Consider the following 57,671-nt stretch of genomic DNA (forward strand, 5'->3'; position numbering starts at 1 on the left):
TTTCCTTTAAATGAACTTTTGCATTTTGGACATGTAATAGACATTTTTCCTTTTCCTCTTGGTACCCTTAATCTCTGCTTGCAATTTGAGCAAGTGTAGTATTTAAAGTTTTTTAATGTTTTTATCCTATTTAAATTATTTTCAAACCACATTATTACTTTACTTTTAATTTTTAAATATTTATAATTCTCGCTTCTTCTCTTATATATATTTCTTGAAAATATTCTAAAAATACATATAAGTGCCGGAACATATGCAAAAACTACTAAAATCCCTAAATATCTTGGTAAAAAGTTCATTACTAACAACAATATAAAAGATAAAACAAGTAATGCTTTAGATAATTCATCTCCGCCATATCTTCCAAACATAAATCTTCTCAGCCTATCCATTTACTTCACCTCGCTTAAATTTTATTACTATAAAAAATATAGTTTAACTAATCAAATCTATCAATATTTATATTATTAATAATCTATTAATTTTTATTATTAGAGGTACACTTATGGCTAAATTATATAAAAGCCTATAACTTATAATTTCAAATATAGATTTATTTTTTTCTAAAAAATAAGTTTACCACATTAAATCATAGATTCTCCACATATAGTACATAAAATAAAATACAATCCAATCTCATGGTAAATACTGCCTATTGGATATAAGACAAAGCACTATCTTATTAACTCTATTCCAATATTTTTCAATTTAAAGATGATTAGAAATGTACAAACAAATAAACTTTGTTTTTTTGTTTGTGTTTAATACTATCTCTAAAAAAAATAATACAATATACAGATTATCATAACAAGATATCATGTCCGTATATTGTATTAAAATTTTACCTATTATATTTTTATAACTATTAACTTACCTCTTCTGTTTAATAGTAAAATGATTTAAATTGCTGTTGAAACTGCATTAGCAACTGCTGTCGCTTCCACATCTTGATATGATGAATCTGCACATTTCTTAGCTTCATCTGTATTGCTTATAAATCCTAGCTCAATTAAAACAGCCGGCATTGTAGTATTTCTACATACAAATAAATTTCCATCTCTAGCGCCTCTATTTATGGCACCCGTACTATTTGTAAGAGATGATGCTATAGACGAGGCTATACTCATACTTTTAGAAAGCCTATCGTAACTATATCCTCCACCAAAACTTTCGTCTTGTGATTTCGAACTATAATAAACTTCAACTCCTCTTGCCGCTTCTGCATCAGCTGAATTATGATGCAAACTTATAAATAGATCAGCCTTTGAATTATTTGCTATATTAACTCTGTTGGTAAGACTTTGAGTAACTCCTAAGATTTCTCTATCAGATGATTCTCTAGTCATAATTACTGTATATCCATTTGCTTCAAGTTTTTCTTTTAGCCTGTCCGCAACCTGCATATTTAAATCTCTCTCTGCATATGTAATTCCGTTGTGCGTTGAATAAGCACCATCATCACCACCAAAGTTATGTCCTGGGTCTATAACTATAACTTTACCATTTGTAGTCCCTGGTAGTCTATCTCCTCTTTTTCCATCTTCACCTATCTGCCATCCATTTATAACCACATTCTTAGCCATAGCTCCTGAAACTGGGAGCAAGTAATAGAATGCATTTCCAGATGAAATCCAGCCTGTCGCCATGGTGCCATTGCTTCTTAAATAATACCAAGTTCCATTAAGCTGAATCCAATTCGTTGACATAACTCCATTAGAATACAAATAGTACCAACTTCCATCTGGTTTAATCCATCCAGTAATCATACTTCCATCAGTATTGAAATAATACCATTGTCCACTAACCGAAACCCATCCTGTCTTCATTGCTCCACTTGAATCCAAAAAGTACTTCTTACCATCAATCAAGTTAAATCCAGTAATCATACTTCCATCACCCTGAAGATAGTACCACTTATTGCTGTCTTTTATCCACCCAAGCTGCATTGCTCCACTTGATTTAAAGTAATACCATTTTCCTCTTAAAAGGCTCCAGCCTTTTGCCATACTTCCATCACTGTATAAATAATACCAGTTACCATCAGGCTTAATCCATCCAGTAGCTTTAGATCCATCTGATTTGTAATAATACCAAATTCCATTTTCAAATCTCCAACCTATTGCTGAAGAAATCCCATCAACCGCATCAGATGATGTTGATATTGGTTTGGTTGCCTCCATACCCGTTGGAACTGTTGAATTGGTTTGCGGATTACCAGTTCCCACATCTTTGCCTGAATCTTTATCACTACCATCATTTCCAGATGTATTAGAATCTGATTTTGATACAATTCCTGATGAAATTAGCAAATCATTATATAACTTATTAACTTCTTCACCATATGTAAGACTCGGAGCCCACTTTCCGCCTAAAGCATTTACCGTTACTACAGTACCTTTTATGGTGATAAAATCTCTTGGATCGTATGACTCACTCCTCGGATAACCCTCTCCACCTGCATAAAGTGCTAGATGATCTAAATGAGCTTGCACACCCTCATCCCATGTGTTGAATTTTTGATGAGCATTTGGATCATTATCCGATCCACCAGCACTTATTTTCAATCCACATGGATTATGGTAACTTTCATTTATAACTCCTCCAAACTTACCATATCCTGTTTCCTTTGCCGCTTGCACATATGCCACAGCCGGATTAACATTGCCATGTTCTGGTGAATATGTCCAATATAACTGTGCCAGATTAATAAATGCATCGGTTGCACCTTTTGATTTAGCCCATTGTTCAGCCTGTTTTGCTGTTACTTTCGTCTCTGATACTATCTTAATATCAGTGATAGCCGCTTTTACACTAGTAATAGGAATTAATATTAAAACTATCACAAAAGCGAAAAATAATGTAGTCGATCTCTTAATAGCCTTCAAAACAGCTTTCCCCCGTTCTATTTAGTTCTAAAGAACAAAAATTATATGGACAAAATTTTCCGTAAAACAATTTGTCCATTATATAGTACAAGCCTTCGCTCTGTTTTAGGTACTAATATATCCAATAATATGGTATTATCTTAAATAAAATTGTCGAATATAATCATAAATTTAACAATGCATTCTTATAATATTAAATTTCTTACATTTGTTTACCCCGTAATCTACATAGATTAAGTACAAAAACAAAAGAGATTTTTATTAAAATCGATAACATAACACATGCATGATCTAGCTAAGTAAATAAAAGCCTTGAAGCGTTACTAACTAACACTTCAAAGCTTTTATCTGATGTCTATCCACTGTAACACTCCAACTTTATATGAAACTCCTCTCCCTAAAACCAGATGATTATTCACAGAGTAAATATCCCTACGAAATCATAGATTGGGACTTTTTCACTTATTTGCTTAACAGTGAGATAATAGTGGCACACCTTAGGCGTTGTGACCTTTGCGACCATAAGTTCAACTAAGATTCAGTTAGAAGATAAACTTCCACCTGAATCAGATTTCACTTTATTTTATAAAGTTATATTTTAAATATTATCAGCTATAACTTCTGCTATTGCTTGAGCTACTTTTTGCTGACTAGCTGGATCAGCACATCTTGCTGCTTCTTCTTTATTTGTTATAAATCCAACTTCAACTAAAACTGCTGGTATATTTGTATTTCTACATACAAATAAATTTTGTTCTTGACCACCTCTATTATTTAAGCCAAGCTTATTAGCAATATTACTATTTATAAGAGTCGCAATTTGCCTGCTTTTTTCTATTCTGCTGCTATCTAACTTGCCACCAAATTTAGAGTCTTGACTTTCTGAGCTATAAAGAGTTAATACCCCTTTAGCTGTCTCGCTTGCTGAATTGTGGTGTATACTTATAAAGAAATCTGCATTTGCATTATTGGCAACATCAACTCTATGCGTAAGGCTTGTAACTAATGAACCATATGAAGGCTGCTCGCCAAGATTTCTCGTCATTACTACATTGTATCCTCGACTTTGAAGTTCTGTCTTTAATTTATCTGCAACTTGCATATTTAAAACCGTTTCACTGTAAGTAACTCCATCAATAGTGCTTTCAGCACCATAATCTTTACCATAATCATGACCAGCATCTATTACTATGGTCTTTTTGCCATTTGAAGAATTACTTCCTGTTGAAGGGGCATTTCCCGAATTATCTTCATCGTTTTGATCTGCTGGAGTATTATTCCCTGAGTTAACTTCATCATTTTGATTGGATGAAACCTGCTTTTTCCCATCAGAGCCAATCTTAAACCCATCTATTGTTGTATTAGTAACCATTCCTCCCGTTGAAGTATCTAGGTAATAAGAATCTCCATTAGATGTAATCCATCCCGTTGCCATAGCACCACTGTCTTTTAAATAATACCATGCTCCACCAAGATTGATCCATCCTTTAGCCATAGCTCCGGTTTCATATAAATAATAGTAAGTTCCATTATCAATAATCCATCCTGTTGCCATACTACCATCTGTATTAAAGTAATACCAGTAATTGTTTAATTTTATCCAGCCAGTAGCCATGGTTCCATTATCATTAAACATATATTTCTTATTATCTACATTTTTAAGACCAGTTACCATGCTTCCATCGCCTTGAAGATAATACCACTTAGCATTTTCCTTGAACCATCCTGTTTTTATCTTTCCACTTTTCTCAAAATAATACCATTTACTATCTATCTTAGCCCAGCCATTATAAGTAGCCATAGCTCCAGACTCATTTAAATAATATAATCCTGATCCATCAAATTGAAATCCTGTTTCCATAGCACCTGAATCTTTTAGTAAATACCAATTGTTATCTACTTGCGTCCAGCCCTTTGCCATAGCACCTGATTTATCTAAATAGTGCCATACTCCATTATCTTTTACCCAACCAGTTGTCATTTTACCATTTTCATCATTTAAGTAATACCAATTTTTATCTGGTTTAATCCAACCAACAGCTTTAGCATTATCTGATTTATAGTAATACCAAGCTCCATCTTCATGCTTCCAACCAATGTTTGATGTTATACTAACACTATTGTCTACAGTATCATTTACATTTTGTGGCTTATTCTCTGTAATAACATCAGATGAACTTGGCGCACTAGGTTTACTTTCAGGAGTTGCTGGATTTGGCGCTGCATTTGATGATTGATTTGACGGTTTACCATTATCTTTTGGATAATCAACTCCAGCATAATCCATTAAATTCTTATATAATGCATTGATTTCTTCTCCATATGTAGCACTAGGCGCCCATTTTCCGCCTAAAGAATTTACCGTAGTTGCTTTACCCTTAATTGTCACAAAATGTCTTGGATCATAGGTATCCTTTCTTGGATATCCATCTGCCCCTGCATATAAAGCTAAATGATCCAAATGTGCTTGTACACCTTCATCCCAGCTATCAAATTTTTTGTGAGCGTTTTTGTCAGTATCTCCTCCACCAGATGGGTTTTTAAGTCCACATGGATTATGATAACTTTCATCTAAAACACCACCAAAATTGCCGTATCCAGTCTCTTTTGCTGCTTGCACATATGCAATTGCTGGATTTACGTCACCACATTCTGGCGCATATTTAAAGTAGAGATCCGCTAGACCCATAAAAGTATCTGTTGCTCCTTTAGACTTAGCCCAATTTTTTGCTTGTTTTGCAGTAACCTTACTGTCTGAAATTATTTTAAAATCAGTAGTCGCTGCTTGTACCCTTAATGCTGGAATTAAGCTTAATAGAACTGCAAATGCTAATGCAAACGTTGTAAGTTTCCTTTTAATATTCAAAATAGTGTGCCACCTCCTTATATTTGATTTTAACAAAAAACGTCATGGCATTAAAGGTAAATTTCAAAAAATGAGGGCTTTTTTAGAATAAAACCATACTTATTGTTTTGTTAGCAGTAAATTTCATAACTTTAATCAATTTCTAATAAATAAATATGTTAATTTATTACAATCATTATATATACGTTGTAATTGCAAATTTATATCTAGAATTCATCTAAACCAAGTGCTTAAGTACAACTATAATATATAAGCTTAATTACAATTTGCTTATCTCTTCGTATAAAAATATTTTAATAAACAAATTAAAAGAGAGCCTGTTTTAGTGCTCTCTTTTAGTGACTATGATGTCTCCTACAACCTGCAAGATCGCTCTTACAGTCATTTAGGTTGTCTATTAAATTGTCTACTAATTTATCTGTAAGACACATTTGATTACATAACAACTTTTCGTTAGTATTGATTAAATGACAAATGAAATTTTGGTTAGTAAATGCATATAGAAATAATAGTACCGTTACTAGACGACTTAATACGGCTTCTTGATTTCCTACAACCATTGTAGACAAAGTTAAGTCACTAATTGGTTCATTACAATTTGCTCCAAGAGTGTTTGCTCCAGGACTTTCGAATCCAGAATCGCAATAGTTACAGTTACTCATTCTCTTCCTCTCCATGTACAAAGATTTTATATAATAATAATATGAGTAATCTTGTCGTTTTGTTACTTGATAAATAAAAGTATTATTATTGAATAAATACACAATAATAATTTGAACAGTATATTTTTTATCGGAAGTATAGATTATAACTACCAGATATGTTAGATCGAAAGGAGAATTTATGCTTAAACTATTATTTGCTAACGCTGCAATGCTTATATCTTTTTTATACTTAGGAAGTCAAGTATTAAATGACGAGTTTATAAAATCGAATTCTAAAATAAAAGTCAGGTTATACTTTGGCTTGCTATCTGGTTTATCTGGGTGTGTACTTATATTTTATGGGATTAATTTAAATCAAAATACAATAATAGACTTCAGAATAATCCCCGTTATAATCACTTCAATTTATGGAGGATTTATATCAACTCTCATAAGTGTATTTATAATAATACTATTTAGACTTACTTTCTTTGGAATAAATTATTCTTCTTTAATTACTTCTACAAATTTATTTGTATTACTAATAATTTTTACCATTATATCAAAATATAAGATGAATTTTTCAAAGAAATATTTTTTAATGACTGTGGTTAATATAGTATCAACAATAATTTGGATTTCACTAATTTTAAAAGATGTGAATCTTATACTACCTGCTTTAGGAAACTTTGTTGTTTCTATAATAATAGTTTCTACTATAGTTAATTATGAATTGAACTACATTTCTAAAACTAATAGAATGTATAAAAAGCTCAAAGTTGACTCTCGAAAAGATTTTCTTACAGGGCTTAATAATGTAAGAGCATTTAATGGAATATTAGATAAAACAATTAGAAATGCATTACAAAAGAAAGAAAACTTATCAATTCTTATGATAGATATTGATTTTTTCAAGCATATTAACGATACCTACGGGCATAATTCTGGAGATTTAGTATTAAAACAACTTAGCAAAATTCTAATTGATTCTTGTAGAACTTTTGATGTTATCTCAAGAAATGGTGGCGAAGAATTCACTGCAGTTTTATTGGATTGTAATTACAAACATGCGGTTGATATTGCAGAAAAAATAAGACAAAATGTAGAATGTAATACTTTTAAACTTGACAATAATGCCATAGCCAAAATAACTGTTTCCATCGGAATTAGTTCTTACCCTGATATAACAAAAAATATAAATACTCTTCTAAGTAAGGCTGATAATGCCTTATATTTAGCCAAACGCACAGGAAGAAATAAAGTATGTTAAAATATAACTACTTACTATATAATTATACTTAATAAAATTCATACATTATAAAATTGCTACATACAAAATAGGGCCTTTATAAAGATAATTATTTAAAATTTATGAAGAATACTTTTGGAACATATATATAATACTTATAAAAATGTTAGCGACATAGTTTATACGATGCACTTCCTTAATAATGCATTATGACTATTTATATTATAAGTTCAACTCAGATTCAGGTGTAGATCAAACAACTCCACCTGAATCGAGTTTTACCTTAAATATAAAGCTGTTGTTGGCTTTAAAATCATTATCTATATTCTAAATATTTTAACAGCAGTATTTGATTTATTAGAAAAAATTGTGTAGTAGAATAAAGTTTTGTTTTATTATCGCCCACTGAAATTGGATGTGTATAAAATTGAAGGCTAATATCGCTGATAGAAGCTAATTCATTATTTCCAACCTGAGTAATAGAAATAATTTTCACACCTTTTTCCTTTAACCTTTGTGCAAACTCATTCATAAATAAATTATTTCCAGATAGAGATAATAAGAAAAAAATATCTTTTGAAGATAAAGCACCTAAAATAATGTTAGTTTCTTCTCTTCCCTCTAGGACATATATTAGTTTATTGCCAAAAATCATACTACGCTTTAAGTCTTTTGCTGCATTTTTTTGCACTGCTCCAGATCCATAAACATAAATTTTATCTGCCTTCTCAATTAATTCAAATACATCATAGAAATCTCTTTCTTTCATAATTTCCATTGTCTTCTCAATATCTTTATATGTTTTTTCAATTTCTTTATTATCAAATGAATTTTGCTGCTTGTCTTCCCATTTTAAATGAATTTTCATTTCACTATATCCTTGTAATCCTAATTTATGTGTAAAACGTAAAATAGTTGTATGTGAAACATTACATTTAGAGGCCAACTCTTGTATTGAAATAGTTTGACATTCTTTTTTGTGATGTAGAATATACTTCCATATATACAAATCACTTTCATTCAGTTTTTCATAATTTTCATCAATCAATGTTTCCAATTTCATGTTTTTCTTCCTTCTTATTTTTTTGTGTTTTATACTCCATATACTTTAGAAATAATATTTCAATTAGAATAAAATATGATGTTAAAGATTCAAAATCTATATTATTAGAAATGCTAGGAATAAGTGCTGTGTATATATAGAGATTATAATCACTTAATTTAGCTAAAGAATTATCCTTTAATTTTGTTATAGATATGATAGGAATATTTTTAATTTTCAAGTTCCTAGCAAAATCCATAATAAATTGATTTTCACCTGATACTGAAATAATTACAAAAACATCTTCATCCGTAGCTAAATCTAATATAGCATTTGCTTCAGTATAGCCGCTTAAGTCATAAAATACTTTTCCAGCAGTTAGAAAAGTGCGTTTAAATTCTTTTTTTATTGACGACTGCACCATTCCAATCCCATATACATAGAGAGTTCTGGACTTATCAATCACTTCAAAAATTTCTGTACAATCCTTTTCTTTTATATTTTTTATTACTTCATTATAAACATCACAAACAGCTTCTACATTACTAACATTCTCTTTTGACTTTTCATTATCAAGCTTCAAATAAACCTTTAATTCCCCATATCCCTTTAGAGATAACTTTTGTGCAAATCTAAGAATAGTCGTTCTAGAAACATTACATTTATGTGCTAATTGATCTATCGCAAGAGTTTCACACTCTTTTCGATGCTTAGAAATATAATTCCAAATATATAAATCATTCTCATTTAACTGTTTATGGTATTTGTTTATCAGTTCATCCAATTTCATAATATTCCCCACCACTATTTTCTACTTTGTTTCATGTTTCTTTAAATTCTACTCTACAATTGATTTTTTGTCTATTAATGTAAATATACAATAAATTAGTTGGCAAATTCAATTAGAATCAAAACCCAAGATTATATGATTTTTTTCCAAAAAAAGAGAAACAAGTCTCTTTTAACTCATTTCTCTTCATTAATAATATAGATTAAAATCTTACAAGCCATTGTTTTTTATTAATATATCATCTAATATCTATGTTTCAATAATAAAATTGCATTTAAAATTCTAGTGAAGCAGATCCTCAGTTAAGTCAAAAATGTTGAAATTGAATTATAACCTATATATTTTGATTATTTCAATTCTGGCCAATAACCTTTGTTCGCCTCAATTAAATCATCCAATATTAATTTTGCAACTCTTGCACTTGGTACTGTCTTTGAAAGAGTAAGTGACTGCCATAACTTTTGATAGCTTCCTTCTATCCACGCTTCTACTGCTAATTTTTCTACACTTACTTGTTGTTCCATTAATCCCTTTTGGAATTGAGGAATACTTCCTTGGCATATTCTTTCATAACCATTACTTCCAACGATACATGGTATTTCCACCATTGCTGTTCTATCGAAGTTTTCTACAGCACCTTCATTTGGAACTATAAGTAAAAATCTTTCCCTTGTATTTTCAGCTATTGCACATGCTAAGTCTACAATATATGTCGCATGGGCATCCACTTCAAAACCACCATCTTTGCTTGTACCACTTTCAATAATTTTTTTACATGTTCCAAATACATGTTTTTCTCTTCCATCCATTACTTCATTTGCACGAGTATATTCTGGATTTGAAGTTTCGACCACATAATCTGGAAATAAATAATATTTCAAGTATGTGTTTGGGATTGTTGTTGGGTCTACTGCAAATATATCTCTTGCCTTTTGAAACGTGTGCACCCAGCTTTCATCTACGTGTTGGTTTGTATCTGATAATGCATCCGCAAATCCGTTTGCTGCCATATGCTCTTTAATTTGCGGCATTAAATCATTTCCATCTTTATCATAAATCTTTGACCACCATCCAAAATGATTTAATCCATAGTAAGATACTTGCATTTCTTTTCTGGATTTAAGACCACACATACTTGCCATTTTTTCTTCTAGATCAATTGGCATATCACAAATATTCAGTATTTTTGAATTTGGTCTTAATCTTCTCGTTGCTTCTGCCACTATAGCTGCTGGATTTGAATAGTTTAACATCCATGCATTTGGTGAATATTTTTCCATATAATCTAATATTTCAATAACGCCTCCGATGGAACGCATTCCATATGCAATCCCCCCTGGTCCACAAGTTTCTTGTCCTACTACTCCGTATTTTAGTGGGATTTTTTCATCTTTCTCACGCATTGCATATTTTCCAACACGGATATGAGCTAATACGAAATCTATATCACTAAATGCTGCTTCTGGATCAGTTGTATACGAAAATTCAATTTCTGGAGCATGTTCCTTTAAGTGAATTTCACATGCCCTTGCTACAATTTCTTGTCTCTTTGCATCATTGTCATAAAATTTAATAGATCCAATTGGAAATCTGTCCATATGTTCTAACAGCATAAGTACAATTCCTGGTGTAAATGTACTTCCTCCACCTGCTACTGTAATTGAATACTTCTTCTTTGCCATCTTTCTTCCTCCAACACCTGCTTATTTTTTGCTTTATTATCTTTTTCTGAGTACATAATACACCCGAAAAAAGTACGTTACAATATATATAAAACCTTTAGGGAAATAAGCATTTTAACTGTATTTCTTCACATTTTCTGTGACTTTTCACAGGAAATTTTTGTTATAAAAATAAATATGTAAATTTAACTAGCTAAAACTTTCAACTATATTCTATATCGCTTTAAGCTATTTTAAATTCTTCACCGATATATGTTCTATACAAAAAATAAAAAGCCAATTTCCGCTACACAGAAATCAGCTTTTGATTTATTTGAATATATTGTTTGTTACATATTAATTCTAAAAGTAGTAAATAAGCAAATGCCCGCTAATGCTATTACTATAATTCCACCTAAGATAGTATTAAAAAAACTTTATTCCATTTAGCTTTAAGACATTCTTAACTGAAGAATTACATGTTTTTAATGTTCTAAATAATAGAAATCCGAGTAAAATTACATACCATACATTTTGGAGTGTAACTTCTGCAATTATCTTTACAGCAATGCTTCAAAATCTTCTCTTACTCGCGCAACTTTCAATCCAACAATAACTTGATAAGACTTTCCATTTGCAGAACATCCATGAGCTCCAATAGATTTAAAATAAGGATCATCCTTGCAAAGAGCTGCATCTTTTACATTTACCCTTAAACGAGTTGCACAATTTGTGACATCAACAATGTTATCTCTTCCGCCTAATCCAACTAGGATATTTTCTGCAAATGCTACCTTATTACTATCTTTTGAATCATTTTGTTTCTCTCTATACTCTGCTTTTGAACGAAATTTTATATCGTTTTCTTCATCTTCTCTACCTGGAGTTTTAAAATTAAATTTCAAGATTAAGGTTCTAAATACTATAAACCAAATTCCTGTAAAACAAAGTCCGATAGCAAACTGGAGTAAATATTGGACCCAATGATTCCCCATTAGAGGAATCCAATTTAAAGAAGCCATTTCAATAGCTCCACCTGAGAATATTCCTACAATACCTAAAAGATACATAGTTGTTGAAATCGTTGCCGCAAGCAGTGCATGTACTACAAATAGTACTGGTGAAATAAATAAAAATGTAAATTCAATTGGTTCTGTTACACCACACAAAATTGCAGTTAATGTAATAGGAATTAACAACGCTAATACTTTTTTTCTCTTTTCTGGTTTTGCTGTTGCATAAAATGCTAATGCAATTCCTGGACATCCAAAAATTTTAGAGTATCCTGTAGCTGTAAATCCTGCCTCTGGTAATAACGATTTCAAGGAAGCTTTAGAAGCTGCTATTTCTGGTAACTTTGTTGCCCAATAAGAATAAAGACCTCCTGGCACCACGACATTATCATAATAAAACGGAGAATACAGTATATGATGTAATCCAAATGGAATTAACGCACGCTCTAAGAAAATAAATACCCATACACCTAATGCCCCTGCGCCCTTTACAAACCCTTGAAAACTATGCATTCCAAGTTGAACTTTAGGCCATATAAACGCTGCAAGAACTGCTACTGGAATCATAACAAAGAATCCAATCATAAATACAAAGGTAGATCCGCTAAACGTTCCTAACCATTCTGGTAATTCAGTATCAAAGAAACGGTTATGTAAATAAATTACAAGTCCTGAAATAAGTAATGCACCAATCATACCCATATCCAATGTCTTAATATTGGCTATCATGGTAAGACCACTAGTTCCTCCTATCTGAGCAGAAAAATCAACTCCAAAAAATTCGCCCCACTGTGAAATGATAGTACTTAGAAAATAATGAAATGTCAAATATAATACGAATGCTTCCATGCAACATCTTGCATTTTGTTTCTTTGCCATTCCGATTGGAAGTCCGACTACAAATAATAATGGCAATTGATTAAATACAGTCCAGCCACCTTGTAAAACTACATTCCAGCATTTAAACCACAAGTTGCTTGGATCCGCCAATCCTCCCATAATTGTCTGTGTAGTAAATAATGTTCCTATACCAATTATAATACCTGCAAATGAAAAAAGTAGAACAGGTGTAAACATCGCTCCACCGAATTTTTGAATCTTCTGCATCATTTTTTCTTCATCCTTTCTTTGTTTTCTACAACTTTATGTTAACATTATCATTTTTCATTATCAATATTCTACAGTACTTTAGGAATTAAGCTAATCTTTATGAAATTTTTCACTTTTTACGTGAATTTTCACACTCTTATGTAATACTATTGCTTTTAAATAAAATATAAGTAAAATTAACCTATACTATATGTAATGTAATTTATTTTAACTTTGTAATTTATTTTACGCTTTCTATTTAGGAATACACATATTAATAGATATAGAAGATCAAGAGTATAATTCATTGAAATTATGTTAACGTTATATTAAGTATATAATAATTTGAATACACGAAAGAGAGGTGAACAGACTTTTTGAAGATTATTGTTTAGATCTGTTTTCTACTTGTATAACTTAATCAAGTAGAATGTATCTAAATTTGTCTTTAATATAGTCATATATTTATGTTTAATTTTTTTAAGAAACCATTAATTATAATTGCTCCTATTTCAGGAAGAACTATAGATCTAAGTGAAGTTCCTGACCCAGTATTTGCAGAAAAGATGGCAGGTGATGGAATTGCAATTAATTCTACTGGTGATACAGTTGTTGCACCTTGTGATGGTACTATATCATTAATAATGGATAGTGGACATGCTTTTGCCATAACAACTAATAACGGAATTGAATTATTGGTTCATGTAGGCTTAGAAACTGTTTCATTAAATGGTGAAGGATTTGAAATCCTAAAGTCTGTTAATACTAAAGTAACTGCTGGCACACCTATTTTAAAACTGAACAGGTCCTTTATTGAGTCAAAAGGTATATCATTAATAACACCAGTCTTAGTGGCTAACCCTGATAAGTTAAAGGAATTAAATCCAATTCTTGATAAGGAAGTTTGTTATGGTAAAGATATAGTTATGGAATGTAAAATATAAGAAATATCAAATAAAAATACTTTATCTTATGATTATAAATTAGTTATAAATAAAAAAATCCCAATAGGGATTTTTTTATTTATAATTTATTTTTTATCAGATTCTGTTCATATAATCATTATTCTTCACTTTTTCCTACACCAGATAGGATTAATCCCTTATTATGTTCTAGTGCCCAGCTTATACCCCAGTCATTTTGGAATATAAGAAGATTTCTATCCTTAAAATCTTTAACCTTCTTAGTATCAGAAGTTAAGTTTAATGAATCCATGTTAACATCTTTATTTTCAATCCATCTTACATATCTGTAATCTAATCTATCCATTTTAACATCAACATTATATTCACTATTTAATCTGTATTCTAATACTTCAAATTGAAGCACACCAACAACTCCAACTATTATTTCTTCCATACCAATGTGAATTTCCTTAAATACTTGAATTGCTCCTTCTTGGGCGATTTGAGAAACACCTTTTATAAATTGTTTTCTCTTCATAGTATCTACTGGTCTTACTCTTGCAAAATATTCTGGTGCAAAGGTTGGAATTCCTTCAAATTTAAATTTCTTTGATGGTGCACATAGTGTATCTCCAATTGAGAATATACCTGGATCAAATACACCGATTATATCTCCTGCATAAGCTTCTTCAACAATTTCTCTATCTTGAGCCATAAATTGTTGTGGTTGAGCTAATTTAATCTTCTTTTCACCTTGCATGTGGTATACATCTTCACCTTTATTAAATTTACCTGAACAAATTCTCATAAATGCGATTCTATCTCTATGAGCCTTATTCATATTTGCTTGAATTTTAAATACAAAAGCAGAGAACTTATCTTCAAATGGATCAATAGTTCCAACACTTGAATTTCTAGCAAGTGGTGATGTAGTCATTTCTAAGAAATGTTCCAAAAATGGTTCTACACCAAAGTTAGTTAATGCTGATCCAAAAAATACTGGAGTCAATTCTCCACGACGCACAACATCTAAATCTAATTCATCTCCAGCAATATCTAAAAGCTCAATATCTTCCATTAATTTATCATGAAGAGCATCTCCCAATATTTCTCTAAATTTAGGATCGTCTGGCGAACCTTCTATTGATTCAACTTCATTTTGACCGTGATTTCCACCATTGAAAGCTATAATTCTGTTATTGTCTCTTTCGTATACTCCTTTGAATTCCTTACCAGAACCAATTGGCCAATTCATCGGATAAGTTTTAATTCCAAGTTCATTTTCAATATCATCTAATAATTGGAATGGATCTTTTGCTTCTCTATCCATCTTATTTATAAATGTAAAGATCGGCATTTCTCTTAAAGAAGCAACGTGGAATAACTTTCTTGTTTGATCCTCTATACCCTTAGCAGCATCTACAACCATAACTGCTGAGTCTGCAGCCATAAGAGTTCTATATGTATCTTCTGAGAAGTCTTGGTGACCTGGAGTATCTAATATATTAATACAGTGGTTATTATAGTTAAATTGCATAACTGAAGAAGTAACTGAGATACCTCTTTGCTTTTCGATTTCCATCCAGTCAGAAACTGCATGCTTAGATGCCTTTCTGGCTTTAACTGAACCTGCAAGTCTAATAGCTCCTCCATATAATAAAAACTTTTCTGTAAGTGTAGTTTTACCTGCATCAGGGTGAGATATAATTGCAAAGGTTCTTCTTTTCTCTATTTCTTTTATATAATCAGCCAACGCTAAATCCTCCTAAATTTATAATCAATTAATTCATAAAATTTCTACGAAAATTATTAAAAGTACTTTATCTACATTGGACAAGTCCTCCTAAATTTTATATATCATTATTTTAAAATGATAAAGCCTATATGACTTTATTTAAAATTTATAACTCATTTATATATACTTATACTACTTCATTATTAACTAAATTATTATATCATATGAAATATATTATGTATACTTTACATATATGGAAACAAAATTCTTATTCCTTCATTATAAAGTAATTTGTCTTATTATTTCAGCAAAATATATACCGAAAATATTTGACTAAAATATTTATATTTCACTTATATTTAAAAAAAGTACCTTATTTTACTTAAAGAGATGTATTTTATATTAAAGAGTAAAACATAATTCTACATCAAATTTATACTATTTTTGATATTTTTCTAAAAAAAGTACCAAAATATTTATATCAAGTTTGTATTATATAGCGAAAGAGTTAAATATTACTTCTATTTAAAACAAAAATTTAATTAATTACTAATTTTATATAAAAAACGGAGGAATGTACAAATGATAAAAAGATTAACAAAAGCAACATCTTTATTAGTAGCAGCAGCAGCAGTTATTTCAATAATACCTGCAAGCGCAGCTACAGCTACTACTAACCTAGAAACAAAAGAAGGAACTATTGAAAAAGCTATAGCTTTCGATGGCGGAAAATATCTTTTTGAAGGATATAGAAGTGATGATGATCAAAGTGGGCTCTACTATTATGGTGGCGATAAAGACAAGCTGATAGAAGACATAAATATAGATAGCATGGATAAATATGGCGATAAATATGCTAGCGTAAAAGACGGAAACGATGAATACTTAGTTGACTTGTCAACAGGCAAAGAAGTAGATGATACTGTATCAGATAATACAGATTATGTAAAAACTAGACTTAAAACAACTTTAAGTAAAACTGATAGATATTCTACTATAAGCTCATTTGGAAATAATGATCTTACTCAAATTTCTTCAAACCAATTTGGGGAAACTTGGTATGCATATGAAGCAACTACAAGTGGATCAGCTAAATTGCATGGTTATGCAAATAATTCTGGAAAGTATATTGATACAGATGTTACAGCAAACATCTACGTTAACAACGGCACAAAAACAATAAAGGTTGAAAAATTTGATGAAGCAGATTCAGGAAATAATATTGTTGTAAGTATAGACCGTACTGCTAGTGTTAAAGAAATTGGCCAAGATAAAGATAATATCTACAGATTAGTAACTGTTAATATCACAGGAGCTGTAAATAAGACTGGTGCAACTTATATCCAAAAGATATCTAAAGCGCAAGGAGATAAGGAAGGTAAAGCATATATTCCAAAAGATGTAACATCATATGAAGTAACTTCTTTATACAAATCAGAAGATGCTGATAATGCTGATGCAGCTATCAAAGCTGCAGATACATCATTTAGAGTGGTGAATGGAACTATTTATGCTATTAAAAATGATGGAGAAAAAGTTACTGTAAATACTATTAAATTAAAGAAAGATAAATCTACATTAGATACCGCAATTGTTGAAGCTAATAAAGCCACTAAATTCGATGTTTACTTAGCAGAAAAAGGTGCTAAAGACGATCAAGATATCGCTTCAAGCGCTGCAGTATCAGAAGATGTTGACGGAAATGTTTGGGCGTTAAATAACGGAAAAATTTATAAATTTGACGGTTCAGACTTCCAAGTTGTTTACACAGTTGATAGATCATTTGATACTTTAGAAGTATACAATTCAGACAATTTAATCGCTTGGAAAGATGGAGATGACGGTTATGCTACAGTTAGCAAAGCTACTACAACTCCAGTTGATCCAACTCCAGTTACAAATAAAGGATGGGTTAATACAGCTTCAGGTTGGACATTCTATAATACTGATGGAACTCAAGTAAAAGGACAATGGGTTCAAGATGGTGGAGTTTGGTACTACATTAAAGCTGATGGTGTAATGGCTACTGGTTGGACTAAGGATGGATCAACTTGGTACTACTTACAATCATCAGGAGCTATGAAAACAGGTTGGTTAAATGACAACGGAACTTGGTACTACTTAAATGGATCAGGAGCTATGGCTACTGGTTGGTTAAATGATAATGGCACTTGGTACTACTTAAACGGATCAGGAGCTATGTTAGCTAATACAACTGTTGATGGATACAAATTAGGTGCATCAGGAGCTTGGATCAGATAATCTCTAACTTAAAGCTGGGGCATTGCCCCCATTCTTTAAATTAATGCAGTTCATATGATTAAATTTAATATTAATAATTTTAATTATTAACTGCTAATAAAATTTGGATATTTAAACTTTTATTAAATAATAGTACGTTCTTTTAAATATTTTCCTAGATTTATTAATAATAAGGCTATCTTAATTACAATTATAAGATAGCCTCTTTTTTTAGCAAAGTATTTAGCTTTTCCACTTCATTAGTAATTATTCCGTCCACACCTACACTTATAACTTTTTTCATATCTGCTACATTATTTACTGTATAAGTGTTAATTTTTATTCCTGACTCTTTTATTTCTTTCATATAATCTTGATTTAGCACACTAGGAAAGTATGGATGATAACAATCTACTGAAATACTCCTTAAATATTTAGGGACATTGACAAGTATTGTTTCTGTTAGAGCACCTAGAACTATCCCCTTACTGCCTTCAAGTTCTTTTACTTTTAGCAAGCTGCTATGGTTAAAACTCGAAATTATAATCCTATCTCTTAAATCAAATTCATCTATCATATCTAAAACTTTCTTTTCTAATCCATTATACTCAATTACACTATTCTTAAGTTCTAAATTTAATATTTTCAAATCCGAATTAGCAACTAACTCTAATAATTCCCTTAGAGCTGGTATTTCTTCACCACATCTATTTTTTAGATATTCAACTTCGCTTGCCGAATATTCTCCTATCCTCGACTCACCAAATTTCCCATTATTTTCAACCCCCAAGCGTACTCTCTCTTCTAGAGCATCATCTTTTAAAGCCTGAACTCTTGGTACACTCTTAGTTCTAAATATTCTAAGTTCATCAAAAGTATAGTCCTTTACAAATCCGTGCCCATTAGTGGTCCTATCTAAAGTTTCATCATGAATTATAACTGGTATTCCATCTTTAGAAAGTTGAACATCAGCTTCAATACCATCCGCATTATACTCGATAGCCTTCTTAAAAGCCAAAATAGTATTTTCATCAAACTTTCCACTATAACCTCTGTGAGCAATATTTAAAGTTCCCAAAATTAATTCCCCCTTAAAAAGCTAATCAAATCATCAACGTTTACATAAAATTCGCCACGCTTTACTTATATACACATTTTACACTAACTTCAATTATATTACTACAATAAATGCTTCATTTATTGTAGTCGCATTATTCTTTACTTAGAATTAAGGAAAAAACCTTCTAGAAGATAACTTAATACTTCTAGAAGGTTTTTTTAATACTTTATTTTTATTGTCCACTTATAGTTATTACAGCGCTACCAACGATACCTGATTTGTCATTAGCAGTTGCTTTAACAGTAACAGTTCCGTTAGCTACTGCAGTAAGCTTTCCAGTGGAACTTATAGTCGCTTCACCTGTAGCCCCATTTACAACTGACCATGTCACAGATTGATTTGTTGCAGTATTTGGTACAACTAATTTAGTCATTTGCAAGGTTCCACCTTTTGTTTTTATTTCATTTAAACCATTCGCTCCTGATACTAAAATAGATGTTACTTTTACAGAATCATCAGTATTGGAGCTATTGTTCTTTTCCCATTGTGCGTATAAAGTTATATTTTCTTTTACCTTTATTCTATCATTATATTCATAACTTGTACCGTCACCATCGCTCTTAGTATTCCATTCTACAAAACTATATCCACTCTTAGTCGGTTTATATAAAGTGATCATAGTATCTTCATCCACAGTTTTTGTATTAAGTAATTCCTCATCAGAACTTTCAGCATCTGGATCTTTAAACTTAACTTTATACTGTTTTTTAGCTGGATTCAAACCATCTGTAGGAATACTATTTGACATATTTCCATCTTCGCTTACTATTTGACTTGGAATATAAGGAATAGAATTATTACCATAATAATCAAATCCCTTATTCGGAATCGGATAATCACTTCCTATACAGGCACCATTATCTCCAAAGTTATATATCTTTCCGTTTATAATATTAGTTCCTTTTTGTAGTGCCCCGTTTGATGAAAATAAATAGATCTTTCCTTCAATTTGAATTACTCCAGTTTGCATTGCCCCACTCAAGTCTGCATAATACCAGTCACCATTGCTAGATATCCATCCTGTTCTCATTAATCCATAAGAATCAAAGAAATACCAAGTGCCTCCAATTTGTCTCCATCCTGTTGCATAGGTATATCCCTCCATATAAGTCCAATTTCCATCATAATTTTGAAGCCATTCAGCTGACACACGCATTGGCTTTAATGTAACTAAAGTTGAAACAGCAATACATAAAGCAATTAGTCCCCCCGAAAATTTATACTTCATTTCAAGTCCTCCCTATCTGTTAATTTATCTGAGGTTTAGCCATTATAATTTTCCATATCTCCATACAGAAAATATATATAGTTGTATATTCAACATCCGTAATTATATTTTTACACCCAATTTCATAAATTTAACTCAGATCCAGTTATAATGCTCAAATCCAACTCAAATTTATTTTTAACTTGAATGGTCAAACCATAGTGGTATAATTTGACCATTCTTACTTAGAATTGAGTAATGATCAATTAAATTCTATGTTATTGTTATATATGCAGTTCCATATTTTCCAGATCCATCATTTGCTGTTGCTGTTACTATAACAGTTCCTGCTGATACTGCTGTTAATTTACCAGTATTATCAATTCCTGCATGAATAGGTTCTGTAGAATTAAAATTAGTTACTGACCAAGTTACTGTTTTGTTAGTAGCTGTAGCAGGCAATACATTAGCATTCATTTGCAATGTATTACCTGATGTTATCTTATTACTAGAAGAAGTAACTGTAATTCCTGTTACATTTACAATTTGTCCACTTATTGTTATAATCTCTGATCCACTAATTGAATTTCCATCAGAAGTAACTCCATTTACCTTTACTTTGACTGTTCCATTAGCCATCGCATGTAACGTTCCGTCCGCATCAATTGTTGCCTTTCCTGTCATTGTTGTTCCTGTATCACCCGCCTGCTCAACAGACCACATTACTCCTGAAGGCGTTGTAGTTGCATTACTTGGTGTAACTGTTGTTTTCATCTGAAGAATTCCTTTATCCGTTGTTATTTGGTTGGTTTCAATTGATCCATTGCCAGAAAAAGCTTTTACTGTATAGCCCGTTGCCCGAACAACTTGGCCACTTATATTTATGACACATGTTCCAAAAACACCTGATCCGTCATTGGTAGTTGCTTTTACCCTAACTGTTCCATTTTCTACTGCTGTTAGTAATCCGCTGGAGCTAATTGTTGCCTTTCCTGTCATATCTGTTCCAACGTCGCCCGCTTGTTCAACAGACCAAGTTATATTCTTATTAGTTGCTTCATCAACATTTTTTATAATTGCATTCATTTGTAAAGTTCCTGCATTAGAAGTTATTTTATCATTACTACCTGCTGGTGAACTTACAGTAATTCCTGTAATTTTAACTGGTGCAATAATTGTTATCTTCTTACTTCCAACAATTCCGGTTCCATCTGTTGCAGTAGCTATTACATTAACATCTCCCAATGATTTTCCTACTAAAATTCCTGAAGAATTTATTGTCGCTGTTCCACTACTTCCAGGTATACTATCAACTGACCATTTCACTGTCTTATATGTTGCATTATCTGGAAATATATTTGCACTCATCTGTAAAGATCCATCAACTACTAATTGAGAAGCATTTCCGGCAGAATTCACTTCTAATCCATTTGCTTCTACAAATTGTCCACTTAAGTTTATAGTCTTAGTTCCAATTATCTTTGGGTAATCCACAGAAGTTGCTTTCACTGTAACTGTTCCATTTGTAACTGCATGTAAAGTTCCATCAGAATCAATTGTCGCAGTCCCTGTTCCACTACTAACTGACCAAGTTACTTTTTGAGATGTTGCATTACTTGGTACTACAGTTGCCATCATCTTTAGAATTCCATTGTCTGTTGTTATTGAAGATGCACCATCCTCTCCATTTACCGCTATACTTGAAACTGGTATTACAGTATTTTGATTACTTAATATTACAGTTGCACTTCCAACAATTCCAGATCCATCTTTTGCTGTTGCTATTACATTAACCTCACCATTTGATATTGCTTTTAGTAGACCAGTACTATCGATTGTTGCACTTCCTGTTTTATTTTCAACAGACCATACAACTGATTTATTACTAGCATTGACTGGTAATATATCTGCATTCATTTGCAAAGTTCCACCATTAATTCCTATTGTCTTGGCCCCATTCTCTCCACTGACTGTAATTTTAGTGACTTTAATACTTTGGTTACTTATAGTTATAACTTTAGTTCCAGTAATTGAGGATCCATCTCTAGATTTTGCTTTCACTGTAACTGTTCCATCCGCAACTGCTGTCAAAAGTCCTGTTGAATTAATTGTTGCTTTTCCTGTCATTGTTGTTCCTGCATCACCTGCCTGTTCAACGGACCATATCACTGATTTATTGCTTGCAGTGGTTGGAATAACTGTTGCACTCATTTGTAAAGTTCCACCATCAGCTGTTATTGTATCAGCATTATTTTTTCCAATTATCAAAATATCAGATACTGGTATTGATGTAGATTGTCCAGTTATTGTTATAGTTGTGCTTCCAACAATGCCTGATCCATCTTTTGCTGTTGCTTTAACTGTTACTATCCCATTAGATACTGCCGTTACTAGTCCTGAATCACTTATTTTTGCACTTCCAGTTTTATCTTCAACTGACCATGTTACATCCTGATTGCTAGCATCAGACGGCAATACCTTAGTTGTCATTTGTAACGTACCACTATTGGTTGTTATTTGAGAAAGTCCTGTTGTAGTTCCTACTGTAATTCCACTTACAGGTACTGCTACTTCTGTTGTACCAACTGTCACCTCTTTTGTTCCACTTACCTTTGAACCATCTTTTGCAGTAGCTTTCACTGTTACTGTTCCATTGGAAACTCCAGTCAATACTCCATTACTGTCAATTGTCGCTTTTCCTGTTCCATTAATAACAGACCATGTTACACTTGTATCAGTAGCATCACTTGGTGATATTTCTGCTGTCATTTGAGTAGTCTTATTTACAACAACATTTGAGTTTCCTTTTATAGTTATTCCATCTACATATATTGAATTATCATCTTTCCACTGAGCATATAATATAATATCATCTTTTACCTTTATTGTATCATCTGCACTATAACTTTTGCCTGACCCATTGCTCTTGGTATTCCATCCATAGAATCTGTAACCTTCTTTAGTTGGTTTATCTAAGTCAACTGATTTCCCATATTTTATAGTCTTTGTTTTAATCTCTTCTCCATTAGAATCTTTGAATTGAACTTTAAAGCTTCTTCCTTCATTTGGATCATCATTAGATTCAGTTTTATCTACTACAACTTCATTAAATTTTGAATCTGTTGGAGAAGCCACATTATTATCAGTATCTTTCAGGACTTGAATACATTGCCCTGACCCATCGAATTCTTTATCAGGCGTTGGCACCTTATTTCCTACTACTATGCCATCTGGGCCAATTGTATAAAATTCACCATCAATGACTGTATTACTAGTTTTCATAATTCCATTACTATCTAATATGTATATATTCCCAGATACATTGATAATCCCTGTTTGTATAACACCATTTGAATCAGCATAATACCAGTTTTTATTATAATTAATCCATCCTGTCTTTAATGCTCCATTACTTTGTAAAAAATACCACGAATCCCCTGCTTTAATCCATCCTGTTTGCATTCTTCCATTCTCATCAAAGTAATATAACTGTCCGTCAATTCTTTTCCATCCAGTCATCTTCTGATTATCCTGCATATAATACAAATTTCCTTGATAATCATTTGCCCACTCAGCTGAAGCTTTAGATGGATTTAATGTGAATACTGTAGTTGCAACCATCACTCCAGAAATTATCTTATTTATAAATTTACGTTTCATCAAATGTCCCCCTATAGCATATTCTCTTAACCTTATTTTCCATTAATAGAGTTACCAACTTAATATATTCCTCTTTAATATTATCGTTATATACTTCATCAACTATATAGATATGGTACCATATTCTCCTAAAATAATCATCTCAATATACCTATAAAAGTAAATTAACCTAATAAAATGCTTGTACTAATTAATAATATCAGCATCTTATTAGGTTACATTATAATATTGCATTTTATTATCTTAAGAATTTAGTACTCCATCTGAACCAAACACATATTTTGTTCCATCTATATATCTCGATCCTGTTACCATTTCCCCATTAATACTAAAATAATAGTTTTTACCATCAACAGCTACCCATTCATTTTTCTTCATTACACCCGTACCTTCACCTAAGTAATACCAATTATTCTTAGAATAAATCCATCCTGTTTTCATTGAGCCATCATCATTTGAATAATACCAATTCCCATTAGCTCTAAACCAACCTGTCTGCATTTCTCCTGATGTATTCTTAAAATAGTACCAATCACTACCCAAGTTAAGCCAATCAATAGCTGCCTGTCCACTATCCTTTAAATAATACCATTTCCCATTAGAAGATTTCCAAGTTGAAGTTAACATTGATCCATCACTATTAAAATAATACCAATACTCATCAACCTTAAACCAGTCCTTTACCATCTTCCCATCAGCTTTTAAGTAATAATATTTACCATTGTTATTAACCCACTCCATCTTTTTAACGGCTCCATCTTCACCAACATAATACCAATCATCACCATCTTGTACCCATTGGTTAAACAGTTCATAGCCTTTTTTCTTATCGAAGTAACACTTCTTACCATCTACAATCTGCCAACCTGTTTCCATGGCTCCATCAATTCTATTAAAATAATATGTTTTTCCATTTATCTTTTGTACCCCTTTTAAACCGACTCCGTCTTTATCATAATAGTATATATATCCATCATGTTTTCCCCAGCCTTTATCATTATCATACCTATCAAACACTTTATCCCAAGCATCATCAACATCATTATTCTTATCTTTAAGAGCATCAGTAAGATCATCTAATGAGTCATTTATGTCATTTATCCCATCACTTATTCCATCTATAGTTTTATCAAATTCATTTTTACCTTTATCTATCACGCCGCCAATTTGAGTATTTATATCTGGAATCATATTGTATGTCCCACTTTTTATCATTCCCTTTATATTATCTCCAGCATTACTTAAATTAACCCCATCAATCATTTTATCTAATAAATTCTTTTCGTAATCTCCAACTACAACAGCATATTTATAACTTTTATTGGCTTTAATATCACCGTTTTTAGTTAATGATAAGCTTAAAACAGAAAATTTAGTTCCATCTATATCCAAGGGAAAACTCAAGCTGCCGTTCAAATTAGTAACACCATTAAAATCAATAATATTTAAATCTTTGCTTATTTTATCTGCTTCCCCTTGTTTTGCCTTTAACATATTATAAATTGGATTATTAATTACATATACCTTGTTGTTTACAGAATCAATAACATTGATACTCATCCCATCCCCGATAACTTTAGAACCATTACCCAAATTAATTGCTTTTGAATAAGCCGTTGTACCTGACGATGGATCAAATGTTAATGATGGAATTATAGCAGCGCTACTGTAAGATGCATTTCTAACATTAGCACTATAAGTATTTACACAATATGCTCCATTTCCTACCACAGTATTAACTATTGATCCTACTAATCCCTTTACCACAAAAGCCTGAGCTATAACATCATCTGAATTATTTTTCCCAGTATACTGATATATCGAGATATTCTGAAATCTACTCTTAATAGCATTTGGTAATGCTGCTTGTAAGTTTTTCTCCACTATAGGTTCGATTAAATTTTTAAGCGTTTCCTCTGGTATAGTACCTCCTGTAGCTGATTCTGCATTTGATACAACTGCATTTATTATTGGATCTTTCAAAACCTCATAAACTTGCGTTGAAATTTCTTCAACTAACGAACCAGAAAGATTGTACGATAACTTGCCACACTCCTCATTATCAATTGACTTTGCTCCTTTGCTGCTAAACATCAATTTTACTCCATTTTCTAACTGAGGGTTTATAGTTGTGTTTTCAGCCATTCCTATAAGAGTATCTCCATCCGGAACCATTGCTCCTATATCAGTTCCAGAAAGGGCTATATTATTACTTTGTGGATCTAAATTTATTTTCGAAATATCATTAGTCTCCGCTTTAACAGGAATACTAAAAACACTATTTGGTATTGTAGCTATAACACTTGTCCCAACTAATATAAGTGCTAATATTCCATTAATTCTTCTTATCATGCCAATCGCCTCCAAAATATCTATATATATTATATCATTTATACTGATGAGTTTAAATATTCTAACAATATATAGTTATTTTAACGTACTTCATACAATATGAGATACACTAAAAGCAACTAACTATATAATTCTTCAGACAAATATATTTACAAATTAAATTATGACAATTTATATAAAAATAGCTATATAGTGATATAAAAAATTATATCTATGATGCAGCTACTCTAAAACTCCTCAATTAATTAATTTATTTTTTCTTAATATATATTCTGTATTAATAACTTTATATTTCTATCTTTAGCAAGATAAGTGTTTCAACTGAGACTAAAAAATATATATGCTGTAATAATAAATCTACATTTAAAATCCTAGTGCGATAAACTTTCAATTAAGACTAGAATGTAGAAATTCAATTGCAACATATATAATCTTTTATTATTAATTTACAATACCTATAGATATGAACACTTTCATAGATCTCCTTCCAGTTCCAATAAATCTATGAACCTTTTTACAAGGTGAGGATCAAATTGAGTTCCCGAACATCTTTTTAACTCTTCAATGATATAATCTTTACTAAAAGCATCTTTATAAACTCTTTTATGAGACATTACATCATAGGAATCGACTATATTTATTATTCTTGAAAGCAGTGGTATTTCTTCCCCTTTTAGTTTATTAGGGTACCCCGTACCATCATACCTTTCATGATGGGCTAATATTTTACTTGCAATATGAGCCAACTCTGGAGTTGACAATGCAATCCTATAACCTATATCACAATGTGTTTTCATAATCTTCCACTCTTCATCCGTTAATTTAGACGGCTTCATAAGTATATGCTCAGGTATTCCGATTTTTCCTATATCATGTAAGGAAGATAATATTTCCAATTCATCTAGTTTTTCTTTTGGTAATCCTATACTCTTGCCTAATTTTACACTTAAATTTTTAATTCTTATAGTATGTTCTTCTGTCTCACTATGTTTTTCATGCAAAGTTCTCAAAAGCGAATTTATTGCGGCACTCCTGGCACTTTTATTCTCCATAAGTTTATTTCTATACATTCTTTTTTCTGCTAATCCCATTATAGCTTCAGTACCAGATTCTTCTTCATAGGATCCTGCACTTCCCCAAGCAATACTTATTTTGAAATGGAATTCTGTTTCATTTTCACATTTTTCTCTTATTCTATCAATCAAATTTGTTATATAATCTCTATTTTTATTTTTAACCAAAATAACGAATTCATCCCCGCCCCACCTAGATATTATATCGTCACTGGCACAATTCTCTTTAAGTATTTTACCTACAAGATGGAGTAGTTTATCTCCTTCTGAGTGTCCTAAAGCATCATTAGTTAATTTTAATCCATTAAGATCTCCCATTATGATATGATAGCTGATATCTTTACTATTATCTATACACTCAAACAATTTTTCCATATACGCCCTGTTTTTTAAATGTGTCAGCTTGTCTGTATAACTAAGAAATAATATTTCACCGTTTGCTGAATTAATTCTTTCAAGCATTTTATTAACTTCATTAGCTAACTTATAAACTTCATCTTTTCCATTCATATCAATAGTTAGTGTCATATCTTTTGTTCTTCCAACCTTTTCTATGAATTTAGTTAATTTTGTGATCCTCTTAAATACATATCTGTCAAAACTTAGAGTGTAGAAAACCATAACTATAGCTATTAAGCATAAAAACTGAAAAATAAAATTTCTTAAAAAATGATTTATCTGTTCATCACTATGATTGGCATCAACTATTGTAACTTGAATAGAATCTTCTCCATTAATATCCTTAATTGTTTTATCAGCTTCAAAATCCTTTTTATTGTAACTTATTATACTATCCTCTAGGTAAATGTAAGATATATCTTTATCCCTCTTATATTTATCTTGAAATGCTTCTGACAAATTAAAACTTACGGAAGATACCTTTTCTGTATACTGTAATAACTTCTTATCAATTTCACGAACCATTATTAAGAATCCATTACTCTCTGCATGCTTATCAGATGGTGTTATAGGTAATATTCCAACCATGTATACCTTGCCCCTCAAAGATGTTAAGCCAGTCTTTCCAGATCCTGTTTTATCAAAGTTCTTATTAGATATCGTTAACTTATTCATAATATCCTTACTAAATTCTGCTTCTACATCGTTTTCTTTTGAATAAATTATGTTCTTATTGCTGTTTAGAAATATCATACTCTTCAAATTTAAATTATTTAGTGTGTCTGATTGTAAATTTGATTCTATGTATTCTTTTCTATTATCATTCATAAAATTATATGTATCATCCCATTGTCCCCAATCAATGAGTACCGTCTCCATATTCTCCTCTTCGCTTTTCAATATATACTCTACAATATCAAAATCTCTTTTTATGCGTTGCTCTTGTTCTTTATTTATATAACCAAAATAGGATAAATGAAATATTAAAATAGTTACTCCAATTACTGATAAAATGCTTAAAAGTCCTATTAAAAGCGTCTTATATTTAATACTCATAGTAATTCCCCCACCCCTATTTAATAAAAAATATATAAATTAACTTATTTAATCCAATTGAAAACATATTTAAATTATACAATATTAGTATTTTAATTCTTATTTATAAATAGCCACCAAAATAGCTTGCACGCAAATGCACCCTAAATTTGATGGCCATTAAATATCTACTCTTCTTATTTTAATTTAAACTTTTGTACTAATTCAGTTAAATGCATTGCTATTTGAGCTTGCTGCGTTGCTGCATTTGCTACTTGCGCTATAGCTGATGAACTAGTTTCTATCTCTGACTGTATTTTTTCACTACTTACAGAAGATTTTTGAACGTCTGCAGCCGTACTTTGAAGTGCTTCATTTATCTGCTCAACTGTAGCTTCAACCTCTTGAGCCATTGATACTAGTTCCTCTGACATTGAGCTTACAAAATCACCATCATTACTATACTTTTCTCCGATTTTGGCATAATCCTGTAGTTGCTTATCAACTTCACTTGACATGAAGTTAAGTATATCATTACTGTTATCTGAAAGATTTTTAACCGCACCCTGTATCTTAGATATTGTATCTTGAATAGTTAAAACTGTTTGGGAAGATTCCTCTGCAAGCTTTCTAATTTCTTCTGCAACGACCGCAAACCCCTTTCCCGATTCTCCTGCTCTAGCTGCTTCTATAGCCGCATTTAATGCTAAAAGATTAGTTTGTTCCGCAATATCAGCTATAGCTCCAGCCATAACTTTAACTTCTTCAACAACTCTTGCATCTTCAATTGCCTTTATTATATCTTTCTCTTTCTGTTCTCTTATCTGTGTTGTGTTTTTAATAGCAATTTTACTATCTTCCTTTACTTTCTCAGCTCTTCTTTTAATCTTTTCAGCATTTGTACTTCCATTAGCTGCTTTATTCGCTAGATTTTCCATGCTGGAATTAACCTCTTCAATAGAGGCTGCAATTTCTTCTGCTGTAGCACTTGTTTCAGTCATTGTAATATTAATGTTTTTGGATGAATTATCAACTTCATCAAGCTTGGCCGATACTTCTTCTACATTAGCAGATAATTCCCGACTTAATCCACTCATGTTACAAGACTCACTTAAAATAACTGAAATAAGATTTTTAACATTCTCTTGAGCAATATTTAGTTCTCTTCCAGTAGCTCCAATTTCATCATATTTAGTTATTTCAACACCTTCTGAAAAATCATAGCTTGCCAATTTCATAGCAAACTTCTGGAGGCTATTTAGTCTTGAGATTATATTTTTATGCATATAAAATCCAGCAAAAATGGCAGCAATTATACTTATTATACATACTGACACAGTTGTCGTAATATCTCTTGCCAGCGTATCTCCATTAGCAATTCCATTTTTTATATCACTAAGTTGTTTAAAGTTAACTATTCCTGATATAAACACCAAAATAGACATAATTACATATGAAACTTGAAGTTTAACCTTTAACGATATATATTTTTTCTCTCTATTCATTTTGTCTCCTCCTATATGTACGTTTCAACCTAATCGCAGTTATTTATGAAATATTTCAATAAATAGATTCATATTTATTGACCGTGATTGACTATCCTACTAATTTTATAATATCATTATTTTTTCCTACATTCAACTAATGTAAACATAACCCTACAATTATAGCACTATTTAGGTATTCTTATCTATTTATATACTTTTAACTTATGCTTTATATAAAAATAGGAGTGATACCTCATTATAAGATATCACTCCTATTTTTAATTATGCATTGTTCAAATTTATCCATTGCCCATCAAGGAACAGCATTCCGGTCTTCATAACACCACCTGCATCGAAATAATAATTTTTACCGTTAATATTCTTCCACCCAGTTATCATTATTCCACTATCACCTAGGTAATACCACGACTTTCCATTATATAACCATCCTGTCCTCATACTGCCATCATCATTTAAGTAGTACTTATTTCTATCATAAGTCACCCAACCTTTTTGCATTACCCCATGGGCATCCATAAGGAACCACTTACCTTTATATTGAGCCCAGTCTGTTTGCATTTCTCCAAAATTGTTAAAGTAATACCATTTACCATCATAAGTAGCCCACGTATTTACTCGCATAGCTCCGTTAGCTTCAAGATAATACCAATATCCTTTATCATAAAACCAACCTGTTTGCATGATACCATCTTTATTTAAATAATACCAATTACCAGAATCCTGTATCCATCCAGTTTGCATATATCCATTTATGTCTAGGAAATACCATTGATTATCATACTTAACCCATTGATTTTTAATTTGCATACCTGCTGCATTATAGAATGTCCAATTTCCTCCAACAAGTACCCACTGGTTAGTTCCTTCTATATCTCCTCTAATTACACTTAACTTATAAGTAGTCGTTGTTTTTCCATCTTCAGCAGTTACTTCAACAACTACAAGGTTTGCTCCTATATCAAGTTTTATGTAATCAGATTGTCCATTAGTATACTCTTTACCATTTATCTTAATCTTTGCTTTGTCATTTTGTGAAGAATATGATACTCTTACCTTTTCAATATTTCTTGCAACTTTAACACTATATAGGTAATTTTCCGGATCAAATTTTGGTGACATTGTTCCATCGGTTACAGAAAGACTAGCTAAATTAACATTATCCTTAGAATATCTTCTTGTAACATTTAGTACATAAGTACTACTATTTCCCTTAGCATCTGTAACTTTTACATTTATTACATTTCCACCTTCGTCTAAACTTATATATGGAGAAGTTGCTCCACTTGGCACCTTCTTCCCATTGACAGTAATAGTTGCATTAGCATCTTCAGCTGTCGGAGTTATTCCTACTGATGTAATATTATTATTAACTATTGCAGAATACTCATATATGCCTTTATTAAATGCTGGAGTAAGAGTTCCTGAAGTCAGCGTTAAAGCTGTAAGATTAGAACTTCTAAATAGTGCCGTTCTAGTTACATTTATAGTATATGTATTTGTATCCCCATTTTTAGTAGTAATAACAACATTAATCTCATTTTTTCCTTCGTCCAAACTTATATTTTGACTCTTATTTCCACTCTTTACAGTAACACCATTAACTGTAATACTAGATGCATTATCAACAGTCGTCGGAGTAAATGAAATATTTGTCTGAGTTGTTGGCACCGTTAATGTGTAATCATAAGTATCAGAATTGAATACTGGTGATAACGTCCCAGCTGATGGAACTAATGTTTTTAATTTTGCTTCACCCTTTTTACTGATAATCAATTTATATTGTTTAGATACATTTTGATTTGTTACAGTTATGCCTATAACATTATCTCCTCCAACTAAATTTACAGTTCCTGTTGTTGAACTACTCCCACCATTGATTGAAAAGTTCATTGGCGTATTATTTGTGCTAATTAACTGAATTTTAGCAGTCTTAATAGATGAATCTACATCAGTAAGTGCGTAATTACCATTTGCATCTGTTTCTGTGTATTTTAATTCTTGAGTACTTTGGTTATCAAGTGTAACTTTCAAAGTTCCAAACTCAAGTGTTGAATCAGACTCAAACCTCACCTTTATCTTATATGTCTTAGAGATTCCTGTACTATCTTTCATAATAACTGTAAGTATAAAATCACTATAATCAGTTATTGAACTGATAGTATAATTTGATCCACCAGTAGTATTTGGTTTACGTTGAATCACCATCTTGTTTGAGCTACTTTGCGGCGTATCTTGAATACTATATCCGGAATCAGCGGTTAGAGTAAAACTCTCACCTATAGGAAGAAATTCACATACATATCCGTCATTATCATTTCCATCAATGTTTTTCGTAACTCCATCTACTCCTCCTATATGAAACTCTAATCCTTTTACTTGAGTTGTATCGGCTGCAACAGCTTTTTTTAAGTTTCCACTTTGCGCAAATGTAAAAAATACAGTAAAGATTAGTAGGTATGAAATAATTTTCCGAAAGTTAATTTTTTTAGCGCTCACTATATGTCCCCCTATCTTATGTTTGTTATAATATATTTCAATCCTTTTTAGGAATTTCTACATATTAAGTACTTTTACTTAATCCATGTAGATTTCTTATCTTAATATATAAATTATCGATTACTTTTTCAAATCCTTTAAACATAAATGCTTATTGACTTTTTTCTAATATATTATACAAATTTCCTTGGAAATATTGGTTCCTTTTTAAGTTTTTTTGTAGTTTATTGCATACTTAGTATTTTTTATAATAATTCTTTATTTTCATAAATCTATTAGAAATAATTTTATCCAAAGTTAACAGAACCATCTTCATTGAAATTATACATATACCCATCAATTATCAGAGTGCTAGTCCTCATTGTTCCATCTTCATTAAGATAGTAGTACTTGTCATCTTTATAAAGCCATCCACATCTCATATTTCCCACATAATTTAAGTAGTACCAACGACTATTCCAATATAGCCATTCTCCAGATTTCATACTTCCATCAGGATTCATGAAATACCACTGACCATTATCGTAAATCCATCCAGTACACATGGATCCAGAAGAATCCAAGTAGTACCATCGCTTTCCATAATATATCCACCCGGTTTCCATAGCGCCACTAGAATTTAAAAAATACCAATGATTTTTGCTAACTATCCATCCAGTTGTCATTGTGCCATCTTTTCTTAAGTAATACCACTTACCATCTCTTTGCACCCATCCAACTCTCATATCCCCATCATTATCCAACAGATACCAATTATCTTTATACTCCAACCATCCTGTATACATTTCTCCATTTGGCTTTAAATAGTACCATGTCCCATCTTCTTCTATCCAGCCGGTTTGCATATTCCCTCTACTATTAAAATGGAAATAGCTTTTATATTTATCATCATAAAACCAAGTATCTTTCAAGGAATTTCCAAGAGAATCATTATATCTCCATCTTCCATTTACTATTATCCATTGATTCGGTTTAATAACTGCATTAATTGAATCCGACACATTTGGAGTAACAGGAATACCTAGATAAATATTCAATGTATAGGCTCCTACTCTTTGAGTATCTTCATCTTTTAATCCTATATTTATTGTGTATTTGCCAATTCCATTAAATCTTGCTTTAATGGAATTGGTATCATCTAGCTTCTTACCGTTAGCAGTAATTGTATAATTTCCTTCGTCAGTTATTGCTTGAAGTTCTACTATATCTGTTCCATCATCCAACTCTATATCATATGAGTTAATAGCTTTGTTAAATCCAATGCTACTGTCATTTATATTTATATCTTTCAAGTAAACAGCATCTTTTCCGCCTCTATATACATAAACCGTATATACAGATTTGCTTTTAGTTTTATCATCAGATACTTCTATTTCAATTTTATTTTTACCTTGATCCAAGCTTATATTTTCTTTATAGTTATCATCCTTAGTTACCACTTGACCATTTATTTTCACTTTATCATCCGGATCATCCGGCTTTGCTTTTATAAAAGCCTCTTCTGTATCCTTATCAACATCTACAACATAAGTATATATGTCATCTTTAAAATCTATATCGTTTCCTTCACTTAAATAAATATTTTTTAGCGAAGGTTTTTCCTCTGCGTAAACCTTTGTATCCATTATGTTTAAACAATTTGGTTTTGCAACTAAAAACGTATTAATAATAAACAATGCCGTAATTATTTTTTTTAATTTCTTACTCATTCTGCTACCTTACATTATGCCTAATACTTGTACTAAAACAATTTTGTAAAATCAAAATTATGATAAAATAAGTACAACTTTAGGCTACAACCCCTTTTCCAAAAATATCATTATTATAAATTCTATTTTCCCTTGTACCAATAATGTTATCATTATTAGACTCTACTGTAAACTTAAGGAGACTCCAAAAAATCTTAATTTTATATTAATTTTCTCTAAATAAAATAACAATATTATATAATAAAAAGACAAATAAGCCTTTCACTAGTTTTATTTTTCTAATCTAATATTCTCAAATATATAATGACATGCCTAAAATTTTATAAACTAAAACCTTCAGCATTCGAAAAGTCTATAATTTCCTCCTATACAGTAGCAAAATCGTAGGCGATTGTAAATCCATGGACTTTTTATGCATTTGCCTTTTAGAAAGCAGATTATAGGAATATAGTAAGCGAATATATTTTCTTTTAAAAGATAACCTTCTAAATCAGCCTTTCTCATAATTTATACCCACAAGAAGCACAATGTTCGCAATTGTCCAACAATATAATTTTCTAGAAAATAAAAAAAGCAGCCTATAATGATTTAAAAATCAATTATAAGCAACTTTCTTTAATTATTTATAGACTCTACAAAGTCTTAAAATCTATAATTTCATTACTTGCATTCCCATATTTAGATAATACTTTAAATGTAAGTTTTTTATCTTTAGTTTAACGTATTAGTAGCTGTAATTATTACTTAACCCAAGCTCCTGATGCACCTAATTTGTATCCATCAACAGTTGTATTAGCTAACATAGCTCCTGATCCATTTAAGTAGTACCAAGTTCCATTGTCATTTAACCAACCAGTAGCCATAGCTCCTGATCCATTTAAGTAGTACCAAGTTCCATTGTCATTTAACCAACCTGTTTTCATTGCTCCTGATGATTGTAAGTAGTACCAAGTCGATCCATCTTTAGTCCAACCAGTAGCCATTACACCATCAGCTTTGATGTAGTACCAAACTCCGCCATCTTGAACCCATTGTCCCTTTACTTGAGTTCCATCAGTGTTGTAGAATGTCCAACCTGAAGCTGTATTAACCCATCCTTTATTTGTAACTGGAGTTGGATCACCTGGAGTTGTAGTAGTTTTGCTAACTGTAGCATATCCATCTTCTCCATCTTTCCAAGCAACTAAGTTGTTTGAGTTGTATACTTCTAAAGTATCAAATGATCTATCAACAGTATAAACAACTTGGAAGTCTGTTCCATCAAATTTATAGATTTTTCCGTTATTTAATGCCCAAACATTTCCATCAACATCTTCTGATACAGCTGCCTTTGAAGCGATATCTTGGTCTTCCTTAATATCTTTTTCTGCTAAGTAAACATCAAATTTAGTGTCTTTATTAGCTGCAATAATTGGAGTATCTAATGTAACTTTATCTTTCTTTAATTTAATAGTATTTATAGTAACCTTTTCGCCATCGTTTTTAATAGCATAAACAACTCCGTTTACTACTCTGAATGATGTGTCAGCAGCATTTATTATAGCTGCGTCTGCATTATCAGCATCATCTGATTTATAAGCAGAAGTAACTTCATATGATGTTACTTCTTTTGGAATGTATGCTTCACTTTCTTGCTCTCCTTGTGCTTTAGATATCTTTTGGATATAAGTTGCACTAGCATTGCTTCCAGTTCCTGTAATATTAACTGTTATTAATCTATAGATATAATCTTTATCTTGACCTATTTCTTTAGTCTTAGACTGATCTATATTTACAACAACATTATTTCCTGAATCTGCTTCACCAAACTTTTCAACCTTTATTGTTTTTGTTCCATTGTTAACGTAGATATTTGCTGTTACATCTGTATCTAGATATTTCCCAGAATTATTTACATAACCATGTAATTTAGCTGATCCACTTGTAGTTGCTTCATATGTATACCAAGTTTCTCCGAATTGATTTGAATTGATTTCTTTAATGTCATTATCTCCAAATGCAGTTATGCTAGAATATCTATCAGTTTTGCTTAAAGTTGTTTTTAACTTAGTTTTGATATAATCTGTATTATCTGATGCAGTATCATCTACTTCTTTACCTGTTGATAAGTCAACTAAATATTCATCATTTCCATCTTTTACATTAGCATACTTATCGCCATATTTATCCATGCTATCGATATTTATGTCTTCTACTAACTTGTCCTTATCTCCATCATTGTAATAAAGACCATTTTGATCATCATCTGTTCTATAACCTTCATAAAGATATTTTCCACCATCAAAAGCTATAGCTCTTTCAATAGTTCCTTCTTTTGTTTCTAAGTTAGTAGTAGCAGTTGCTGCACTTGCAGGTACTATTGAAATAATAGCAGCTGCAGCTACTAGTAACGATGTTGCTTTAGTCATTCTTTTTATCATTTGTATATTCCTCCTAGAGTTTCATTTTTTGGTTTATTAATAATTTATTAGTTTAATAATAATATCTTGGTTAAAAAATATTATTTTGGTTTACGAATATTATTATAGCAACTTTATTTATGCTTGTCTACGTCTTTTTGTATTTATTTGGAGGTTTTTGTCGATATTCTTTAATAAAATATTAGTATTTGCTGAAATTTATTCTTTTCATGTTAAATAATATACTTAATTGTAAAATTAAGGACTAACATTCTGCATAATTTCTTTAATAATATACCAATATTTGAGTTATACTTATGCAAATCTCCAATTAATTGTCTTCATATATAAGTTACTTGGTAGTAATTTATAATTAACATAATCATTATATATGAAAACAAGCTACAAAAGCGTGACTTTAAAGCTTTCCCTTATGATGCTAAAAACTTTACCCGTATCTTTATTATAATTGAATTTCCTTAACAATTCCTGAATTATTTTAAATTATAACCTGAAAACTCATGGAACTAGAGTAATATAAATTCATTAATTCCACTTGCACATAATAAAATACAAAATTCGACATATCACTTTCTAATTTATGATCTCCTATACTTATAGCCGTCCATAAATATAAATTCATTAAGGCCTTGGATAAAACATTCTTCAACATATCTAATAAAAATACTTTTATTACTAAAATCACATTTCTACTTTCTAAATACAGCACTCGTTTGATAAAGACATCTTGTTTAAAATAGAGAAGACTATCTTTTAAGCATACTAGTAAAAAATATAGGTTATGCACCTACCCCATACTAAGCGCATAACCTATATTCTTTATTTTATTTAATTGTATGTACATATAAACAATATATAACTTAGACTTATGTTATAACTTACCCAAACTATAAATACTGTAATTCTATTTCACTCATCGCCCATCAGAAAATAAATAATCAAACTACCTTCTTATTAATAAATACTATTGGTAGCTTCGAGGCTATTATTTTCTCTTTAATTATCTTTATTCTCTCCTTAGTGATTCTACCGGATCCAACCTTGCAGCTTTATTTGCTGGTAACAAACCTGCTAGAGTACTTATTACAATACTTACAACCACTCCAAGTATTGCGTATTCTCTTTTTATTAAAACTACACTCACTCCAAATAGCTTATTCGACATAAGATTTATCCCTCTCATAATAAGATATGCGCCTATTAATCCTAGTGCACCACTAAAAAATCCTATTAAAAAAGCCTCAGAAACAAAAATTCTGCGTATGTCTTTTGCTCTGGCTCCAATTGCTTTTATTATCCCTATTTCTTTTGTTCTTTCTACAACACTTATATACATAACAACTATTATCATGATTGCTGACACAATTAAAGATATTGCTGCAATTCCAGATAGTACATATGTCAATATATCTATCATTTGATTAAACATAGATGCCATTTGTTCCTGAGATGATTGTGAATAACCAAGTTCATTAACCCTTTGTTTGATTTGAGGAGTATATTTGCTATTTGTTGTGTTAACATAAACTACATTAGGCTTCAATTTATAGCCATTATCTGAGTATAACTTTTCTAAATCCGAATAATTTAAAAAAGCAGATTTCATGTTTGCAGTTAAATCTCCACTTGTTGTAGTATAAACGCCACTTATAGTAAAATCTCTATTTAAAATCTTTTGGTTAGCAAGTATTCGCAAATTTACCTTTTGACCGATAATATCTTTACCCAAATTATTGCTTAAGGCTTTATTAATTAATATTTCTCCGGCTTTTGGTAATGTTCCAGTTTCAACATTATAAGCCGTTATATTTGAAGATATTGTTGAAACATTCATCAAATTATTAGTTTTATTATTATATACTAACGAATTTGCTCCAAGAGAAATTATATTATAACCTCTTTCTACAGAAGATACATTTTCTATTTTTGATAATGTATCAATATCACTTTCTTCAAATGGTTTAGTAGAATTAACATCCGGTTTCTGAACTGTTGTGACATCTAAATTTATATTCTCATCTTCTTCACTAGGCATATTAACTTCTATTACTAATGGGTTTACATAATTGTTCATAGTCTTATTAAAATAAGATTTCACCCCATTACCTAAAGACAACATTAAAATTATGCTCATTATTCCTATACTTCCACCTAAAGAAACAAGTATATTACGAGGAAGTTTTTCTTTCATATTAACAAGTGCTAATTTCACAGATGATGTTATACTCAAATTTTGTTTTTGCTTTCTAATATTATCTTGTTTTTCTGTAGTAATTTCATTATTTAATTCTTTCACCTTGTTATCATCAATGATCTCTCCATCTGATATCTTAATTATTCTGCTTGAAGCGGATGCTACTCTTTCAGAATGAGTAACCATAATTACTAGTTTCCCTTTTCTAGCAATATCCTTCATTATTTCTAAAACTTGAATTGTAGTTTTTGAGTCTAGACTGCCTGTAGGTTCATCAGCAATAATTATTTCAGGATTATTAATTAAAGCTCTAGCTATTGCAACTCTTTGCTTCTGACCACCTGACAATTGGCTTGGTTTCTTACTTATATGATCTTCTAAACCTAAATCTGCTAATATTTCTCTTGCACGTTTCAATCGTTCCTTTTTTCTAACATTAGATAGCGTCATTGCAATTGTAACATTATCCAATACAGATAGATGACCGATTAAATTAAAACTTTGAAAAATAAATCCCACTTCATTTTTTCTATATTTATCAAGTTCTTTTCTTCTTAACTTTTTAATATCTCTTCCATTTACAAATAATCCACCTAAGAAATCAGAATCCAATCCACCAATTAAATTCATTAGAGTAGACTTACCACTTCCTGATTCCCCTATAATCGAAACTAGTTCTCCAGTATTAAATGATAAATTAACATTATTTAATACATGAAATTTATCATTATCTTTTAATCTATAATACTTATTAATATTTCTCAACTCTAATAAAGCCATTTTTCGTATACTCCTTGTTGATTTTATCATTAATTCAATTGTATTATTTCCAATAAAACAATGATTTCAATTCTATTTTCTTAAAATTATTTTTTTCAATAGTTTATGTTCCTTTGTTATGTATAATCCTATAGAATAAGTTATAATTCCAATAATAAATTTGAATATTGCACTTAATAACATATTGTTTATTACTATTTTGCTGATTAATATATATCCTCCAACCATTAATACACCAATAATAAGAATGTTCTTTAATTGCAATAAAAAAGAAATAAAGCTTCTTTCAAATACATGAGTTATAAGTACATAAAAACATTGGATAAAGTTTAATATAAATGCTATAACTAATCCTAATGATAATATAGTTAAACTTTTATTCACTATTCCTGTAACTATTGCACTTACAGTGAATACTGCTGATACTACTCCTGTAGAAAATAATTTATTAACGTATCCAGTGGCTTGAAATATTGATCCAATACTTGATAATACCATTTGTATCACAATTGTTATTGATAATATTCTGAAAACTGGTATTGATGCATCCCAGTTAGGGCCATACATTATGCGTATTATTTCATTTGCAGAAAAGAAGCAATATACGCTTATAAAAATTCCTAAATAAGCAAGAACTTTTATAACTTTTATATATGTTTCATAAATTATATCCTTTTGATTCTGATATTCAGATAATACTGGATGCAATACAGGCGTTATTACGTTTGTTAAATTTTGTACTGGATAAAGCATAAGCTTATATGATTTATCATAATACCCTAAAGTTGATGCGCCTAAGAACTTACCAATTAATATGTTATCTAAATTCCTCGTAAAATAGTTTATAAAATTAAATAGGAATTGAAAGCTTGAGTAATTCTTTATCTTTTTTATAGAACCATATGAATAACCTTTACTTATTTTTAATTTACATGCCATAAAACACAATACAAAAATAAATAAACTTTTTAATATAGAATCAAAAACTAATGAATAATAAGAGAATCCTTTAAAGGCAAGAGATATTGTAAAAATTCCAACTATTACATTTACAATTATATTTATTATTCCCACTTGTTTAAATTTTTGAGCTTTATATAATACAGCATTCGGTACTATATTACATATAGAAAATAACACAGAAAAAGATAATAATCCTCCTAGTCTTATATATATATTATCATTATAAAAATAAGCTATAAAATAAGAGAAAAAATAAAAACCAATTGCTATAACTATAGATCCAATTATCGAAAACTTAAATATATCTGAAACTTCTTTTTCATCTAAAGATTTATTTTGTATTATGGCTGGTCCTATGCCCATATCACCAAGCATATTAAAAAATGATATAAATACAGTTATTACCGCAATTATACCAAAATCTGCTGGCATCAATAACCTAGCTAACACTGAATTTATAATTAATTGTGCAAAAATATTGCTATATTTAGATATGAACGTAATCATTATTCCACTTTTTAAATTTGAATACTCTCTCATCATTCCTCCGGTTATAAATGCCTACACACTACACCTATTATCTTTCTATAATTTTAATCCATTGTTTAATAATATTATCTATCTTAAAATCTTGAGCTCTTTTTACCGATTCCAATGACATTCTTGCTCTTTTATCATCATTTTCTATTAAGGATATAATCTCATCAGCGAATTTGTTAATATTATAATCTTCTACTAAAACTCCATTTATGTTAGGTTCACTTATTATTTCTTTAGGACCAGAATTATCAAAAGCCACTACTGGCAATCCACATTCCATTGCTTCTGTGATAGCTAATCCAAAACCTTCCCATCTTGAAGTTGAAACAAAAATTGAAGATTCCAAATAATGATCTTTAACATTATCACATTGACCAAGCAATATCACATTGTTCTTTAGATTATACTTTTCAATATGACCCATCAGACTTTCTCTATCAGGGCCTTCTCCAACTATTTTTAAAATCCAATCACTTTTCTTTTTGTGAATTATATTAAAAATTTCAATAAGAAAATCTAAGCCCTTTTGCTGTTCTAGCAATCTTCCAACAAAAATTATACTTCTTTTATCACAAGAAGATTTTTTATTGCATTCAAAACTTAAAGGATTATAAATCACCTTGCAATCTATTCCTAGCTTTTCTTTATATCTAATCTTGTCATCATAAGTTAAAACTACATTGCAATTTAATTTTGGTATGTATTTTCTAAACAACTCATCTTGCTTCCAATAATATTTGCCTTTATTGTTTAAATACGCATCATAAGAATTATGCATCCACCCTATAGTTTTACCATTTAACTTATCACTTATTTTTCCAAGAACTATACTATAATAACCTTCTATGCCTATGATAACATCATAATTTCTTGCATTTAGATACTTTATAAATTTATCTTGAATCTCATTAGGGCAATATCCATAAAATAATAAGTCACCCATAACAGAATTATTTAGAATTCCGGTTAGATAATTCACTTCTTTTGAAATCTTACAGATAACTTTGTTAGTAAATCTCTTATGTAGCAGCTCTGAATTAAACTTTATGCTTACATTAGAATTTAAATTATACATTTCCCTATTAACTTTAAAAGTCCTATCTGTACAAATCACATCTACTTTATTATTTTTGCTTAATTCACTAGCTAAAACAGATACTACTCTTTGGACTCCTCCCAAATTAAAAATTGTAGTAGTTATAAAACATATTTTCATAGTTTCTCCTTATAAGACACATGAAAGAAAATGATAGACCAAACATACTGGTCTATTATTTTTTTGATTGTGCCTGAGTACATACTAAACTTTCTTAGCAAAGCTTCTCTACCTTAAATCTATCATCTATTTTTTATTTTTTTCAATACTGGATATAAACCACAATTCCATAAAAATAATTTTAATTTGTCGTCTTTAGATATCTCATTTAAAAATAAAAAATCTTTACTTTTCACGCTTAATTCATTATATTTACTTTCCTTAAAACTTTTTAAATTATTCTCCTCGTGTGCATTAGTATAATGAGCTATAAAATGTGATAATACTTTGATTCTAAAAATGTTTAAACTTTTCTTATCTACTTTTATATTTTTATCTTCTATATACTTTATAATGCTGCTCATAGCAAAATAATAATCTTCTGCAAGCTTAGCATTTTTCTTGTGGACTGTTGATGTTGCTCTTTGTCTATAGTAATATAATGGTTTATCTATAAAAGCTATTCCCTTGCTTGAATGTATTGCTTTAAAAACTGGAAATGCATCTTGAATATATCTATGAGGTTCAAATTTAAACTTAATTTGTTTTAATAATTCAGTTCTAAAAAATTTATTCCATAATTGACCTTGTAATTCATAATTTAGCATAAGGTTCATAACCTCATAATTGTTATATATTTTTCTTGGATCTACTCTATATTTCTGAATATAGTTTCTGCTATCTTTTTCATCATAATATACATAATATTCACTTACTACTATATCTACATTAACTTTTTCTGCCTTATTATACATAGTTTCAAGCATATCTAATTCTAGAAAATCATCTGGATCAATATATATAGTGTATTCACCTTTTATATACTCAAATGCTGTATTTCTAGCAATAGATACTCCTTGATTTTTTTGATACAATATAGTGAAATCTTCAAATTTATCTTCATAATCTTTAACTATATCCATAGTTTTATCAGTTGAACCATCATCAACAATTAATATTTGCAAATCTTTATACGTCTGCATTAAAAGGCTGTCTAAACATTCTTTAATATACTCTTCAACATTATAAACTGGAATAATAATACTTATCATATATTTGTTCTCCTTGAAGCACTAAGATATTCTATACTAGATTATTTATTACCACTTTTTTGATTATTATCAGCATTAATATATAAGTTTTCCAAACTTCTTGATATCTCTCTAGCACTAAAACCCGACTTTATAATATCTCCTGAGGTATCCTTTCTGCTATATCCATCTTTATATTTCAAAATTACCTTTGCCCATTCCTCTGGCGGATTATCTAAGGAAACAGATTTCCAATAATGAGTTATCTTTATTTCATTACTTATAGTATCAGAGGCTACAGCCATCAATGCTGCGGCTTGAACTTCTATTCCAACCACTGGAAGCCCCTCATAATGAGATGGAAAAACAAATATATCCGACGCTTGTAGAATGTTATGAATTTCATCACAAAGCCCATAAAATATTACTTTATCCTCTAAATTTAGTAATCTAACCTTATCTTCAATTCTTTCTTTTAATTCTCCCTCTCCAATTAACAATAGCACCGAATTACTATATTGCTTATTCACAGAATTAAAAATATCAATTAAAAAATTATGGTTTTTTTGATAGCTAAAGCGCCCTACATGAGTTAAAACAAATTTGTCTTGCAAATTTAATTTTCTTCTATATTCTTCTCTTACCTTTTCATTATAAATAAACTTTTTTTCATCGATACCATTATTTATAACCTTCGCTTTTTCATCTCTTACATCTTCCTTAGAAAACATCCATTGCGCCGCATTAGTTGAGCATGCAAATTCATAATTAACTATATACTTCCAAAGACTTCTTATGATATTCTGTACTCCTAAATGCAAATGATAAAATCTCTTATCTATACTTATTCTATCATTATGTGAATGCATAATGATTGTAGGTGTTTTACATATTTTAAAAACAACTGCTTCAAAAAAGCTTTTTGCACGATCTCCATGTATATGTACAACTGAATATTTTTTATCTTTTTGCAATCTATATAAATCAATAAAAGATTTCAACCTTTTGATACCAGTATTTTTTTCTAGACATATTATCTTACCGCCCATTTTTTCAACACTTTCATCATAAAATTCAGTTTCTTCTTTATTCTTATATACTATATAATCAAATTTAATTTTATCTAAATGCATATTTCTATTTATATTTAATATAAAGGCTTGAATTCCTCCAGCTCCCAATGAATCTACAACTTGAAGAACTCTTAACGTTTTATTTTCCATAATAACCTTCCTTTATCTGATATCCGGCACTGTAGTAGCCACTCGCATATATGAAATTTCTCTTTCTAAAATTCATGAATAACTTCTTTCCATAAAGTTAAGTTTCACTTACAAATAGATAATTAACTTTTATCTTATTCCATACTAGCAGCAGTAAATCCTTGCGAATTACTATCTATAATATTGTTTCCTAAATAAGTGGCAATAACAACAAAAGTAAAACAACCTGTTACATCAGTAAATATAGCTTCAGCTGTAGATGCTATTAAAATATATAGTAATAGTAAAAATGCTGCTGATTGAGTTTCCCTATTATATTGATATCTTTTCTGTATTGATTTAAATATATTCAATATAATCCATAAAAATATAATTAAACCCAAAAATCCAAATTGGCCATACACATAAGGCCAAAAAGTATCACCAATATACGAATGAGCCGTTTCCTCTAATCCACTAACTAAATTTATTCCATATTCATAATATATAGGTGAATAATAATCTCCTGATATTTCTGATGCAAAGGTTCCAAAACCGCTTCCAAAAGGTATATATTTACAGGCTAGTTTATAGCCTACAATAAATAATGCTGGCCGAGCCGCTGTGAGATAATATGATGCATATTCCATTATTTTGTTATATGCTGAGAAAGTGCCTATAACAGCAAGTATTAATATATACCTTATTTTTATAGATTTAGCATATTTCATTACTAATTTCACAAAAAAATATCCTAATATAAATACAAACGCTTTGTTTCTTAGTGTAAAAAATAATATAGCTATTGATTCAAAGATAATAAAATTATCAAACTTTTTTCTATTATCACTTAATATCACACATAACAATATTACAATTGCTGAAACTAAATATGTTGGATGCTGATACAGAAATTTATAACTTCTTATCCCATACCTTATATCTGATGACATTCCTATATCATAGATTATGTTTATAATTAAAAACGTAAATATTATATTTAAGTAAATTCTCGATCTTTGTGCCACCTTTTCTAATAACAAGTTTTTATCTATATTATTTGATACAATTAATGTTAATACATAACAAATCACAAATTTACTTATAGCTAAAATATCCTTATATATAGCAATACTCTCTGGTTGAATATGGTGCAGAACATTCCCTGCTACCCCTATGAGAAACAAAACAAAAAATGAAATCATAGCTTTGACTTCACTAGAATACATACTTATTTTATTTTTTCTATTAAATATACAAAAAACTGATAGAATTATCAGCATAAATGTGAATAGCTCATCAATATACCCCAATTGTGGAATATACGCAATTAGACAATTTTGAAAGATAAAAATATCAAATAATATATTCAAAACGAAAAGCATCTGTTACTCCCTTCTGAATTAAAATTCTATATATAGATTACCCAAAATTTGAAATTATATATTCATCTTGGATAAATAAAAGAAAATAACAGATTAAAGATATGATATATATCATCTAATAGACAAGAGTTTTATTATGATTACAGTTCTTTAATAAGCTTAGCGGGAACTCCACCGTAAACCCCTTTATTAACAATGTTTTTAGTTACAACTGAATTGGCAGCAACAACCACTTTGTCGCATATATTTACTCCACGTGTAATAGTAGAATTACACCCAATCCAAATATTATTACCTATATTTATTTCTTTAGTATTATATCCTTGAGATATTATTGGCTTATCGCTAATATCATAACGATGATCATGATCAAAAATCCCTATATTAGGTCCAAATAGACAATCTGATCCTATACTTATTTTTTCTAAAGATACTACTTTATTATTAGTATTAAAAAATGTATTCTCTCCAACATAAATACTTCCATTTATACATTCGAAGCTACAATAATCTTCGATATAAACATTATCTCCAAGAGATAATACATTTCCTTTACTTATTCTTATTTTTACACCTTTTCCTATATAAAGTGACTTTAAATTCTTAATTTTAAACTCAATTCTACTACTATATCTTATTTTTAATGCAATAATTCTTATTAATGATCTTAGATACTTAATGCCTTTTCCAATCATCGTTTATTTCACCTGACTTAAAGTTTCTTTATATTCTTTAAAATGTAATTTAAAATATATTTCTTTATTAAATTTAGTATTGAAAATTTCAAAGCAATTGTACTTCATATAAGAATATTCTTCTTTGTCTTTATATAATTGAATTATTTTTTCCTTAAATCCTTCAATGTCTTTAGCTTCTACTAAATATCCATTATATCCATTTTCTATTTCTTCATTCGTCCCATCTATATTGGTAGCCACAACTGGAACGCCTTGTGAAAATGCTTCTAACGGCGTTAGAGGCAAACCTTCTATATACGAACATAGTAATAATAAATCTATATATTTTAGATACTCCATAATATTATCCTTCGCTCCTAACGGATAAATATAATCTTCTAGTTTCTCTTTCTTTATAAGTTCTTTAATATTACTTAGCTCTGGTCCATCACCTATTAATACAAACTTTATTTTTTCATTTTCCAATGCAGTACTTTTTGCGATAGAAATAAAATCATAGACTCCTTTGTAATCTACTATTCGGCTTACTTGAGCTGCTATAAAATATCCTTTTTTCTTTAATTCTAAAAACTTATCATCAACTTCTTTACTATCATATTCAGTTTCTATAGTATTATATATAGTTTTTATATTCTTTTCTTCCAAACCAGCCTTTTCAATTAAAATCCTTTTAGCCGCTTCACTTACTGTTATTGTTTTAATACCTTTTAAAGATACATTTGTTAGCTTAAACTTATCTTCTATACATAAATGTTGAGTATGTATTACTTTAACCTTAGTAATTTTTGATATTAACTTAGCTAATAATGTTGTCATTCTATGATGACTATGAATTATATCTATATTTTCTTTTTTCACTATCTTATATATAGCCATTAAGTTATTTAATATAATGTCTGGATTCTTGGAATCTGTATTTAAAATATTGTAGTGTTTAACTCCCATTTTTTCTAAATCCTTAGTTAATTCACCACCCATACTTACAACTATAATCTTATTATTACTATTATTGAACAATTTACATAACTGAATAATACATTTCTCAACTCCGCCAAGCCCCATACCTCTGTTAAGATATAATATATTCATCATTAATCTCCTTTGCTATAAATGCAGACTTATCGAAATATAATGGATTTTCATTACAGTAAACTATGGAAATATGACTTGAAGATCTAACTGTAAGGATGTGCCCATTTTCGCATGTCCTAAAGAAAACTTAAGACAAACAACAAATAGAACAACCTTACAATAAGATCTTCGACCGCTAATTTCAAATTTCTGGTCCCACAAAAATATATTTAATTTCTAATACTTATACACACATATAAATTTATTATGAAAGTTACTAACTATATTTAGTAAAAATATCTACTTAAAGTTTAACAACTTTGTTTCTTTCTATTCTTCTACATTATCCGGCTGATTACATTATCAAACTTTCTAATGAAGTCATTTTTATTAGAACTATATGTATTACATTTTGCCGATAATTCTTTATAATTACTTATTACGCTACCTAAATCTTCTATATCATATACTCCGATAATCTTTGAATTTTTATCTAATCTCTTAGTGAAAAGTATTTGATGATCATCAACATGTTCATCAAACTCTGGATTTCTTGGCACTACAATTGGAACCTTATTATATTGGAGAGGGTGAAATATACTTCCTGGTCCCCCATGAGTTATGATTATATCACTTTTTCTCACATATTCATCCATTTCATTGTATCCAATCATGTTCTTGCATTCATAATTTTTAGGCTCATAATTACAATACCCAATTTGAGCAAATACTTCTTCTTTAATATCTCCACTTTCAATTAATTTATCCAATTGAATAAATAATCTTTCCATGCCTTGTTCATGTGTCCCTACTGTTACAAATATCAAAATAATCCCTCCAATACTTGTCCTCTTGGATAAAACTTCTTTTGTTCTTCCCATTGTAATATAAATAAATCACTTATAGGATAAACTACCTTCCCCGTTATAGTCGGTTTTTCTATCCTGTCATATACTTCAATATAAACAACTTTTGCGCCAAATAGTTTTCCAATATAAAAAAATGGAATTGCAGGTGCTGCACCAGTGCTGACAATCAAATCTGGTTTCTCTTTAAGTAATATCTTTATTGACAAGAATGTATTTTTAATCAAGTTTTTTACATTTCTATTTGTAGGAAAATAGCACCAATATTTTTTTTCATCTTTAAGTATTGATTTAGAATCTTCCTTTTCAAAGGTTACCCAAAATCTCTCCTTATCTTTCCACCACTCTTTTAATTGAATTAAATGAGTTAAGTGACCACCACTTGATGTTATAAAACATACCTTCATAATATTCTCCTCCTTAACCATTTAAACATTCACCATCGCATAGTTAGCATTCTTGAAATTATGTGTTCAGATTGAATTACCATACCCACTCTAAAAATTTCACTTACTGCCCTTGCTATATTACCATCGCTGTTTTTACTTTGCTTAAAGCTTTTTCCTCTAGATTTAATACAGCTTTTCTTCCAATTGAATAATAATCTATTTGTCTTCCTTTGACCTCTTTAACCTTATAACAATTTCTACCATCAAATATAATCGGAGTATACATAAGCTCTTCATATACACTTAGATCTAAAGATTTAATTTCATTCCATTCTGTAAATATAAATGCCATATCTGCATCCTTTAAAGTTTCTTCTGGAGTACTTACATATTTTATTTCACTCGGATATACTTTTTTGAAATTCTCAACTCCAACTGGATCATATGCAATTATTTCAGCACCTTCGTCTAATAACCTTCTTACATTTGGTATAGATGGAGCTTCTCTTAAATCGTCTGTTCCAGGCTTAAATGTTAATCCAAGTACAGCCACTTTTAATCCTCTTAAACTTCCAAATTTACTCTTAGCTTGTCTAAATAACTTATATTTTTGATTTTCATTAACTTCAATTGTTGCTTTTATTGTTTTTAATTCATATCCATTATCATTTGCAAGCCAATGAAGTGCTTTTGTATCCTTAGGGAAACATGATCCACCATATCCGATTCCAGCATTTAAGAATTTATCACCTATTCTTGGATCAAAACTCATTCCTTTAGCAACATCTTCAATATCTGCTCCAACCATTTCGCAGAAGTTTGCTATTTCATTCATAAATGATATCTTAAGAGCTAAAAAGTCGTTTGATGCATATTTAACCATTTCTGCACTTCTTCTATTAGTAACAACAATCGGCTGATTATAACCTTCATAAACCTCTTTTAAGAGTTCTTCCGCATTTTTAGATTCAACTCCTATTACAATTCTCTTGGCATATAAAGTATCAACAACTGCAGTACCTTGTGCTAGAAATTCTGGATTTGAAGCTACTTCTATTTGAATATTATTTTTAACATTTTCCTTTAAAAACTCTTCAATCCTATCATTGGTTCCTATTGGTACTGTTGATTTAACTACTACCAAACAATCTCTTTCAGCATTGCCAGCAATTTGTCTACATACATTAAATACATAATCTAAGTTTGCTGATCCATCTTCTCTTTCTGGAGTTCCAACCCCTATGAATATCAAATCCGCATCTTTATAAGCATTTTTATAATCTATTGTAAAATCTAATCTACCTTCATCATGATTTCTTTTTAAAAGTTCATCTAACCCTGGTTCATATATTGGTGAAATTCCTTGCTTCATCATTTCAACTTTATTTTTATCTATATCAACGCAAGTTACATTATGTCCAATTTCGGAAAGACATGCTCCTGTAACTAAACCTACGTATCCTGTTCCTGCTACTACTATTTTCATGCTTACCTCCATATATTCCTTTATTCTAATTGACTAAATTTATTTATTCCCATATTACCCATAGCTTTAGGCACAATAGATTTAAACTCATTATTTTTTCTAATGTGCCTTATTAAGGCATAATCAAAAAAATAACACGTCCATATGCCAAAGTCACTTATCTTGCATGCTTGTCTCCAAACAACACAAAGAATGTTTTAAATATCAACTTAATATCAACTAAAGTATTTCTATCTCTTACGTACTTAATATCTAGTTTCATCCAATCCTCAAAATCAATATCATTTCTTCCCGATACCTGCCAATAACATGTTAGACCTGGTTTTACTTTAAGCCTTGTCATCATCCAATTATCAAATTTCTCTACTTCTTTTGGAAGTGATGGTCTAGGTCCAACTAAACTCATATCACCTTTTAGAACATTAAACAATTGTGGCAGTTCATCTATGCTTGTCTTTCTTATGAATTTACCTATTTTAGTTACTCTAGGATCATCCTTGATTTTAAACATAGGTCCGCTCATCTCATTTTTATGACACAGCTTTTCTTTTAGCTCCTCTGCATTAATAACCATTGATCTAAACTTATACATTTTAAATACATTTCCATCCTTACCTATTCTCTCCTGAGAAAAAACTATAGATCCCCTGGATTCAAGTCTAATTAAAATTCCAACAATTAAAAATAATGGAGTCAAGATTATTAATCCAACTAATGAACAAAGTATATCCATAGTCCTTTTAAAAAAGTAATATTCAACCCTGCGTTCTATACCTTCTCGAAAAATAAAATCTCCTTTATTAATCTTTACTTGTTGCATTTTATCACCACCTCATAAGAATTAATTTTCAGCTAAATACTTTAGCCTTTTTAATTTATATTTACTTTGATAAATGACAACATTTTTTTATTTGTTGATTTAACTTTATAGACTTTTATAGGTATTATATTTTATATTTCTGCATTTCTTACTACATATCTTACCTTGTATCTCTACTAAGATTCAACGCACAATAAACGCTATATTAAGCAATAAAAAGATTAATTGCTAATATAGCGTTTTATGACAAGTATTTAATTTATTTTCTTTTTTATGACAGCTATGAGATGGAAGAACATCCCCCTTGCCTCATTCATTATGCTCGAGTCACTTCAGAAACTTGATTATTTTGATTTAGTCTTAAAAAATGAAAATATTGATTTCTTTATCTTAACTTTTTTTCCAACAAAATTTACAACCTCATTATTAATAAGCTTTTTAGAACTCTCTTCAAAGATATTTTCATTTATTGTTTCAGTATTATTATCATTTAATATGCAAATAGCTTTTCTGAGTCCAGTGATTCTATTGTCTATGTCATGAGCATCAGATCCTATAAAATTATATATATTATTTTCCAAAAATATATGTGCCGTCTTCCTAATGCTTTCCCCAAATCTACCTATTATACTTCCTGCATTCATTTGAAATAAATATCCTTGTTCAATAAACTCATTAATAAGTGAAGGATCTTCTCTAAATGGCTTATATCTTTCTGGATGTGCTATTATAGGTGTGATATTTCTAACCTGAAGTTCATAAAGAATATCAAATATATTATCATCAAATTTATGCATTGAAAATTCAACTAACATATATCTTGAATCATTTATTGTCCCTATTTTACCCTCCAAATAATTATTAATTATATTTTCATTAAAATAAACTTCCTGTCCACTATATACTTTTATATTTATACCTTCCTTACTTATAATTGAGTTAACTTCTTGTACCAGTAATTTAACTTCGCTAATAGTAGCTTCCCCGTACTCCAGCAGATAATGAGGTGTCGCAACTATTTCTCTTGTTCCATCTTTTTCTGCATTTCTTAGCATCTCTAAAGTCATTTCCATATTCTTAGATCCATCATCAATTCCAGGTAGTATATGAGAATGAATATCTATCATAATCTCACCTCTTTAGTGTATAATTTATTTCTTAATTCTAGACCAGATATGATATTTTTACAACTGATAAATTTTATTATTTTAATTAGAATTTACATCTAATTTTCTTTCCTTATATTATAAACTAACATTTGTTCACTACAAGTTATCTTTATCCTCATCATTTCCATAATAGTAATAATATTTTCCTCTTGTATTCTCTACCGCATGTAATACTGTTCCTATTATATTAGCTCCTACTTTATCCAAAAGATTTTTTGCATCTATTACTACATCTCTTTTCGTTTCTCCCGCTCTTATAACCAAAATAGTCCCATCAACCTTTGTTGATAATATTTGTGCATCTGTAACTGCTTTAAGCGGTGCTGTATCTAAAACAATTATATTAAATTCCACTTTTAATCTTTCTATTAAGTTACTCATAGCAGAAGATGACAACATTTCTGATGGGTTTGGTGGGATCTTCCCTGACGTTAAAAAAAAGAAATTATCATTTCTTTTTTGTACTGCTTCTTCAAGGACAGCTTTTCCAAGAAGAACTTCAGAAACTCCAATCAAATTTGAGACTTTAAAATTTTTATGAACTGAAGGTTTTCTTAAATCACAATCTACTAATATCACTTTCTTTTCATTTTGAGCAAAAGATGCAGCAATATTTCCCGCAACTGTTGATTTTCCCTCCGCCATTTCTGCACTAGTAACAGCTATTGTTCTTATCTCCTTATCAAAGGAAGAATATTGTATGTTAGTTCTCAAGGTTCTATAAGCTTCTGCAACTATAGATTTTGGTTTATCTTCTACTATGAAGCCGGCGTGAATTCTATTATCAACCATTGGTCTTTCTACCTTATAACTTTTCATTCTATCTACTTTATAACTCCTCGCTTCTTCTAATTTGTATCGTTTCATTATTTCTAGTGTATAGCCTTTTATTTTCTCTAGTAATGACATGATTTCACACCTTTCTAAAATAAAACTTACTTGCTACATCAATGATCAGAAAGTACAACCTGCGTTTCTTACAAATAATTTATTAACATAAACTTCATTTTTTAAGAGTAGATGATTTATTTTAATCATCTAGCATTACTTGCTAAAAAATACGATTTCTATCTCCGCTTCTCCTGTCTATTTACATCACTTACCTTCTTTAAATAAGTCAGGAATAACGCCTAGAACTGGTAGCCCTAAAATCTCCTCTATTTGTTCCCTAGTTTTAAAGGTATTATTTAAGAACTCTAGCAAGAAACTTGCTCCAGCGCTGCCTATCAAACCAATCAGAAGGCCCACTCCTATATACATCTTTTTATTTGGACTAACTGGCTTTTGTGGCACTTTAACACTTTCTATAACCTTTACGTTACCATTAGGTATAAACTCTCTAGAGGATCTTATAAACTCATTTGTAACTGAATCCACTACAGCTCCAGCTAACGCTTGGTTTGCACTCACGTAACTAATTTCCAATATTTGTGTGTCTGTTCTTGGCGTAACGGATAAATTGTCAAGAACATTTTCTGAATTTAAATTTATATCACTTGAATCTATCGCCCTTTGTACTAAATCATTGGTTTTTATTATTTCTGCATAAGTCTTTATTAATTTTTGATACATCTGTACATCATTAGTGCTATAGTTTTGATCCTGCCCAGTTGTATTTTCTTTTCCTATAAATACCTTAGTATTTGCTGAATATTTAGGCGGAATTATAAAATAGCTTATAATTACGGCTAATAAGGTCGTTACCAATGTCACTAAGAGTATCATTCTCCATCTTTTTATTATTGGATTTGCTATTTCATCAATTCTTATAATATCGTTATTCATCACTTAAACTTCTCCATCTACAATAAAATTTTTAATCGTCCTAAATATAATAATTATATTTTTAGTAATTTCCTTATCTTTCATTCATATTTTTAAAATAAAAAAATTCTAACGGAAAATTTCCATTAGAATTAACTTTATATACATTTGCCTTATTGCTTTCCGCTATTCTTAGTCCACTGAGACCACGGTGTTTCATATCCATCTTGATTATCTTTGCAATATTTATAAAACATATTTAAAAACTCTACTCTTGATTTATCTTCATCTTTATTTTTTCCTTTTAGTAAATCTGACCCACCGATTAATTTTTGACGGTTCATTATATCTTTAAAACTTACATTTTTTGCATTGTGCATCATATCATACATTGACATAAATGTCGTAGTCCTACCTGCTCCTCCTCTACAATGGAAATGTATCCATGTATCCTGTGGTAAATTCTTAATTGATTCAATAAATAAATCTACCTGATCATCTGTAGGTTTCTCATGGTCTGTCACTGTAATTCTCAAGTAGCTCATGCCTAAACCTTTAGCCAATTCTTCCTCTGTTTCTACACTCTCAGGATTATCAATTGATTTTATTGTATTTATAGATTTTCCCTTTGGAAGTTCACCAAACTTAATATGCTTGTCCTTAGATATTTTATCTAAATTGCTGTTCTCATCAGATATAACTTGTTCTCTACTAATTCCCTTATTATACTTATTATTCTTTCCAAACCAACTTATACCCACACCATTTATAAATCCATGATCTTCTTGTCGCAAATCAATGTCTATGATAGACTTATCACCTATTTTTTCTTTTACCATCGCTAAACTTTTCTGCGAAAGTGCTCCACTACCAGAAATATTAAGATCACTCAATCCTGTCAAGTTAATATTTCTTGATTTTTCATCATCAATTTTATCCTTAGTAGTTCTAAAATTTTTGGGCAATACATCCTTATTATCTGTATCTATTACGAGTTTCGTTTTGTTAGCTTGTACACTATCTGTCTTTTCCACTACTATTTTACTATTTTTATAATATTGATTTATACTATACATAATAGCTACTCCTCCTATTATAACTAAAGCTCCTATTACATATGCAACTTTATTCCTCTTCATGAAATATCAGCACTCCTTTTAATGTTTAAGTATTTTTTCACTCATAAATCTTAAATGTTTTCTGATTTGCTAATGATTATAATAAAAAAGCACAATACTATTATCTAGTATAAAATAGTATTGTGAAAATTATGTGATTGTAAAATTATTAAAACCCTTTAGCTAATATAATAAAAGCTAGATTAAAACAAATAGTTTTAATCTAGCTAAGATATTTCCCTATGAAATTTTTAAGAATAAATTTACTCATCAATACGTCTTCTCTTAAGTGCCACAAGCTTTCTATGCTTTCTATTTTTAGATCTTGGTTTAATATTTAATAAATCTAATACAAACATTAAAAGAGGCACTCCAAGTAATAATCCCCAAACCCCCATAAAATGCTCTGATACTAAAAGTGTAATAAACACAACAAAAACTGGCAATTCAGTTTTATCTGCCATAAATCTAGGATTCAATACATAACTCTCAAGTGCATGTAAAACTGCAATAATTATAAGGATGTATAGAATCATTTTAAAACCGCCAACCGTATATGCTATTATACTTAAAGGTATTAATGATGCAATAGTTCCTGCAACTGGAACTAAGCTAAATAAAAAAATCATAACTCCAAGACCTAAAACTTGTGGAAATCCCAATGCGAAAAGAGAGATAATAGATAAAATGCTATTAACAAATGCAATAATTATTTGAGCCTGAATTACTTTTCCAAAAGAATTTAAAAAATTGATTCCAAAATCTTTTGTATACCTATATAATATAGCAATCTTACTATCTTGAAACTCTGAAAAAAATTCTTTAATTTTTTCTCTTTCAACCATAAAGAAAAGGCTTAGTATTAAAGACACAAAGATATTAAAGCTCCAGGTACCTATATTTGAAGCATATTTTAAAAATTGATCAAACTTCAGTAAATCGTTTATTTCAGAATTTCTAAAGAATGACATGAAATCAACCTTTCCAAAGTATGGTACAATGTACGTAGATAAAACTTCCCCACCAATATCTCTAAAATCAAATCTAGATATCTTCATACCAATCTCTGTCAACTGTCTAATAATTATTGGTATATATCTGTAGCTGGCAAAGACAATAACAGAAGTCATGAATATGTATAAGAATAATGTTACTATTATGGGCTTAACTTTTATAAACTTATCTAATCTTTTAGTAATTCCTACCTGTAAGCTATATGCAATATATGTAAAGAAAAATGTAAGTAAAAATAAATTAAGCATTGATCTTAATATATACATAAAAAATACAATAATAAGAAGAACACAAATTCTTCTAACTATATCTTTTTTAAATAGTTCCCTTAAGAAATTCACATTTTATTCCCCCTTCTAGTAATTATTATATCCTATAAATCATATGCTTAAAACAAGAAATTCCAATAAACTTTTCTATATTAATAAATTCAAATGAAATAATTACACTCTAGGATTAATTCTCTCAATATTTTAATAAATTCTTAATAAATTACAATTATTTTCTAAACTGTTTGTAGTATAATATAAGTTATTGGATAATATTAAATAATCTATTCTACTTTACAAAAACCATATCTAGAGAGTAGGCATAAAGGAGGATAAGATGAAAAGAAATAATGGAATTGCGGCAATAGTGGCTTCAGTACTACTTATTACGTCGATGTGCAACTCAGTACCAGCATTTGCCGAACCTAATGATCTAACACTTGAACAAGCTGTACAAAACATACAAGAATACGATAATGAAATTGAATATAACATGGGTAAGTTAAATCAATTAAAAGAACAAATTCTTGAAAAAGAAAATGATATAAAAGATAACCA

39 protein-coding genes (2 of these 39 only partly in view) are annotated in these 57,671 nt (G+C 30.0%); 4 read left to right on the top strand and 35 right to left on the bottom strand.

The window, feature by feature from the left end:
* From T483_RS0100730 to T483_RS0100745, 4 genes are all read right to left on the bottom strand, one after another.
* Nucleotides 1-392, bottom strand: the 5' portion of a protein-coding gene (locus T483_RS0100730; RefSeq protein WP_026885081.1) for a hypothetical protein. It extends 7 nt beyond the left edge of the window; 392 of the gene's 399 nt are visible here — the first part of the coding sequence; it begins with the start codon at nt 390-392; the stop codon falls past the left edge of the window.
* A gap of 507 nt (nt 393-899) precedes the next feature.
* Nucleotides 900-2,885, bottom strand: a complete 1,986-nt coding sequence (locus T483_RS0100735) for an N-acetylmuramoyl-L-alanine amidase (protein WP_026885082.1) — start codon at nt 2,883-2,885, stop codon at nt 900-902.
* A gap of 598 nt (nt 2,886-3,483) precedes the next feature.
* Nucleotides 3,484-5,751 carry an N-acetylmuramoyl-L-alanine amidase gene (locus T483_RS0100740; RefSeq protein ID WP_026885083.1) on the bottom strand — a complete coding sequence of 756 codons (2,268 nt, stop codon included), beginning with the start codon at nt 5,749-5,751 and terminating at the stop codon, nt 3,484-3,486.
* Nucleotides 5,752-6,086: 335 nt separating this feature from the next.
* Nucleotides 6,087-6,413 (bottom strand): hypothetical protein, encoded by a 327-nt coding sequence (locus T483_RS0100745; RefSeq protein WP_026885084.1) that lies wholly within the window; start codon nt 6,411-6,413, stop codon nt 6,087-6,089.
* 181 nt (nt 6,414-6,594) lie between these two features.
* Here T483_RS0100745 and T483_RS0100750 point away from each other — a divergent pair, with 181 nt between their 5' ends.
* Entirely contained in the window at nt 6,595-7,665 is a 1,071-nt protein-coding gene (locus tag T483_RS0100750; RefSeq protein WP_026885085.1) for a GGDEF domain-containing protein, read from the top strand.
* 295 nt (nt 7,666-7,960) lie between these two features.
* Here the strand turns inward: T483_RS0100750 and T483_RS0100755 are convergent, their stop codons facing one another.
* The 4 genes from T483_RS0100755 to T483_RS0100770 all read right to left on the bottom strand — a co-directional run bounded on the left by T483_RS0100755 (nt 7,961) and on the right by T483_RS0100770 (nt 13,260).
* Nucleotides 7,961-8,707 (bottom strand): MurR/RpiR family transcriptional regulator, encoded by a 747-nt coding sequence (locus tag T483_RS0100755; protein ID WP_026885086.1) that lies wholly within the window; start codon nt 8,705-8,707, stop codon nt 7,961-7,963.
* A complete protein-coding gene (locus tag T483_RS0100760) occupies nt 8,685-9,476 on the bottom strand; it encodes a MurR/RpiR family transcriptional regulator (RefSeq protein ID WP_026885087.1) in 792 nt (263 codons plus the stop codon). Before T483_RS0100760 ends, T483_RS0100755 begins: the two co-directional genes overlap by 23 nt.
* A 347-nt stretch (nt 9,477-9,823) precedes the next feature.
* Nucleotides 9,824-11,158 carry a 6-phospho-alpha-glucosidase gene (locus T483_RS0100765; protein ID WP_026885088.1) on the bottom strand — a complete coding sequence of 445 codons (1,335 nt, stop codon included), beginning with the start codon at nt 11,156-11,158 and terminating at the stop codon, nt 9,824-9,826.
* A 539-nt stretch (nt 11,159-11,697) separates the two neighbouring features.
* Complete coding sequence (locus T483_RS0100770) at nt 11,698-13,260, bottom strand: alpha-glucoside-specific PTS transporter subunit IIBC (protein WP_026885089.1); 1,563 nt, start codon at nt 13,258-13,260, stop codon at nt 11,698-11,700.
* A gap of 446 nt (nt 13,261-13,706) precedes the next feature.
* On the opposite strand from T483_RS0100770, the gene T483_RS0100775 reads away from it, so the two are divergent.
* Nucleotides 13,707-14,183 (top strand): PTS sugar transporter subunit IIA, encoded by a 477-nt coding sequence (locus tag T483_RS0100775; RefSeq protein ID WP_026885090.1) that lies wholly within the window; start codon nt 13,707-13,709, stop codon nt 14,181-14,183.
* 118 nt (nt 14,184-14,301) lie between these two features.
* Here the strand turns inward: T483_RS0100775 and T483_RS0100780 are convergent, their stop codons facing one another.
* A complete protein-coding gene (locus T483_RS0100780) occupies nt 14,302-15,897 on the bottom strand; it encodes a peptide chain release factor 3 (RefSeq protein ID WP_026885091.1) in 1,596 nt (531 codons plus the stop codon).
* Between the two features lie 564 nt (nt 15,898-16,461).
* Between T483_RS0100780 and T483_RS0100785 the strand changes: the two genes are divergently transcribed.
* Complete coding sequence (locus T483_RS0100785) at nt 16,462-18,141, top strand: N-acetylmuramoyl-L-alanine amidase family protein (protein ID WP_026885092.1); 1,680 nt, start codon at nt 16,462-16,464, stop codon at nt 18,139-18,141.
* 190 nt (nt 18,142-18,331) lie between these two features.
* Here T483_RS0100785 and T483_RS0100790 read toward each other — a convergent pair whose 3' ends face one another.
* The 26 genes from T483_RS0100790 to T483_RS0100915 all read right to left on the bottom strand — a co-directional run bounded on the left by T483_RS0100790 (nt 18,332) and on the right by T483_RS0100915 (nt 57,185).
* Nucleotides 18,332-19,198 (bottom strand): glycerophosphodiester phosphodiesterase, encoded by an 867-nt coding sequence (locus T483_RS0100790; RefSeq protein ID WP_035789915.1) that lies wholly within the window; start codon nt 19,196-19,198, stop codon nt 18,332-18,334.
* A gap of 214 nt (nt 19,199-19,412) precedes the next feature.
* On the bottom strand, nt 19,413-20,468 hold the full coding sequence (locus T483_RS0100795) for an InlB B-repeat-containing protein (protein ID WP_026885094.1): 1,056 nt from the start codon (nt 20,466-20,468) through the stop codon (nt 19,413-19,415).
* A gap of 252 nt (nt 20,469-20,720) precedes the next feature.
* Nucleotides 20,721-24,107 carry an Ig-like domain-containing protein gene (locus T483_RS28605; RefSeq protein ID WP_051560255.1) on the bottom strand — a complete coding sequence of 1,129 codons (3,387 nt, stop codon included), beginning with the start codon at nt 24,105-24,107 and terminating at the stop codon, nt 20,721-20,723.
* 243 nt (nt 24,108-24,350) lie between these two features.
* On the bottom strand, nt 24,351-26,459 hold the full coding sequence (locus T483_RS0100805) for an N-acetylmuramoyl-L-alanine amidase family protein (RefSeq protein WP_026885095.1): 2,109 nt from the start codon (nt 26,457-26,459) through the stop codon (nt 24,351-24,353).
* 473 nt (nt 26,460-26,932) lie between these two features.
* Entirely contained in the window at nt 26,933-28,987 is a 2,055-nt protein-coding gene (locus T483_RS0100810; protein WP_026885096.1) for an HD domain-containing phosphohydrolase, read from the bottom strand.
* 176 nt (nt 28,988-29,163) lie between these two features.
* Complete coding sequence (locus T483_RS0100815; RefSeq protein WP_026885097.1) at nt 29,164-30,471, bottom strand: methyl-accepting chemotaxis protein; 1,308 nt, start codon at nt 30,469-30,471, stop codon at nt 29,164-29,166.
* Nucleotides 30,472-30,735: 264 nt separating this feature from the next.
* Nucleotides 30,736-32,970: a cadherin-like beta sandwich domain-containing protein gene (locus T483_RS0100820; RefSeq protein WP_026885098.1), complete on the bottom strand. Its 2,235-nt coding sequence runs from the start codon at nt 32,968-32,970 to the stop codon at nt 30,736-30,738.
* 287 nt (nt 32,971-33,257) lie between these two features.
* Nucleotides 33,258-34,679, bottom strand: a complete 1,422-nt coding sequence (locus T483_RS0100825; RefSeq protein ID WP_026885099.1) for a cadherin-like beta sandwich domain-containing protein — start codon at nt 34,677-34,679, stop codon at nt 33,258-33,260.
* A gap of 740 nt (nt 34,680-35,419) precedes the next feature.
* The gene (locus tag T483_RS0100830) at nt 35,420-37,099 is read right to left on the bottom strand and encodes an N-acetylmuramoyl-L-alanine amidase family protein (protein WP_026885100.1); all 1,680 of its coding nucleotides are present in this window, start codon (nt 37,097-37,099) and stop codon (nt 35,420-35,422) included.
* Nucleotides 37,100-38,105: 1,006 nt separating this feature from the next.
* Nucleotides 38,106-40,073: an ABC transporter ATP-binding protein/permease gene (locus T483_RS0100835; protein WP_026885101.1), complete on the bottom strand. Its 1,968-nt coding sequence runs from the start codon at nt 40,071-40,073 to the stop codon at nt 38,106-38,108.
* A gap of 72 nt (nt 40,074-40,145) precedes the next feature.
* Nucleotides 40,146-41,576: a lipopolysaccharide biosynthesis protein gene (locus T483_RS0100840; RefSeq protein WP_026885102.1), complete on the bottom strand. Its 1,431-nt coding sequence runs from the start codon at nt 41,574-41,576 to the stop codon at nt 40,146-40,148.
* 37 nt (nt 41,577-41,613) lie between these two features.
* Complete coding sequence (locus T483_RS0100845) at nt 41,614-42,792, bottom strand: glycosyltransferase family 4 protein (RefSeq protein WP_026885103.1); 1,179 nt, start codon at nt 42,790-42,792, stop codon at nt 41,614-41,616.
* A gap of 122 nt (nt 42,793-42,914) precedes the next feature.
* Entirely contained in the window at nt 42,915-43,883 is a 969-nt protein-coding gene (locus T483_RS0100850; RefSeq protein WP_026885104.1) for a glycosyltransferase family 2 protein, read from the bottom strand.
* A 41-nt stretch (nt 43,884-43,924) separates the two neighbouring features.
* A complete protein-coding gene (locus T483_RS0100855) occupies nt 43,925-45,085 on the bottom strand; it encodes a glycosyltransferase (RefSeq protein ID WP_026885105.1) in 1,161 nt (386 codons plus the stop codon).
* Between the two features lie 134 nt (nt 45,086-45,219).
* Nucleotides 45,220-46,347 (bottom strand): hypothetical protein, encoded by a 1,128-nt coding sequence (locus T483_RS0100860; protein WP_242841781.1) that lies wholly within the window; start codon nt 46,345-46,347, stop codon nt 45,220-45,222.
* Nucleotides 46,348-46,589: 242 nt separating this feature from the next.
* Nucleotides 46,590-47,144 (bottom strand): acyltransferase, encoded by a 555-nt coding sequence (locus tag T483_RS0100865; RefSeq protein WP_026885107.1) that lies wholly within the window; start codon nt 47,142-47,144, stop codon nt 46,590-46,592.
* A gap of 3 nt (nt 47,145-47,147) precedes the next feature.
* Nucleotides 47,148-48,236 carry a glycosyltransferase gene (locus T483_RS0100870; RefSeq protein WP_026885108.1) on the bottom strand — a complete coding sequence of 363 codons (1,089 nt, stop codon included), beginning with the start codon at nt 48,234-48,236 and terminating at the stop codon, nt 47,148-47,150.
* Between the two features lie 320 nt (nt 48,237-48,556).
* A complete protein-coding gene (pssE, locus tag T483_RS0100875) occupies nt 48,557-49,045 on the bottom strand; it encodes a PssE/Cps14G family polysaccharide biosynthesis glycosyltransferase (RefSeq protein WP_026885109.1) in 489 nt (162 codons plus the stop codon).
* Nucleotides 49,042-49,491 (bottom strand): PssD/Cps14F family polysaccharide biosynthesis glycosyltransferase, encoded by a 450-nt coding sequence (gene pssD, locus T483_RS0100880; RefSeq protein WP_026885110.1) that lies wholly within the window; start codon nt 49,489-49,491, stop codon nt 49,042-49,044. Before pssD ends, pssE begins: the two co-directional genes overlap by 4 nt.
* Nucleotides 49,492-49,606: 115 nt before the next feature.
* Entirely contained in the window at nt 49,607-50,959 is a 1,353-nt protein-coding gene (locus T483_RS0100885) for a UDP-glucose dehydrogenase family protein (RefSeq protein ID WP_035789920.1), read from the bottom strand.
* Nucleotides 50,960-51,116: 157 nt separating this feature from the next.
* Nucleotides 51,117-51,779, bottom strand: coding sequence for a sugar transferase (locus T483_RS0100890; RefSeq protein ID WP_026885112.1), 663 nt, complete (start codon nt 51,777-51,779; stop codon nt 51,117-51,119).
* A 344-nt stretch (nt 51,780-52,123) separates the two neighbouring features.
* Nucleotides 52,124-52,906 (bottom strand): tyrosine-protein phosphatase, encoded by a 783-nt coding sequence (locus tag T483_RS0100895; RefSeq protein ID WP_026885113.1) that lies wholly within the window; start codon nt 52,904-52,906, stop codon nt 52,124-52,126.
* 138 nt (nt 52,907-53,044) lie between these two features.
* Complete coding sequence (locus T483_RS0100900; protein WP_026885114.1) at nt 53,045-53,767, bottom strand: CpsD/CapB family tyrosine-protein kinase; 723 nt, start codon at nt 53,765-53,767, stop codon at nt 53,045-53,047.
* A 276-nt stretch (nt 53,768-54,043) separates the two neighbouring features.
* Nucleotides 54,044-54,733 carry a YveK family protein gene (locus T483_RS0100905; RefSeq protein WP_026885115.1) on the bottom strand — a complete coding sequence of 230 codons (690 nt, stop codon included), beginning with the start codon at nt 54,731-54,733 and terminating at the stop codon, nt 54,044-54,046.
* A gap of 152 nt (nt 54,734-54,885) precedes the next feature.
* Complete coding sequence (locus T483_RS0100910; protein ID WP_026885116.1) at nt 54,886-55,851, bottom strand: fused DSP-PTPase phosphatase/NAD kinase-like protein; 966 nt, start codon at nt 55,849-55,851, stop codon at nt 54,886-54,888.
* A 242-nt stretch (nt 55,852-56,093) separates the two neighbouring features.
* The gene (locus T483_RS0100915) at nt 56,094-57,185 is read right to left on the bottom strand and encodes an AI-2E family transporter (protein ID WP_026885117.1); all 1,092 of its coding nucleotides are present in this window, start codon (nt 57,183-57,185) and stop codon (nt 56,094-56,096) included.
* A gap of 265 nt (nt 57,186-57,450) precedes the next feature.
* On the opposite strand from T483_RS0100915, the gene T483_RS0100920 reads away from it, so the two are divergent.
* A protein-coding gene (locus T483_RS0100920; RefSeq protein WP_026885118.1) for an NlpC/P60 family protein crosses the window boundary here: on the top strand, nt 57,451-57,671 show its start. The gene runs 778 nt beyond the window's last position; the window shows 221 of its 999 coding nt (coding positions 1-221); its start codon is at nt 57,451-57,453; its stop codon lies beyond the right edge, outside the window.

Origin of the sequence: Clostridium beijerinckii HUN142 (assembly GCF_000621745.1) — a bacterium.
In the GTDB taxonomy this organism is placed as follows: Bacteria; Bacillota; Clostridia; order Clostridiales; family Clostridiaceae; genus Clostridium; species Clostridium beijerinckii_A.

Bases quoted from the DNA above. Each gene is read 5' to 3' on its own strand.
- T483_RS0100910 (WP_026885116.1), bottom strand. From the start codon at position 55,851: ATGAAGAGGAATAAAGTTGCATATGTAATAGGAGCTTTAGTTATAATA.
- T483_RS0100885 (WP_035789920.1), bottom strand. From the start codon at position 50,959: ATGAAAATAGTAGTAGCAGGAACAGGATACGTAGGTTTAGTTACAGGA.
- T483_RS28605 (WP_051560255.1), bottom strand. From the start codon at position 24,107: ATGAAACGTAAATTTATAAATAAGATAATTTCTGGAGTGATGGTTGCA.
- T483_RS0100895 (WP_026885113.1), bottom strand. From the start codon at position 52,906: ATGATAGATATTCATTCTCATATACTACCTGGAATTGATGATGGATCT.
- T483_RS0100795 (WP_026885094.1), bottom strand. From the start codon at position 20,468: ATGAAGTATAAATTTTCGGGGGGACTAATTGCTTTATGTATTGCTGTT.
- T483_RS0100750 (WP_026885085.1), top strand. From the start codon at position 6,595: ATGCTTAAACTATTATTTGCTAACGCTGCAATGCTTATATCTTTTTTA.
- T483_RS0100810 (WP_026885096.1), bottom strand. From the start codon at position 28,987: ATGAGTATTAAATATAAGACGCTTTTAATAGGACTTTTAAGCATTTTA.
- T483_RS0100745 (WP_026885084.1), bottom strand. From the start codon at position 6,413: ATGAGTAACTGTAACTATTGCGATTCTGGATTCGAAAGTCCTGGAGCA.
- T483_RS0100765 (WP_026885088.1), bottom strand. From the start codon at position 11,158: ATGGCAAAGAAGAAGTATTCAATTACAGTAGCAGGTGGAGGAAGTACA.
- T483_RS0100845 (WP_026885103.1), bottom strand. From the start codon at position 42,792: ATGAAAATATGTTTTATAACTACTACAATTTTTAATTTGGGAGGAGTC.
- T483_RS0100825 (WP_026885099.1), bottom strand. From the start codon at position 34,679: ATGAGTAAGAAATTAAAAAAAATAATTACGGCATTGTTTATTATTAAT.
- T483_RS0100835 (WP_026885101.1), bottom strand. From the start codon at position 40,073: ATGGCTTTATTAGAGTTGAGAAATATTAATAAGTATTATAGATTAAAA.
- T483_RS0100860 (WP_242841781.1), bottom strand. From the start codon at position 46,347: ATGCTGATAATTCTATCAGTTTTTTGTATATTTAATAGAAAAAATAAA.
- T483_RS0100815 (WP_026885097.1), bottom strand. From the start codon at position 30,471: ATGAATAGAGAGAAAAAATATATATCGTTAAAGGTTAAACTTCAAGTT.
- pssD (WP_026885110.1), bottom strand. From the start codon at position 49,491: ATGAAGGTATGTTTTATAACATCAAGTGGTGGTCACTTAACTCATTTA.
- T483_RS0100865 (WP_026885107.1), bottom strand. From the start codon at position 47,144: ATGATTGGAAAAGGCATTAAGTATCTAAGATCATTAATAAGAATTATT.
- T483_RS0100890 (WP_026885112.1), bottom strand. From the start codon at position 51,779: ATGCAACAAGTAAAGATTAATAAAGGAGATTTTATTTTTCGAGAAGGT.
- T483_RS0100855 (WP_026885105.1), bottom strand. From the start codon at position 45,085: ATGGAAAATAAAACGTTAAGAGTTCTTCAAGTTGTAGATTCATTGGGA.
- T483_RS0100850 (WP_026885104.1), bottom strand. From the start codon at position 43,883: ATGATAAGTATTATTATTCCAGTTTATAATGTTGAAGAGTATATTAAA.
- T483_RS0100830 (WP_026885100.1), bottom strand. From the start codon at position 37,099: ATGATAAAAAGAATGACTAAAGCAACATCGTTACTAGTAGCTGCAGCT.
- T483_RS0100770 (WP_026885089.1), bottom strand. From the start codon at position 13,260: ATGATGCAGAAGATTCAAAAATTCGGTGGAGCGATGTTTACACCTGTT.
- T483_RS0100900 (WP_026885114.1), bottom strand. From the start codon at position 53,767: ATGAAAAGTTATAAGGTAGAAAGACCAATGGTTGATAATAGAATTCAC.
- T483_RS0100775 (WP_026885090.1), top strand. From the start codon at position 13,707: ATGTTTAATTTTTTTAAGAAACCATTAATTATAATTGCTCCTATTTCA.
- T483_RS0100760 (WP_026885087.1), bottom strand. From the start codon at position 9,476: ATGAAATTGGATGAACTGATAAACAAATACCATAAACAGTTAAATGAG.
- T483_RS0100755 (WP_026885086.1), bottom strand. From the start codon at position 8,707: ATGAAATTGGAAACATTGATTGATGAAAATTATGAAAAACTGAATGAA.
- T483_RS0100870 (WP_026885108.1), bottom strand. From the start codon at position 48,236: ATGAATATATTATATCTTAACAGAGGTATGGGGCTTGGCGGAGTTGAG.
- T483_RS0100805 (WP_026885095.1), bottom strand. From the start codon at position 26,459: ATGATAAGAAGAATTAATGGAATATTAGCACTTATATTAGTTGGGACA.
- T483_RS0100785 (WP_026885092.1), top strand. From the start codon at position 16,462: ATGATAAAAAGATTAACAAAAGCAACATCTTTATTAGTAGCAGCAGCA.
- T483_RS0100905 (WP_026885115.1), bottom strand. From the start codon at position 54,733: ATGAATAACGATATTATAAGAATTGATGAAATAGCAAATCCAATAATA.
- T483_RS0100840 (WP_026885102.1), bottom strand. From the start codon at position 41,576: ATGAGAGAGTATTCAAATTTAAAAAGTGGAATAATGATTACGTTCATA.